Here is a 57671-nt window from a genome sequence, read left to right as displayed (position 1 = left end):
ATATTTCGTAAAATCAGATAAATAACCATAACTAATCGGTTAAATAAACGAATGAAACTTAATAAACAACTTGCACAAGCTATTGTTAAACGCACAATGCAAATTATTCCAAATTCTGTCAATGTAATGGATGAAAACGGTGTAATTATTGCCTCTGGCGATCCTAGTCGTTTAGGGCAACATCATTCAGGTGCGGTATTAGCATTACGGAAAAATCAATTAATTGAGATAGATGAAAAACTATTACGTCAATGGAATTTAAAAGAAGCACATCAGGAAATAAAACAAGGGATAAATATTCCTATTACCTATCTTGGTGAAAATATTGGTGTAATTGGTGTTTCAGGTTTTCCAAGTCAAGTTAGGCATTATGCCGAGTTAGTGAAAATGGCAGCGGAGTTAATGGTAGAGCAATCTGCTCAATTAGAAAAGGAGCGTTGGCAAAGCCGATATAAAGAGGAGTTTATTTTAAGCTTAGCGAAAGGAGAGCTATCCATTGAGCAAATTAAGCATAAAGCCTCGTTTTTTCAGTTACCAATAAATCAATCGTATGTAGCCTGCTTAATAAAATTAAATGATACGACTGCGGAAGAATTAGAGGCATTACTTTCTCATTTTGCACATTATTATCCACATATCTTAACAGCGGTGGTAAATTTGCAAAATATCTTGTTTTTACAACCGCTTGATAGTCAATTTGCAACTTCAAAAAAGCAGTTATGGCAACACTACATTCCATCAAAATTACAACAACATAACTATAAAATTTCGGTTGGTATTTGTGTTTCTACCTTAATTGAGATTCCTTTTTCATACCATACCGCACAGCAAACATTAAAGTATGCTGAACAGCATCATTTAAAAAAGCAGGTGTTGCTATTTGAAGATTATAAATTTCCAACATTATTAGCCGATTTTGCTCAAACGTGGCAAGCTAAAGAGCTATTAGCCCCTGTATCTCAACTTATAAAAAAAGATGAGAAGCACTTCTTATTCAAAACAATGCAACAATATTTTTTCTCAAATTGTGATCTAGCTCACGCTTCTAAAAAGCTATTTATTCATCCTAATACATTACGCTATCGATTAGATAAAATCGAACAGATAACTTCCTTATCTTTCAATAAGATAGATGAACGAGTTATTCTTTATCTTGGAGCATTGTTACTTAAATAAATTGTATTAAATTACAAAAATATTTCTTTAATATGCAGTTTTTTTGTTTATTTATCTAACGAAAATATTTGGTTATATCCTCATAATGCTAATCGTGTTTAACATTTAGAGGAAATAAAAATGGTTACAGTATCTGCTCTTGGTGCAATCATAGCACTTTCAGTTGCGATTATTTTGATTCTAAAAAAGGTGCCACCGGCATATGGAATGCTTGTTGGGGCATTAGTTGGTGGTTTAATTGGTGGAGCAAATCTAACAGAAACTGTTGGGTTAATGATTGGTGGTGCACAAGGCATTACTACCGCAGTAATGCGTATTTTAGCAGCCGGTGTGCTAGCTGGTGTACTTATTGAATCAGGAGCTGCTAGTACGATTGCTGAAACAATAGTAAAGAAATTAGGTGAGACTAGAGCATTATTAGCTTTGGTATTATCAACAATGATCTTAACCTCTGTTGGAGTATTTGTTGATGTAGCCGTTATTACTGTTTCACCTATCGCTCTTGCATTAGCGAAAAGAGGTGGCTTATCAAAACCTGCCATTTTATTGGCGATGGTTGGTGGAGGAAAAGCAGGTAACATTATGTCCCCAAACCCAAATGCGATTGCTGCATCAGATTCTTTCCAAGTGCCATTAACATCTGTAATGGCTGCTGGCATTATTCCTGCAATTTTTGGTATCACTTTAACCTATTTTTTAGCAAAACGTTTAATCAATAAAGGTTCAAAAGTAGTCGATAGTGAGGTGGCAATCCAAAGTAGCCAACATCTTCCAACCTTCCTACCTGCAATTATCGCTCCCCTCGTTGCAATTATTTTATTAGCCTTACGTCCACTTGCAAATATCAGTATTGACCCGTTAATTGCATTACCGCTTGGTGGTCTAGCGGGGGCAGTTGCAATGGGAAGAGCTAAACAAATCAATCAATTTGCAACCTCTGGCTTATTAAAAATGGCACCTGTAGCCATAATGTTACTTGGTACCGGTGCATTAGCTGGAATTATTGCTAATTCAGGTTTAAAAGATCTATTAATTGATGGCTTAAAAGCTTCGGGATTACCCTCTTATTTATTAGCTCCTATTTCTGGTGCGTTAATGTCCCTAGCGACAGCTTCTACTACTGCAGGTACTGCAGTTGCAGCAAATATTTTTAGTTCGACATTATTAGAACTTGGTGTTTCAGGCTTAGCAGGTGCGGCAATGATCCACGCTGGGGCAACGGTATTAGACCATATGCCACACGGTTCATTCTTCCACGCAACAGGTGGCAGTGTGAATATGGATATTAAAGAACGCCTGCGTCTTATTCCATATGAGAGTGCCGTTGGTTTATTAATGGCTGTTATTTCAACCCTTATTTTTGGTGTATTCAAATTATTCTAGGAGTGTGTGATGAAAATTGTAATTGCCCCAGATTCATTTAAAGAAAGTTTAACTGCATTGGAAGTTGCAGATTCAATAGAAGCTGGCTTTAAACAGATTTATCCAGATGCAGAATATGTAAAAGTACCAATGGCAGATGGTGGCGAAGGTTCTGTACAATCGTTAATTGATGCAACACAAGGCTCACTTATTGAGGTTGAAGTAACTGCTCCTCTTGGGAACAAAACAACTGCATTTTTAGGTATTTCTGGCGATAAACAAACTGCATTTATCGAAATGGCAGCAGCTTCAGGTTTACATTTAGTGCCTTTTACACAACGAAACCCTCTTAAAACCACTAGTTACGGAACCGGAGAGCTTATCAAAAAAGCATTAGATTTAGGTGTGCAAAAAATTCTACTCGGCATTGGTGGTAGTGCAACAAATGACGGTGGCGTGGGAATGCTGCAAGCATTAGGAATCGTCTTTAAAAATTCGCAAGGTAATGAAATTGGATTTGGTGGAGAACAACTTCAACAAATAGCTTCAATTTCAACAGAACATATTGATCCTCGTTTAACAAATGTTACCTTTGAAGTTGCTTGTGATGTAAACAATCCATTATGCGGAGAATTAGGAGCCTCAGCAGTATTCGGTCCTCAAAAAGGTGCAACTCCTGCAATGGTAGAAACGCTAGATCAGGCACTAGCTCACTTTGCTGATATTGTGGAACAACAACTAGGCATAAATATTGCAGACAAAGCAGGGGCTGGAGCTGCTGGCGGAATGGGTGGTGGCTTATTGTTATTACCTAAAACCGAATTAAAAGCGGGTGTACAAATCATTATTGATGCAACAAACTTGGCAGAAAAAGTCAAAAATGCAGATTTAGTCATCACCGGTGAAGGGCGAATGGATGCTCAAAGTATTGCAGGAAAAACACCGGTTGGGGTTGCGAAAACAGCAAAACAGTTTGGAAAACCCGTCATTGCGATCGTTGGTTGCTTACGAGAAGATTACAATGTTGTTTACCAGCACGGAATTGATGCCGTCTTTCCTATTATCCGCAATCTAGGGACACTTGAAGAAACCTTAGCTAAAGGGCGAGAGAATCTGACATCTAGTGCAGAAAATGTTGCTCGATTAATTCAAATACATATGGTAATAAATTAATAATCTATCTAATAGAGGTATAAAATTATATGCCTTTTCTTTTTATATATTTTCTCTAGTATTAGCTTAACTATGCAGAAATTGTTAAAATTACCGCGATGTGTAAAATTCACGCAAAAATAACCGCTTGCAATAGCGGTTATAATGAGTATAGAGAAAATAAAATGAACTACTTAGAAAGTGCAAAAGAGACTTTATCTCTTTATACCTATGAAATAGAGCGATTAAACCAACGATTATCTGAAGAATTTAATCAAGCGGTTGAGTTAATCCTAGAATGTACTGGGCGAGTTGTTGTTGCAGGTATTGGAAAATCGGGGTTAATCGGCAAGAAAATGGTTGCAACCTTTGCTTCAACAGGAACACCGAGTTTTTTCTTACATCCGACAGAAGCTTTTCACGGTGATTTGGGAATGCTTAAGCCGATTGATGTGGTTATTTTAATTTCCAATAGTGGCGAAACGGACGATGTAAATAAACTGATCCCTAGCCTCAAAAGTTTTGGTAATAAAATTATTGCGATGACCGGCAACCCTTATTCGACATTAGGCAAAAATGCCGATCTTATCTTAAACATTAACGTTGAAAGAGAAGCCTGCCCAAATAATTTAGCCCCAACAACCTCTGCATTGGTAACGATGGCATTGGCGGATACATTAGCGATAGCCTTAATTAAAGCTCGTGATTTCAAAGCAGAAGATTTTGCCCGTTTCCACCCTGGTGGTAGTCTTGGTCGCCGTTTATTGAACCGTGTACGTGATGTAATGAGCCGTAAGTTACCGATTATTTCGCCCGAAAGTTCGTTTACCGAATGTTTAAATGTGATGAATGAAGGCAGAATGGGGGTCGCAATCATTATGCATGACGATAAATTAGAGGGGATTATTACCGATGGCGATATTCGCCGTACTCTTGCAAAATTTGGAGCTGAAAGCTTAAATAAATCCGCTTCAGAAATTATGACCCGCAATCCAAAAACGATTGATGAATCTGAATTCCTTGCCAAAGCGGAAGATTTAATGAAGGAATTGCATATCCATTCGTTAATTGCTATTGATGAAAAAGGGAAAGTTTCCGGACTTATTGAATTTTCTAGTTAATTTATGCCCAAAAAACACCCGCTTGTTATCTTGCAAGCGGGTGTTTTTTCCACATTTTTTACTACTATTTTTAATAGAGATCTCTATAAGAAGAATACACCTATTTGGAATAATTTTTCAATTTCATCAATTTGCTTTTTATCATTTACAAAAATGATGACTCGGTCATTTTCTTCTATAACTGTTGATTTATGAGCAATTATTACCTCTTCGCCTCGTACTATTGCTCCAACAATAGCTCCTTGTGGTAATTTTAAATCTTTAATTTGTCTTCCAACCACTTTCGATGAGGTTTCGTCTCCGTGGGCAATAATTTCTATTCCTCCAGCAACACCAAGTTTTAATGATGAAACTTGAAGAATATCACCTTTGCGAACATAGCTTGCTAAGGCAGAGATTGTCGCTTGTTGTGGGGAGATAGCAATATCAATAGTCCCCCCTTGAATAAGATGCAAATAAGCTAAACGTTGCACAAGAATAATCACTTTTTTTGCCCCTAAGCGTTTTGCTAGTAGGGCGGACATTATATTTGCTTCATCATCACTGGTTACGGCAAGAAATAAGTCGATATTTTCGATATGCTCTTCAAATAACAATTCTTCATCTGAGGCATCGCCAGCTAAAACTAAGGTATGGGATAGTTTTTCTGCCAGTTTTTCCGCTAGTTTAGGATTGCGTTCAATAATTTTAACTTGGTATTGCTCTTCTAAATCTCGTGCTAAAGATGAGCCAATACTACCGCCACCGACAATCATAATACGTTTATGGGGTCTATCTAAGCGTTGTAGCTCACTCATTACCGCTCGAATATGTTGTGTCGCACAGATGAAGAACACCTCATCGCCCGCCTCAATAATAGTAGAGCCTTGTGGCACAATAGGCTTGTCTTGGCGAAAAATAGAGACAACACGGGCCTCAATATGAGGTAGATGATCTCGTAATGCCGAAATAGGGTAACCAACCAAAGGCCCACCATAATAAGCTTTTACATTAACAAGGCTTACCAACTCATTCGCAAAGTGTGCTATTTGTAAGGCTCCAGGGTAATGAATTAAGCGTAGAATATCTTTTTTAACCAAGATTTCCGGTGCAATAATATGATCGATTGGCAACACATCGTCGTTAAATAGCTGTTCTTTTTCACGCACATAATCAGCACTGCGAATACGTGCAATTTTAGTTGGCACATTAAAAAGCGTATAAGCGACTTGGCAGGCAATCATATTGACTTCATCACTATCTGTTACCGCAACCAATAAATCAGCATCGCTAGCTCCTGCTTCCCGCAAAACTTGAGGAGAGGCATATTCGCCACGAACAACTTGTAAATCGTGCTTATCTTTTAGCTTATCTAAGCGTGCAGGATCATTATCAATCAAGACAATATCGTTATCTTCACTTACCAAGTTTTCAGCTAAGGTTGAGCCAACTTGCCCAGCACCAACAATTATAATTTTCATCTAATTTGCCACTTTTTGTAATTTTGCATAGAAGAAACCATCTCCGCCATTTGCTTGTGGGAAGAACTGTTTTTCCAATACTTTTTCGCTATTAAAGTCCATTTCTAGCTGTTTTGCATCTGGGTGAGTTTGAATAAACTGCAGAATTTGCTTACTATTTTCTTGCGGTAAAACCGAGCACGTTGCATAGAGCAAAATGCCGTTTGGTTTTAACCTTTGCCATAAAGCTTCAAGAATTTGGCGTTGCAATGCAGCTAATTCCGCAATATCACTCTCTTTACGCAACCATTTAATATCTGGGTGGCGGCGAATTACCCCTGTTGCAGAACAAGGTGCATCTAATAAAATGCGATCGAACATAATATTATCATCTAGCCATTGCTCTGGTTTTGAGGCATCACCACAAACAACTTCTGCTGTTTGCCCTAATCGTTCTAGGTTTTCACGCACTCGTTTTAAACGGCTTTCTTCAATATCTAAAGCAATAACATTCGCTTTTGGGGCTCTCTCTAAAATATGGGTGGTTTTCCCACCAGGGGCGGCACAAGCATCTAAAATCATTTCGCCATTTTCGGCACCTAATAATTCTGCCGACCATTGTGCGTGGGCATCTTGCACCGTTGCCCAACCTTTTTCAAAGTTCATTAGTTGCGTAACGGCGACAGGTTTGTCTAGCAATAATGCACAAAGGGGGATACAAGCGGTCGGATTTGGCTCGGAATTTACCAAATCGCCTAATAAGGTTGCATAATCATTTGGTTTTATACATTGAGTGTTTACCCTAATCCACATTGGTGGACGTTGATTATTTGCTTCAATAATTTCTCGCCAATGAGGGTAAGCTTTTTTAAGCTGATTCACAAACCATTCTGGGTGATACGTTTGCCAATGTTTATCTACTTTTGCCAGAATTTCATCTTGTTCACGCAAAAAACGGCGTAGCACGCCATTGGTTAAAGCCCGAAAACTATCAAGTTTTAAGGCTTTGGTTGCATTAACCACTTCATCTACCGCTGCGTGAGCCGGCACTCGCATATAAAGCAGTTGATATAACCCAACTAAAAGCAAGCAGTGAACTAAACGTGTTTTACCCTTTAGCGGTTTTTCCACTAACAATTTAATAATAGATTCTAAACGAGGCAATACTCGGCAAATGCCAAAAGTAATTTCTTGTACCAGTGGTAAATCTTTTGGGTCTAGTTGTTTTTGAGCGTCAGGAATAAGGGTGGAAAGCGACTTTCCTTGATCTAATACCTGCAAAATAATATGTGCACTTAACGCACGAGAAGAAAGTTTTTTCATAAAATAAAAATGCCATTCTGACAGAATGGCACTATTGTAACTGAATGCGAGATTATCTTAAAACTAAAATTGGTTTAGTTGTATTGCGAGCCACTTTTACGGTATTGGAGCTTAACCCTTTCGATTTAGGGTTACTGCTTGCAAGCATTAAGATTAAATCTACCGATTTTTCCTCCGCAATACGGCAAATTTCTTCATAAATGGTGCCATAGGCAACAATATGTTGCACTTTAGACCCTTCAGGAAAGTTAGCTTTAGTAAACTCGTGCAGTTTTTGGTTAGCTTCTGCCACTACCGATTTATCAAAGTTTTTTGGTAAAAACGCTGCAATTAGGCTGTTATCCACCGGCTCAATAATAGAAACAACACGGTAAACCGCATTAGGATTACTAGCTGTTATTTGAAGTGCTGTTTCTACAACATATTTCGCACTTTTCAGGTCCGCTAAATCAATGGCGATAAGTAATTTATTGTACATAGAAAATCCTTAATAAATGCCCTTAAAGGGCATTTATGAGTTAGAAATTATTGTTTTTTTGCTCTGCGACGTTGATTTGCAATAACACCAACAAGAACTAACAAGGCAGGGATAAATATCCATTCTTTTGCTGGAGCAGGTTGTGGAACCGCAACATAAAGTAATGTTTGATCCCAGTTTAAACCTGCCTTAGCAGCTTCTGAATCCATTTCTACCATATCAATGATAATTTTCGGTGTTTCAATATCATCAACCTCAATGGTTTCTTCCGTTTGAATTAAGGTTAAACCTAAGTTTTTCAAACGTTCTTCTCCATTTTCTCCTTCTGGCACAGGAAGCTGAGCATAAAACTCTATTTCTTTACCATAAGGATTCATTCCAGCGACTTTTAGCGTAATATTTTGCCCTACTTTTGCATCTTGTAGCTGTTCTGTTAAGTGAATCGGCTCAATATGACGCTCTGATGGATAAATTCTTTCCATAAAGAAGCCTGGGCGGAATAAAGCAAATGCCGCAACAAGTAATAATACGGTTTCCCACCATTTATTTTTAGCAACAACAAAATTCATTGTCGCAGAGGTAAATGCTAATACCCCGATGGTAGCGGTAAAGAATACTAACCAACCGTGTCCTGGATAACGAAGATCGATTAATAATAAATCCGTATTAAAGATAAATAGGAATGGTAGGATAATTGTTCTTAAACTATATAAGAATGCCACCATACCTGTTTTAATCGGGCTACCGCCAGAAATTGCCGCTGCCGCAAAAGATGCTAAACCAACAGGAGGTGTAACATCCGCCATAATACCAAAGTAGAACACGAATAAATGCACTGCAATTAACGGTACAATCAATCCGTTTTGGCGACCAACCTCAACAATAACGCCCGCCATTAAAGACGAAACGACGATATAGTTTGCGGTTGTTGGCAAGCCCATACCTAAAATTAAGCTAAACACTGCCACAAGAATTAACATTAATAAAATGTTACCCATCGACAGAATTTCAATTACGTTTGAAAGCTGAACACCAAAACCGGTTAATGCGACAACCCCTACGATAATACCCGCAGTTGCTGTTGCTAAGCCGATCCCCGTCATATTGCGACCACCCGCCTCAAGACTATCGATCACATCTTTTACACCTTGTTTAATAATTTCGGTAGTAATCGATTCTTTACGGAAGAAATTTAATAACGGGCGTTGTGTTAATTGAATGAAAATCAATGTAACCGTTCCCCAAAATGCTGAAAGCCCTGGTGATAACATTTCAATCATCAAACACCAAAGTAAGATAACAACAGGGATTAAGTAATGTAAGCCTGCATTCACTGTCGGTTTTCTTGCTGGTAATGCCACAATATCAGAGTTAGGATCATCAACTTCCAAATCAGGGAAGCTTGCTACACGGCGAATGGCTAAAATATACCAAGTGGCAAGCAATACACATACAATGGAGAAAGCATAATCAGGTGCAACTACACGAATCCAACCTAAACCGTAATAAACCCCGATAACTAATCCAATTACAACAAGAATTGAAGTAACCATTCTTAATAAAAAGACTAAGAATGGACTTGGTGGATCAGTTCTTGGTAAACCTTGTAAATTCATTTTGCACGCTTCTAAATGCACGATATAAACCAATGCAATATAAGAAATTAATGCCGGCAAGAATGCGTGAGTAATTAACTGGCTATATGGCATATTCACATATTCAATCATAAGGAATGCTGCCGCCCCCATAACAGGTGGCATAATTTGCCCATTTACCGATGAAGCGACTTCAACCGCACCTGATTTTTCTTTGGTGAAACCAACACGTTTCATCATAGGAATGGTGAATGTACCTGTTGTGACCACATTGGCAATCGAAGAGCCTGAAATTAAACCAGTTAAACCTGAAGAAACAACCGCAGCTTTCGCAGGCCCGCCTCTTAAATGCCCTAAATAAGCAAAGGCTGTTTTAATGAAATAGTTACCCGCACCGGCTTTATCTAGTAATGCACCAAATAATACGAATAGGAATACATATTTGGTTGAAACACCTAGGGCGACACCAAATACACCTTCAGTGGTAATCCATTGCTGGTTTACAATTTGAGAAAGTGAGCCAGAACGATGGCTAATTATCCACTCTGCAGGTAAATATTGCCCAAAGAAGTTATAAAGTAGGAATACTATCGCAATTAAGACCAATGGTAACCCAAGGCTACGACGAGTGGCTTCCAGTACTAAGAGAACCCCTGCACAACCTGCGATAATATCTTGCAAATTAGGGGCACCAAACCGTTTTACCAACCCTTCGTAAAAGAACAAATAGTATAATCCTAAAAATGCTCCTAAAAATGCAAATGCCCAATCAATATAAGGAATTCGATGTTTAGGGGAGGTTGCAAAAGCAGGGTAAGATAAAAAGGCAAGGAACATTGCAAACGCTAAATGGATAGAACGAGCTTTCGTATCATCGACTACCACATTCAAATTAAAGCCTGCAGAAGTTATCCATTCCTGTAAAACAAATGGGACAGGGGATGCATAATAAATCTGAAAAAGAGACCACAAAATAGCACCATAAACAATGGCTTTCTTCGCAATGCCAGACGGTGTTCGCCCCCCGGTATCATTTGAAGCCACCATATCTTGCAGGTCATCGTAATCTACTTTAGATTCAACTGACATAAAAGACTCCTCAAAATAAATATCAAGCGGCGTTATTTTCCTAAAAGTTTGCATATTTTTGCAAAATTTTCTAAAAAACAGACCGCTTATGAGCCAAAACACTGTTGATAACTTATTAATTCATATCAAAAAACTAATAAGTTATCAACAGCCAAATAAAGACAAAAAACCAGCACGCTAAAAAACGTGCTGATTAAATTAAGTGAAGAAAGCGAAATATTATTTAATCCAGCCTTTCTCTTTATAGTAACGCACCGCACCTTCGTGTAATGGTGCAGAAAGAGCGTTTTTAATCATTTCTTCTTCTTTTAAGTGAGCAAATGCAGGGTGTAAACGTTTGAAGCGATCGAAGTTATCAAATACCGCTTTTGTTACCGTATAAACTTTGTCTGCATCTACATCAGCAGATGTCACTAACGTTGCATATACACCGAAAGTTTCTGTCGGCTCATCTGAACCTTTATATAAACCGCCCGGAATAGTTGCTTTAGCGTAATATGGGTGATCTGCCACTAATTTATCAATTTCAGGGCCTGTTACTGGTACTAATTTTGCATCACAAGAGGCCGCAGCTTCTTTTAATGCACCATTAGGATGACCAACGTTATAAGTAATTGCATCTAAGTTGTTATCACACATTACAGAAGCCATTTCTGCTGGTTTTAACTCTGAAGCAACTTTAAAGTCTCTGTTTGTCCAACCTTTAGCATCTAAAATAACATTCATTGTTGCACGAGTACCAGAGCCCGGGTCACCCACATTAACACGTTTTGCTTTTAAATCATCAAATGAGTTAATGTTTGCATCGGTACGAGCCATTACGGTAAACGGTTCTGGGTGAAGTGAGAAAATCGCACGGATTTTATCGTTTTTCTTACCTTCAAATGAGCTAGAACCATTGTAAGCGTGGAATTGCCAGTCTGATTGTGCAATCCCCATATCCATTTCTTTTGCAGCAATAGAATTTAAGTTAGCAACAGAAGCACCTGTTGATGGAGCATTACATTTCACACCTGTTTTTGCAGTATCACGGTTTACTAATTGGCAAATTGATTGACCAACTACATAATAAACCCCAGTTTGACCACCAGTACCGATAGTCACAAAAGTTTCAGCAGCTTGCACTGAAGCTGTACCCATCACAAGGCTTGCAAGGAAAGAAAGTTTTACTAATTTTTTCATTATTAACTCCTATTATAGAGGGATGAGAAAAGGTAAATTTTATTGTTTTATAAGCTTTAGCCTAAAAACATCACAAGAGATACAAAACTTCTTTGAGTTGCATTTGCCTCTTAACTATGATTATTAGCATAGATTTTTGAATTAGTAAAATTATTTTTAATAATCAAAAAAATCTATCGCTAAAAAGTATCGCTGTCTCGCAGCAAGTGAATATCGCCTTTACGTCTTAAAAAACCAGAGCGATCGAAATACTCAATGAGTTGAACAGTCAGCTTTCGTCCGTAATTTAATTCATCTCGTAATTGATTAACCGAAATACTGCCGTGTTCTGCCACAAAGGCTTTAATCAGAGTGGCGAATTGCTCGATTTGTTCGCTTAATAGAAAACGGTCTTTTACAATCGGAATTAAATAGCCCAATTTCCCTGCTTTGTAGAGTAAGTTACGCATTTGAGTTTCGTCAATAGAGAGCTGGCTGGCAATATCTCGCACCCAAAGAGCTTGATTTGTTGCTTCAAAAAGCGGTCGGATTTGTTGCCAAATTTGCAATTCAGCTGAATCAAATTCAATACGATGCTCTGGCAAATGCAACCAACCTCGGCTATTGGTAAGCTGTTTAGTTTCCACTAATTCATCAATAAATTGATATGCCAGTGTTTCAGGTAAATCCAATAACGCTATACGATACAAACGGGCTTTGGTTACGCCTAATTGATCTTGATGTTGTTGATGATATTCCGCAATTTTAGCTAACACATTTTGCTGGGCGGTATTTTTAAATTCGGTGGTAAACACCCATTTTGAGGAAATATCAAAACCAAGCTCGGCAATATCTTGTGCAAAGCATTGTTCCGCCCATTGTAAAGCGTTTAATTCTCTCGCTTTCTGCTGTAAGCATAAACTCACACGGTTGGCGAAATCATTACAAGCGGTTGTTTTTGCTAAATTTTTTACAAATGCCAAACGTTCATCGGTTCGCTTATGACGTTTCGGCGAATGAATTTCTAACACTTCCGCCCCAGCTAAAGTTTGGCTATCATCGCCACTACGCAAAATCAGTTTATCGCCCACCGCAATATGTAGTGGTTCGTCTAAAATCACTTCTGCAAAATAGTGCTGATTTTTAACCGCTTGCGTTGCCTCAAGTAAATTCAGTTTACCCGTAATATGCGAGGCAAAGTGGTAAAGATGCACCACGCTGTTTTCTTTAAAAACTTGGTTGGCACAAAGTTGAACGGTAATACGATCAGTGGCAAACTTAGGTTCAAGCTCGGTAATCCAATCACCTCGTTGAATATCTTCTTTTTTTACATTAGCGATATTCAACGCTAAACGTTGCCCCGCCAAGCCTGTTTCAGCCGGTGTGTTTTGGGCGTGAATTGCCTTAATTCGCACTGTTTTACCATTGGATAAAAACAGCTCGCTCCCGATATTCACACTGCCCGAAACCGCCGTTCCTGTTACCACCAAGCCCGCTCCTTTTACGTTAAAGACACGGTCAATCGCATAGCGGAATGGTTTTTGTGTTTGGATATTTTGTTGATTTAATTGAATTAAATGGGCTTTCAGCTCCTCAATGCCAGCTAAGGTTTTGGCGGAGGTAACAAAGGTTTTAGCATCGGCTAAAAACGGGTGAGCAGTTTTAACATTCTCAATCAGTTGTGAAATCTGTTCAGGCTCGGCACGATCAGCCTTGGTAATCACAATCATAATATGTTGGAAATTTAATAAACGAAGAATTTCCAAATGTTCTTCGGTTTGAGGCTTAATCCCTTCTTCGGCAGAAATTACTAATAGAGCGTGGTTAATTCCCCCAAGCCCTGCCAACATATTGGATAAAAAGCGTTGATGCCCCGGCACATCAATAAAACCTAAAACATCATTTTCAATCGGTAAATAAGCGTAACCTAAATCAATGGTTAGCCCCCGTTTTTTCTCTTCGGGTAAGTGGGCAGTATTGGTGCCGGTTAAGGCTTGTAAAAGAGCCGTTTTGCCGTGATCGACGTGGCCTGCGGTGCAGATAATCATAAGAATCCTTATTGAGAAATCAGTAGCTATTTTGACGGGCGGATTTAAAATCTACGATATAGACATTTTCCTGACCAATCAGGAATTTTACTTGATGCTTGCCATTTAAAATGGGAATTTCTTTTTTCTTACGAAGTCGATAAACATCAGCGGTATAGGAAAGTTTATCGACTTCGCTTTTTATCGCATCATAAAATTGCTCTGCGATAATAGGGTTTCTTGATTGTTGTAAAATATAATCCGCCTGATGAAATAATTTGGTTTCAGCCTGTTTAAGCCAAATAATGCCATAATCAAACTTCATCATTTTTCAGATAGTCCTAATTTTTTACGCAAATCTTCCATTACTTGATCGTGCGATTTGGTTTCTATCAATCCTTTTTCCAATTTATACAATAAAGCAAGTTCATCTTCTGTATAGAAATTTTTTTGCTTTTCGCTTTCGGATAAATTATGCAATAGTGCGAGATCCATATTATCCCCCTTTCGTTATATAAGCTATTCTAGCCCGATTTAGGTAAAGTTCAAGATTTCACTTTAAGGTAAGTTACCCATTGTTCCAACATTTTTATTTTAACATCTCAACCAATCCCTCAAACTCCGCAACAGATCGTAAATCCAACCAGAATTTTTTATCGGAAAAACGTCCGATAATTGGGTTTTCAAAGGCTTTAAACTGTTTTTCTAATGCGAGTAAATCGCTTTGTTTTTCAGCAGAAATCGTGATTGCAAGCGAAGGTAAACGTTCGGTCGGTAAAGCTCCACTGCCAATTTGTGCAAGGCTTGGTTCAATTTGCAAAATATAGTTGGAATTTAACCGCTTGCCTAATACCTCTTTTAATTTTTCCGCTTTGGTTTGTAAGGTTTCAAGAGATTGTGTGAGCAAATTCAAGGTTGGTAAATCTGCTGTCAGCTTTTCTGGGAATAAATAGTGGCGTAAGGTTGCTTCAAGAGCAGATAAAATCACTTTATCGCAACGCAGAACCCGTTTTAATGGGTGTTGTTGCAGTTGTGCAATCATCTCTTTACTTCCCACAATAATCCCAGCCTGTGGGCCACCTAATAATTTATCGCCAGAGAATGAAACAAGGCTCACACCCGTAGCCACTTTTTGTTGCACCATTGGTTCTGCCGGTAAATTTAAGGCTTGCATATTGGTAAGCGAACCACTGCCCAAATCACTAATCACGGGCAAATCAAACTCTTTACCAAGAGCCACCAACTCTTCTTCCGAAACGGAGCTTGTGAAACCTTCAATATGATAATTACTGGTGTGTACCTTCATTAAAAAGGCAGTGTTTTCATTAATCGCATTACGATAATCTTTTAAATGAGTGCGGTTGGTTGTGCCAACTTCCACCAATTTACAACCAGCTTGAGCCATAATATCTGGAATACGGAATGCTCCGCCAATTTCCACCAATTCACCACGGGAGACAATCACTTCCTTGCCTTGTGCAAAAGTAGCTAACATCAACAACACCGCAGCTGCATTATTATTCACAACACAAGCTGCCTCAGCCCCCGTAATTTGTTGCACCAGTTCAGAAATATAATTATCTCGGTGTGAGCGTTTGCCCTCTTCAATATCAAACTCTAATGCCACATTATTTTGCATAGCATTGGTTGCTGCTTGAATCGCATTTTCCGACCATAACCCTCGCCCTAAATTGGTATGCAATACCGTACCCGTTAAATTAAAGACAGTTCTAATTTTAACCTTACTTAAATTTTGGAGTTTTTCTTCCAACATCATAAAAAAGGTATTTTCATCTGCAATAAAATGCGGAATAGAATGATGTTGAGAAATAAAACGGCGAGCTTGTTCAATCAGCAAACGAGCTTGTTCTGCAACTGTCGAATATGCAAATTGTTGGCATAATTCGACCGCTTGTGGTTGCTTTAAGAGTGAGTCCAGAGAGGGAATTTGTCGGAATAATTGTTGCATAGTGATTTTCTGTTGAGAATTCTTTTGATAATTCTAATAAATAAAGTACAATATTGCCATCTTTTCGGAAGTGCGTCATCTCCGGTGAGGTGGCAGGACTTCAAATCCTGTTGAGGACGCCAGCGTTCTCGGGTGGGTTCGACTCCCATGCACTTCCGCCAAATTTTAGGCAACTAAATGTTAAAATTTAGTTGCTTTTTTATTACCTATATCAAATAACCTTCCAAAATTTTATAAAAAATGCGATCTAGCTCACATTTTTTATTTTTTCTATTTGTAGTGAAAATTTATTAAAGTATAATTATTTGGAGTATTTCTTCACAACAAAATCTAGTCTTTTGACTACCTTTTGCAATATAAAAAAGGAACAGTTATGTCAAAACTATCTCGTGATACTATCTTAAATAAAATTCAACACGGACTCATTGCATCTTGCCAACCGGTAGATGATGGCCCAATGGATAAACCAGAAATTGTTGCCGCAATGGCACAAGCTTCAGTCATAGGTGGAGCCAAAGGGATTCGTATTGAAGGTATTGAAAATTTAAAAAGCACTCGAGCAGCCGTTGAGGTACCTATCATCGGTATTGTAAAACGAGATCTGCCCGATACCCCCATTCGCATTACTCCTTTCTTAGAAGATATTGATGCTTTAGCTGAAGCAGGAGCAGACATTATCGCCGTTGATGGCACATTCCGCACACGTCCTGTAAGTATTGAAGATGCAGTAAAACGCATTCACGATAAGGGATGTTTAGCAATGGCGGATTGCTCTAATCTTGAAGAAGGCTTACATTGCCAACAACTTGGTTTTGATATTGTGGGAAGCACAATGTCTGGCTATACAGGAGGAGATATTCCAGCAGAACCAGATTATCAATTAGTTAAAGATTTAAAAGCAGCTGGCTGCAATGTAATGGCAGAAGGCCGTTATAACACACCGGAGCTTGCCAAAGTCGCTATTGAAATCGGAGCAGATTATGTGACAGTTGGTTCAGCTTTAACTCGATTAGAGCACATTGTAAGCTGGTTTGCTGATTCGGTTAATTCAGCGAAAAAATAGAGGTAAGTTATGCGTTGTTTAGCCATAGATATTGGTGGCACAAAAATTGCGACCGCTATTATTCAAAACAATCAAGTTGAGCAACGAAAACAAATTCAAACGCCAACGGATAGACCACAAGAAGATCAAGCTGGGAGTTTGCATCAAGCATTAAAAGAAGTGGTTGAACATTACCAAGGACAATTTGACTTTATTGCCGTTGCTTCAACAGGCATTATCAATCAAGGTATTTTAACCGCCCTTAACCCGAAAAATTTGGGCGGTTTGGCGGAGTTTCCACTAAAAGAGAGTATTGCTCGCCACACAGACAAACCTATTGGTTTGCTCAATGATGTGCAAGCAGCGGTTTGTGCCGAATACTTATTTGAAAACCAACAAGCGGTTAAAAATTTTGTATTTATTACCGTTTCAACTGGTGTTGGCGGTGGCATTATTTTAAATGGCGATTTATTAACAGGTCCGAATGGCATTGCAGGACACATAGGGCATACGCTCGCCGATCCTAACGGCCCGGTTTGTGGTTGTGGTAGAGTTGGTTGTGTCGAAGCGGTAGCGGCAGGACGAGCCATTGAAGCAGTTTCAAGCAAGTGGGATGAGCCTTGTACCCCTAAAGAGGTTTTTGAACGCTTTAGACAGGGCAATCAACAAGCGGTCGAATTAGTTGAAAAATCTGCAAAAGCAATAGCTAATTTAATTGCTGATTTGAAAATTAGTTTAGACATACAAAAAGTGGTATTAGGGGGAAGTGTTGGCTTGGCGGAAGGTTATTTACCGCTTGTTCAACGCTATTTAACTGAAATGCCAACAGTTTACCAATGTGCATTAGAAAATGCACAATCAGGACAAGATGCTGGTTTAATCGGTGCCGCTTGGTGGGCGGAAAATCGGCTTAAACAAGGATTAACGCTTTAACAAACAAATTCTAATTTTGGAGAATCAAATGAAAAACTTAAAAGGTATTTTTAGTGCGTTACTCGTTCCTTACAACGAAGATGGCTCTATCAATGAAAAAGGTTTACGCCAAATTATCCGCCATAACATCGAAAAAATGAAAGTAGATGGCTTATATGTTGGTGGTTCAACTGGTGAAAACTTTATGATTTCAACCGCAGAGAAAAAAGAAATTTTCCGCATCGCAAAAGATGAAGCGAAAGATGAAATTGCCTTAATTGCACAAGTAGGTAGCGTAAACTTACAAGAAGCGGTTGAATTAGGTAAATATGCTACAGAATTAGGCTACGACTGCTTATCTGCAGTAACACCGTTCTACTACAAATTTAGCTTCCCAGAAATCAAACACTACTATGACACAATCATTGCAGAAACAGGTGCAAATATGATTGTTTACTCTATTCCATTCTTAACAGGTGTGAATATTGGGGTAGAACAATTCGGCGAACTTTACAAAAACCCGAAAATCTTAGGTGTTAAATTCACAGCAGGCGACTTCTACTTATTAGAACGCTTGAAAAAAGCTTATCCAAACCACTTAATCTGGGCTGGTTTTGATGAAATGATGTTACCAGCTGCCGTATTAGGTATTGATGGAGCGATTGGCTCAACATTCAACGTAAACGGGGTTCGTGCTCGTCAAATTTTTGAATTAGCTCAACAAGGTAAAATTCAAGAAGCATTAGACATTCAACACGTTACTAACGACTTAATTGAAGGTATTTTAGCCAACGGATTATACTTAACCATTAAAGAGTTATTAAAATTAGAAGGTATAGATGCAGGCTACTGCCGTGAGCCAATGACATCAAAAGCAACAGAAAAACAATTAGCGGTAGCGAAAGCTCTGCACGAAAAATTCTTATAATTGCTATTATTTCATATAAATTTCCTTAACGCTTTTGCACCTTGTATAGCTAAAACTACTCAAGGTGCTTTTTTATTTCTATTTTTTGATATGAAGGGAAAATATTTTTAGACTAAAATAACACTATTGTTGGATAAGATTATTTTAGTAGCATATTTATGATCACATTTATTATTGGCATTTTAGCGGGAGTAGGAATTGCCTTTCAATCTGCTGTTAATGCCCGATTACGTTTGCATCTTGGCTCACCATTTTTAACTTCTTTAGTCTCCTTTTCTGTCGGATTAACTTTTTTATTTACCTTATCCTTATTGCTTAACAAGCCGTTACAATTTCATCAAAACATATTTGAAATAGCACCTTTCTGGGCTTGGACTGGCGGATTTTTGGGAATGATTGCCTTAACCATTAATGTTTTAATCTTCCCTAAATTAGGTGGTGTACAAACTGCCGTAATGCCAATTTTAGGGCAAGTCATAATGGGTATCCTTATTGATAGTTTTGGTTGGCTTAATGCTCCACAAATTGCATTTTCTGGCAATCGTATATTAGGCATAGCATTAGTTTTATTAGGTGTTTTTGTGGCTGTTGTTTTGCCAAATTTAAGAACATTAAAAAACAAAACAGGGGGTAATGAATTATGGCTATGGCGAGCAGTTGGGGTATTAGGTGGTATTTCGATGGCAACCCAAGCTGCGGTAAATGGTGAACTTGGAAATGTACTTGGTTCGCCTTTAAGTTCAGCGATTGTCTCATTTTTAGTTGGCACATTAGGCTTGTTATTCGTTGTTATTTTTTATGAAAAAAGTGTTGTTAATTTAGTAAAATCAACAAAAGAGCAACCTTTTTGGATGTGGCTTGGAGGTGTGTTAGCCGGTTCATTTATTTTCGCTAGTGTTTGGCTTGTACCACAAATAGGTACCGGCTCGGTTGTAATGTTAATGCTATTAGGCTTAATTTCAGGCAGTATTTTGGTTGATAGATTTGGGCTGTTTAGCGTGGTAAAAAAAGCGATTTTACCCTCGCAAATTATCGGCATTGTTCTGCTTTTAGCAGGTGTGGCTTGTATTCGGGTTTTCTAATAAAAAAACAAGCGGTCGGTTTTGCAAAAAAGATTGCAAAATCAACCGCTTGAATATTCTTATTCAGATAAGCTTACCCCATAAAAAGGTGTATATCCAAATGGGTTTTGTACGAAACCTTGCACTCTTTTGCTTAATGGTACATAGTTAATGGCGTGAGCCAGCGGAATAAATGGTGTTTGCTCATTGGCAATTTCCACCGCTTGTTGATAGAGTTTCGCTCGCTCCTCACGGTTTTGTGTTTGTACCGCTTGTGCTAGTAAGTTTTCAAACGTTTCATCCGTCCAGCGTCCATAATTTGTGCCTGGAATATTCGCTTTACTTAACAATGGGAACAGGAAGTTATCAGGGTCGCCATTACGGCTCGTCCAACCATAAGTACCGGCAGAAAATTCACCTTCACGAGTACGTTTATTAAAATCTGCCCATTCGTGAGTAACTAACTTCGCCTTTACACCAATTTTTGCCCAGTCTGTTTGAATAATTTCAGCCGTACGGCGAGGGTTTGGATTAGACGGACGAACCACTGGCTGCACCCAAATTTCCGTTTCAAAACCGTCGGCAAAACCAGCCTCCGCTAATAATGCTTTTGCCTTTTCTAAATTAAATTCATATTGAGGCAAATTCGGGTTATAGCCTAATACCGCATCAGGGAACGGGTTTGTTGCCACAGAACCACCACCTTGATACACCGCCGCCACAATAGATTTTTTATCCGTCGCATAATGTAATGCTTGGCGAACTTTCGGATTGTTTAATGCTGGCTTTGTGCTATTTAAACCAATATAAGCAAGATTTAACCCTTCACGCTCCAGTAAATTTACCGCAGGGTCTTGTTTCATTTGTGCAATATCTGAAATATTCGGGAAATCAATGACATCGCACTCTCCCGCTCTTAACTTAGCATAACGAGTGCCGGCATCTGGGGTAATGCTGAAAATAAGTCTGTCGAATTTCGCCTTTCCTTCAAAATAATCTAGGTTGGCGGTATAGCGTACGGCGTGATCAGTTTGATACGTTTGGAAAACAAAAGGACCTGTACCAATCGGCTGTTGATCAAGTAATTCAGGTTTTCCTTCCGCCAGTAATTTATCGGCATATTCTTTAGAATAAATCGACAAGAAATCCATCGCAACTGTCGTTAAAAAGGGGGTATTTGGCTGTTGCAACGTAATTTTAACCGTATGATCGTCCACTTTTTCTACGGATTTTAAGATTTTCGGCAAATTCATCCAATGGTAGTAAAAATAGGTTCCGCCAGAAACTTTATGATAAGGATGATCGGCATCAAGCTGACGTTGGAATGAGAAAAGCACATCATCCGCATTTAATGGGCGAGTTGGGTTAAAGGTTTTATTTGCGTGGAATTTCACATCTTTTCTTAAATGGAAAGTATAAGTCAGACCATCTTCAGATATTTCCCATTTTTCAGCCAAACTTGGCTCAAGTTCTAATGTACCCGCTTTAAATGATAACAAACGATTATAAATTTGCTGAGAACTTGCATTAAAATCATTGGCATCATTGGTAATAGCAGGGCTTAATTTCATTGGTGGGGTTGCCACGCAGTTAATCAATGTGTTCGCTGGTGCAGCATAAACAACACCTGAACTAAGAAAAGCTAAACTGAATGCTAATTTAGAAAGACGCATAAAAACTCCTTAAATAAGATATTAAGCGTAACTTACTCGGCATTATATCGTTTTAAAAATAACCAAAACTTATAAGTTATAACCAAAGCTAATTCGTAAGAATCATTTGCAAACAATGGTATCTTCGCTAGAATAGCAATAACGATTTTTTAACAAGAGATTTAAGATGAACTCTATTTGTATTATCACTGGCAGCACATTAGGTGGTGCGGAATATGTTGCCGATCACATTAATGATGTATTAACCGAACAAGGCTTTGAAGTAGAGCTATTTAACCAAGCAACACTTGCAGATATTGAAGGTAAATCACATTTAATTGTCGTTACTTCTACCCACGGTGCTGGCGAATTACCTGATAATATTCAACCTCTATTTGCTGATTTAAAGTCAAGCTCTGCTGACTTCAGTACAATGAAATTTGGTGTCATTGGGTTAGGTAGCAGCGATTATGATACTTTTTGCAATGCCGTTGATATTGTAGAAGATTCTCTTAACGCTAAGGGAGCAAACCAAGTATGTGAATCACTACGTATTGATGTGGTTAATAATTTCGACCACGACGCTAGTGCTGAAGAATGGCTACCTTCTTTTCTACAAAATCTATAAGGATTTATGATGAATAAAATGAGATTCAGTATAGGTTTATTCTCTATTTTAGCTTTTTATTTACCTACTCATGCTAAATCAGAGCCTCTTAACCAAATTTATCACGTTTTAAATTACAGTTGCTATCAAACAAAAGATGAATCAGGCAGTATTGTCGAATATTGCTCACCGATATATACCGATAGCATAGAGAATTTTCAGATTCCAATGCAGGGCTACCACACAGAAGACAGTAAGTTAGATTTAGCTCGCCACTATGCTCAAAATAAAAATAAGGCATTAAAAAAAGCAAAGCAGCCATTAACACACGCAAAAGATAAAGAAAACCCAGAATATGGAACTATTGAATACGCTGAAAAATATCGAGCTGGAACCGTACCTGTTTCTGTTGGTGTAAGTGGTAATCTAGGTGGTTCAACAGCAACAACCTCTGCCGGAGGTTTAGGAAATAGAAACCCTCAACATATTGTAGAGCGTGAGAACATTCTGGCTAAAAAGGCTGAAGAACATCATAAAAAAGAAGTACAACGCTTAGAAAAAGCTAAGCGTGATTTAATTATATTAAAGAAAAGAGTTGAAGAAACGAGAGCTGAAGCCGAAAAAGCAGCTCAAATAGCCAAAAATAGTCCAAGTGATGCTAACTTAAAAAAAGCAAAAGATGCGGAATCTGCAGCGAATTACCATTTATCTCGCTTGAAATTAAGCAAGGTAGAGTATTATGAAGAAAAAGTGAAAATAAGTGCGAAAAAAGCAGAAGAGGCTAGAGCGAGAGCAAACAAAGCTCAAATGCTTTTTGAAGCAGGCGAAACAAATATTAGACAACAGTTAGATAAAAAATAATGAACATATATTGTTGAGTTGCATAATATAGTATTTGAGGAAAATATAAATAATGCGATATCTTATTGTCTTTGGTACTCGCCCTGAAGCTATAAAAATGGCTCCTCTCATTAATGGCTTTAAAAAAAGTGGTTTAAATTTTCGTGTTTGTGTCACCGCACAACACCGTCAAATACTAGATCAAATTTTGGAGCTTTTTGACATTAAACCAGATTATGATTTAGATATTATGAGTAGTAAGCAAACGCTTTCTTCCGTAACATCGTCTATTTTAGAAAAAATCCAGCCAGTTATTGATGAATATAAGCCAACTACTATTTTTGTTCACGGTGATACGGCAACAACATTGGCTACATCTTTAGCAGCTTACTATAACCAAATTGATATTGCACATATTGAAGCAGGATTACGAACCCATAATATTTATTCGCCTTGGCCGGAAGAAGGCAATCGCAAACTTACCGGTGCATTAGCAAAATATCACTTTGCCCCCACACAAAGCACTCAAGCTAACCTGCTTGCTGAAGGTATAAAAACGGAAGATATTTACATTACAGGAAATACCGTTGTTGATGCTCTTTTTCTTGCCTGCCAAAAAATTGATAAAAATGCCGAACTTTTAGACCGCTTACAAAAACAATTTAACTATATTGAGGGTAAAAAAGTGGTATTAATCACCGGCCACCGTCGAGAAAACTTTGGTTTAGGTTTTGAAAATATCTGCGGTGCTATTTCTTATCTAGCAGAACAATTCCCAAATGTAGAATTTGTTTATCCAGTCCATTTAAACCCAAATGTAAGAGAGCCGGTAAACCGTTGGTTACAAGGAAAAACGAATATCCATCTTATAGAGCCACTGGATTACTTAAGCTTTGTTTACTTAATGCGTCAATCTTATTTAATTTTAACGGATTCAGGCGGAATTCAAGAAGAAGCCCCATCATTAGGAAAACCGGTATTAGTAATGAGGGATACCACAGAACGGCCAGAGGCAGTTGAGGCAGGTACGGTAAAACTGGTGGGAACATTCAAACAAACTATTATTGATAGTGTAACCGAATTACTAACAAATAATGAGTCTTACCAACAGATGGCAGAAGCCCATAATCCTTATGGAGATGGTACTGCTGTAGAAAAAATATTAATGATTCTTGGAATTCAAAAACAATAAAGAACAAGCGGTCATATTTCACAAGTTTTTCGCAAAAAACTCCGAAAATATAACCGCTTGTATCTAATTCTTATTTAAATTAGAAGCCAGCGTCTTTTTCTAATTGTTCAACTAAAGCATCAGGTAAACCTAAAGCTTCAGCTAAATTAGCTAAAAAGATAATCTCTTTACGTTCCAAATCTTTACATACTGCTCGAGCAGCTAAATAAACTTGTGTTGCTAATGCCTGATTATTACCTACTTGGCGGGCAATTTCGCTAATAGAAGTAGGATTATTTAATTCTTGCTCAATCCAAGCTAATACTTCAACATCATCTCCTACCTGAGCAATAATTGTTGATTTTTCTTCTGCGGTTATCTCACCATCAGCCGCAGCGGCTGCTATCATTGCTTGTAAAATTATTTTACTTGCCATATTTTCATCAACATCATTAAAACTGCTCTGTGTTAATTCAGATGCTACCGTATTTTGCGTTTGGTACTTCTGATAAGCTTGATAAGCAAGGCTACCTAAAGCAGCAAGAGAACCTAATTTAGCTAAGCCAGCACCACCTTTACGCCCAAAAATCATTGAAATAAGGCCTACTGCAGCAGCACCTCCGCCAATTTTAGCAATTTGGTCGTTTTTAGAATTACCTTTGATTAACCCATCTGTTGTCGCATCTTTTGCAGATGTTAAAACTTGATTTAAAATTTTGCTAAAGTCCATCAGATTCCCCTTTATTAGGTAAGTAGATAAAATTTAGTTATTTAGTCAAATTGGATAAATAATAGTTCAATACTAAACCATTTTTTATAAATAAAAACCGCAACAATGTTTAAACTTTTTACCAGATCCACAGACACAATTTTGTTTTTGATTTGGTAATGGAACAGTTGGATCAATAAAAAACCAGCGTTGATTAATCTTCACAAAAAGTGAAATTTCATTATGTGCTTGGATACCTTCTTCTGTTTTAAAAAATGCATTAAATTCTACTTTGCTATGATTTTTTGAAATATTTGGCAAATGCTTCACTATCTCTAATCCAGCCCAGTGGGTTGTTTCTCCCCACTCTTTCATTGCTATTTGATCAAGATATTTTTGCTGGTTTGGAACTGTTGTTTCAACTATATAAGGAATATTAACCAGAGTATAAGCACAATAACGAGAACGCATTAATTGTTCTGCAGTTTCAGGAAAACTCTTATATAAATGAAAAGGTTGGCAACATTCAGTGTAATCCTGACCAGACTGACAAGGACAAGCGGTTATTTTTTCTGACATTTTTACCTGCATTTAATCAAACAATAAATATATCGAATTTTACTGTAGAAGCAGAAAAATACAAATTTCTTAAAAAGCGTGACACACCCCTTGTGGATAACTTCTTAAAAAATACTGAATTAGTTGATAGTTATTTTTATAAAGAAGGGGATAATTTAAGTGTTGTGGATAACTTAATCTTTTATCCACAAGTTAGATCTTTAAATAAATTAATTTATCCCCTTCCATTTTTTAAAATAACCTCTTGTTTTTTAAAAGAAAGATCACTTACACACATAAAATGGAAGATCTAATATAAATAGTAATAAAGATCTATATAAAGATCTATTTTATATTTAGCTTTCACCTAATGGATCCTTTTTTAAGATCTTAAAATCTATTTCCCAGTAGATCCTTTTTTAAGGTAAAATACTCGTTTATTTTAGAATAGATTTTTGTAAAACAAGGCGATATATGATTTATAACGATATTTACGACGTAATTGTTGTAGGTGGCGGACACGCAGGAACTGAAGCCGCTCTAGCTCCTGCTCGTATGGGACTAAAAACCTTATTACTCACACATAATGTAGATACTTTAGGGCAAATGTCTTGTAACCCTGCGATTGGGGGAATTGGTAAAGGGCATTTGGTAAAAGAAATTGATGCGATGGGCGGTTTAATGGCTATCGCAACCGACCAAGCAGGGATCCAATTTCGGACTTTAAACAGTTCAAAAGGCCCAGCTGTGCGAGCAACCCGTGCTCAGGCAGACCGTGTGCTTTACCGTAATGCGGTACGAACGGCTCTTGAAAATCAGCCGAATTTAGATATTTTCCAACAAGAAGTAGTAGATATTTTAATTGAAAATAATCGTGCGGTAGGTGCAGTAACTAAAATGGGGCTTGTGTTTAAATCTCGCTCTGTAATTTTAACGGCCGGTACTTTCTTAGCAGGTAAGATCCATATTGGTTTAGATAATTACGAAGGTGGACGAGCAGGAGATCCGGCAGCAACCAGTCTCGCCCAACGTTTAAGAGATCTTAATTTACGTGTTGATAGACTAAAAACAGGCACACCACCTCGTATTGATGCACGTACTATTGATTTCTCAGTATTAGCAGAACAGCACGGTGATAAAGTATTGCCGGTAATGTCTTTTATGGGATCCGTTGATTTACACCCTCGCCAGATTCCTTGTTACATTACACACACTAATGAACAAACGCACGATGTAATCCGTGCTAATTTAGATCGTAGCCCGATGTACACAGGGGTTATTGAAGGTATTGGCCCTCGTTACTGCCCTTCTATTGAAGATAAGGTAATGCGTTTTAGTGAGCGTAACAGTCACCAAATCTACTTAGAACCGGAAGGTTTAAATACAATAGAGGTTTATCCTAACGGCATTTCAACCAGCTTACCGTTTGATGTGCAAATGGGGATTGTTCGTTCAATGAAAGGGTTAGAAAATGCACGTATTATTAAACCGGGCTATGCGATTGAATACGATTACTTCGACCCTCGTGATTTAAAACCAACCCTTGAAACCAAAGCTATTGATGGTTTGTTCTTTGCCGGACAAATTAACGGAACGACTGGCTACGAAGAAGCTGCTGCTCAAGGTTTGTTAGCAGGGATTAACGCCGCATTACAAGTGCAAGAAAAAGAAGCTTGGTTCCCAACCCGAGATTTAGCTTACACAGGTGTATTGGTTGATGATTTATGTACGCTTGGCACTAAGGAACCGTACCGTGTCTTTACCTCCCGTGCAGAATACCGCTTATTACTGCGTGAAGACAACGCAGACAGCCGTTTAACACCGATTGCTCATCAACTAGGGCTTATTGACGAAGCTCGCTGGGTGCGTTTTAACGAGAAAATGGAAAACATCGCAAAAGAGCGTGAGCGTTTAAAGCAGATTTGGATCCACCCTCAATCGGAACATTTAGCTGCAATGAATGAACTTGTAAGCTCGCCATTAACGCGTGAAGCAAGTGGGGAAGATTTATTACGTCGCCCTGAAATGAGTTATGAAAAACTAACTCAAGTACCACTTTTCGCCCCTGCACTAGAAGATAAACAGGCTGCAGAACAGGTCGAAATTGCGATTAAATACCAAGGCTATATTGAACATCAATATAATGAAATTGAACGTCACCGCCGCCACGAAAACACGCAAATTCCAGCAGAGTTTGATTATGACAAGGTGGAAAGCTTATCCAACGAAGTTCGAGCTAAACTAATGCAACACCGCCCGGTTTCTATCGGGCAAGCAAGCCGTATTTCAGGCGTGACCCCTGCGGCAATTTCAATTCTATTAGTGAATTTGAAAAAACAAGGAATGTTAAAACGCGGAGAACTGTAGTTCTACAAGCGGTTGATTTTGCAAATTAAATTGCAAAAACGACCGCTTATTTTTTTACTTATCTTTCATAAAAGATAGTTTTTTATCTTTTATTCAATTAGTTACTCAAAAATAAACTTTTTGTTTTCTTATTCTTCTTTTTATGATATTTTTTATTTAAATTTTTTATTTAAATATCAAATATGAAAAATACTATTCAATATCTTGAAGAACAAATCAGCATTCTAAAAAATTTGCAACAGCAACTGATTCAAGCGGAAAATGAACAAAAACAGCAGAAAATTGCTGGTAATATTGACGATCTGCCTGCATTAGGGCAGTTGTTAAACGATAAACGTAAAAGTTTAGGAATTGACCTGCAAACATTAGAACTGCAAACAGAAGTCTCGCTTTCCACGCTAAACCGCCTGTTTCAAGACCCAAGCCAAGTAAGGTTTGCAACGGTGCTGACGGTGGCTAATGCCTTAGGGGTAAAACTATGCACGTTATAAGAAAAGCAGATGTGTTGTTATATGGCGAGAAAATCGGCGAATTAAGCCAAGATGGTGAGATTTTTCGTTTTGCATATTTGCCGGATTATCAAGGTGTCCCTCTTTCATTAAGTTTACCAGTCAAGCAAAGAGAGTTTGTCACACAACAGTTTTTCCCTTATTTTGCTTCCCTTGTGCCAGAAGGGTGGTTAAAAGCGAAGTATGCAGATTTGCAAAAAATAGATAATCGGGATTTGTTTAGTTTACTGCTTAATAATGGTGATAATTTAATAGGAGCGGTGCAAATTGTTGGGAGAAAAACGTGATGTTCTGTCGGATCTTATTAAAACCTTTGCTTAAAAATGAGCAGAAATACAGTAAAGCCGGATTATTGGCATTGACCGATGAGCCGTATTTTAATCCGCAACTGCCTTTTGATCGGCAGGCATTTAGTTTGGAATTGCCGATTAAACAGCAAGGAATGAGCATTTCCGGCTATCAACCTAAATTACAGCTAGTGATTAAAGATAATCAGTTTAATAGCGTTAATCAGCAAGGAAACTATATCTTAAAACCTTCACCTACTGATTACCCATTTTTAGCCGAAAACGAACACGCCACAATGCAGGTAATGAAAGAATTGGGGTTTGATGTGCCACCTAATGGCTTAGTTGCTTTTCAAGTCGATAAACAAGCGGTTAAAAATAGTGAAGAATTTGCATTTATAATTAAACGCTTTGACCGTATTGACGGTGTTCCTATTCATCAAGAACAGCTTGATGGTGCAATGAATATCCAAGAAAAATACGGTAAAATCGGTTCAGATAATGAGCAGTATGTGAGCTACGAACAGTTAGTAAAATTTATTCTGTTTTACCTTGAAGACAATCTGGCATTAAGACAAGAGTTATTCCGCCGTGTTGTTTATGCCTATTTACTCGGTAATAACGATCTGCATTTGCGAAATTTTTCTCTTATTTACCATAAAGATGGCTCTCGAGCATTAGCCCCTGTTTATGATTTTGTTTCGGTTGCTCCTTATCCCGCAATATTTAATAGTAGCCTACTAGCATTACCATTATTGCAAAAAGAAGAGGGCGGAAAGGCGTTAGCACACGGTTTTCATACGAAATACGGTGAATATATCGGGCAGGATTTTATTGAATTTGGCGAAAATATAGGGCTAAATCGCAATGTGATTATCAATAAACTACTACCACAGTTGGAAAAAGAGCGTGAAATAGTCGGGCAGATCTACCAACGTTCCTTTATGCCACAAGCAGATAAAGAAACGGTGCTTCACTGCTATCATCGTCGATTAAAATTGATACAAGTGCTTGATGAGCCGATTATCTAATCTGCTAGATAAAATCTTACTGTAAGTGAGTTATAACTGTTACAATCTCCCTAATTTCTTACTTTTAAACCGAGCAATGCGTTTAACTTGCTCTGATAAGGACAAATAATGTTATCAAAACTTAATAGTTTACTCGCCCAAACCGATATTTCACTAACCGATCAGCAAAAACAGCAACTTGTGGATTTTGTTCGGTTATTGGATAAATGGAACAAAGCCTATAACCTTACCTCCGTGCGTAACCCTGATGAAATGTTGGTAAAGCATATTATGGACAGCCTTGTGGTTAGCCCGTATTTAGAAGGCGAGCGTTTTATCGATGTTGGCACGGGGCCTGGATTGCCAGGGATTCCGCTTGCTATTACAAACCCTGATAAGCAATTTGTTCTGCTTGATAGTCTTGGCAAGCGAATAACCTTTATCAAAAACGCCTTGCGTGAGCTGGGTATTCAAAATGTGACACCGGTATTAAGCCGAGTGGAAGAATACACCGAACAGCAATTCGACGGCATATTAAGCCGAGCATTTGCCTCACTAGATGATATGGTAAATTGGTGCTACCACCTTCCAAATGAGCAAGGGAAATTTTATGCCTTAAAAGGTGTTTATGATGAATCTGAAGTTCAAGCTATTAAAAAGCCTATTGAACTAACAAAGGTTGTAAAACTTGAAGTACCGGAATTAGTTGGCGAACGGCATTTAGTTATATTGAAGAAAGCTTAGCTTTTTCTAAACTAAAATAAGGCAAGCGGTAATATTTTGTAAAAAATTTGCAAAATATTACCGCTTTTGTTTTATAAGGATTTAATTGTCGAATATATGGATTTTTTAGCTATAAATTCATAATGTGAAACAGATCACACATATCTTTTTTGTATATTGTTACTATTAATCTGCTTATTAAAGGTAAGTCTATTTATTAAACATTAATGTTAATTTAGAGTTAAATGTAACTTTAAGGAGTTTCATATGAAAACTGGTAAAAGAACGTTCTTAAAATCACTTTTAGCTGTTTCTGTGCTTGCAGTAACAGGATTACATTCAGGTATTACTTATGCTAAAGGCTCAGATACTATTAAATTAGGTTTCTTAGTAAAACAGCCTGAAGAGCCTTGGTTCCAAACAGAATGGCGTTTTGCCGATAAAGCAGCTCAAGATTTAGGTGGTGTAGAAATTATTAAAATTGCTGTACCAGATGGAGAGAAAACGTTAAATGCTATAGATAATTTAGCTGCTAATGGTGCTAAAGGTTTTGTTATTTGTACTCCAGATCCAAAATTAGGCCCTGCTATTATGGCTAAGGCAAGATCATACAACCTTAAAGTTATTACTGTAGATGATCAATTCTTAAATGCAGCAGGTGAACCTATGACGAATGTGCCATTAATTATGATGGCAGCGACTGAAATTGGTGAGCGTCAAGGGCAAGAGCTTTATAAAGAGATGCAAAAACGTAATTGGGATGTAAAAGACACCGCCGTTTTAGCTATTACAGCAGATGAATTAGATACTGCACGCCGCCGTACAGAAGGCTCTATTGATGCATTAATTAAAGCTGGCTTCCCTGCAGAGAAAATTTATAAATCACCGACAAAAAGTAATGATATTCCAGGTGCTTTAGATGCGGCAAACTCTATGCTTGTGCAACATCCGGAAGTTAAAAATTGGTTAATTGTTGGTATGAATGATAACACTGTTTTAGGTGGTGTTCGTGCTACAGAAGGTCAGGGCTTTAAACCTGAAAATGTAGTGGGTATTGGTATTAATGGTACAGATGCGGTTAATGAACTTTCTAAACCAAATCCAACGGGATTTGTAGGTTCTTTATTACCTAGTCCAGATGTGCACGGTTATCGTAGTACAGAAATGTTATATAAATGGGTTAAAGAGGGGGTAGAGCCACCTAAATACACACCGATTGGTGATCCTGTATTACTAACCCGTGAGAATTTTAAAGTCGAACTTGAGAAAAAAGGACTTTAAGTTTTCAAATCGTTTCAGTAAGGAGGATATATGGTCGCATATTTAGAATTTGATAATATTCATAAAGAATTTCCGGGTGTTAAGGCTTTACAAGGTGTTTCATTTAAGTGCTATGAAGGTAAAGTTCACGCATTAATGGGAGAAAATGGGGCAGGTAAATCCACCTTACTGAAAATATTAAGTGGCAATTACCTTGCAACAGAGGGAAAACTTCATATTGGTGGCAGAACAGTTAATTTTCGTAATACCAAAGATGCTTTGTTAGCAGGGGTTGCCATTATTTATCAGGAATTAAATATCGTTCCTGAAATGACAGTTGCAGAAAACTTATGTTTAGGGCAGTTCCCTCACTCTTTTGGGGTTGTTAATCAGAAAAAATTAGAAGAAACCGCTCAGTTTTATTTAGATAAGTTAGAGTTAAATATTTCGCTAAGTACTCAACTTAAAGATTTATCTATTGGGCAGTGGCAAATGATTGAAATTGCTAAAGCATTAAGTCGAGGGGCTAAAATTATTGCTTTTGATGAGCCAACCAGTAGTTTATCTGCTCCTGAAATTGAAAAATTATTTTCAGTTATCAATGAGTTAAAACAGGAAGGAAAAGTTATTCTTTATATTTCTCATCGTATGGAAGAAATTTTTAGAATTAGTGATGAAATCACCGTTTTAAAAGATGGGCAATATGTTCAAACTTTCTCAGATTTATCAAAAATTACCAATGACGATCTTGTACGCAGTATGGTTGGTCGTAATTTAGGGGATATTTATAATTATCGTCCAAGAGAACTAGGAGAAGAACGTTTTAAAGTTTCTCATTTATCGGGTACAGTTCTTCAAGGTGATTTTAATTTAAGCGTAAAAGCAGGTGAAGTTTTAGGGTTATTCGGGCTAGTTGGAGCAGGTCGTTCTGAATTATTAAAAGTTATTTTTGGTGCAGATAAAATGACGCAAGGGACGATAGAGCTAGATGGTAAAACATTAAAAATAGATTCTCCAAAAGATGCGATTAGCAATGGGATTGTGCTTTGTCCTGAAGATCGGAAAAAAGAAGGTATTATTCCAACAGCGACTGTTGGGGAAAATATCAATATTAGTGCGAGACGCTTGCATAATTTTATGAAATTTATCATTAATGATAAATGGGAAAAACAAAATGCAGAATTTCAGCGTGAGCAAATGAATGTTAAAACACCATCGGTTGAACAGTTAATCGTTAATTTATCTGGCGGTAATCAACAAAAAGCTATTCTTGGTAGATGGTTATCTGAAAACGTAAAAGTGTTACTTTTAGATGAACCAACTCGAGGAATTGATGTTGGGGCTAAATCTGAAATTTACGATTTAATTTTTAAACTTGCAGATGAAAAATTAGCCATTATAGTGGTATCGAGTGATTTACCAGAAGTGATTGGTTTATCAGACAGAATAATGGTGATGAAAGGGCAAAAAATCACAGGTGAGGTTAGCCGAGCTGAAGCCACAGAATCTGGTATTTTAAAATTAGCGATGGTTAATAGTGATAATTAGAATTTTATTAATGAGGAATATGTTATGTCAGCAACACTTACAACAAATGGAAAATCTGCTAGCACAATAAATAAAATCTGGACTGCCTATGGTATGTTATTGATTTTCTTTACAATTTTTATCTTAGCTTGTATTTTTGTACCAAATTTCGCAACAGTTATTAATATGAAAGGGCTTGGTTTAGCTATTTCAATGAGTGGTATGGTTGCTTGCGGAATGTTATTTTGTTTAGCAGCCGGTGAAATTGATTTATCTGTTGCTTCTGTGATTGCCTGTGCAGGGGTTGTAACTGCAGTTGTTATCAACCAAACACAAAGTGTATGGATTGGTGTATTAGCAGGGATGGGGCTTGGTATAGCAGTAGGGCTATTAAATGGTTTTATTATTGCAAAACTTAAAATCAACTCATTAATTACCACTCTTGCAAGTATGCAGATTGCCCGTGGTTTAGGTTATATCATCTCAGATGGTAAAGCGGTTGGTATTACGAAAGAAGAATTTTTTGAAATTGGTTACCAAGATTTTTTAGGTGTTCCTCTTCCAATTTGGTTTACCGTTATCTGCTTTGTGGTATTTGGTTTCTTATTAAGTAAAACAACTTATGGACGCAATACATTAGCGATTGGTGGTAACCAAGAAGCCGCTCGCTTGGCAGGGATTAATGTTGATAGAACAAAATTAATGATTTTCGTGGTATCAGGATTTATTTCAGCCGTTGCCGGTATTATTCTTGCAGCCCGTATGACAAGTGGACAACCGATGACATCAGTTGGTTTTGAATTAACTGCTATTTCAGCTTGTGTACTTGGTGGTGTCTCTTTAACAGGTGGTGTAGGTCGTATTTCATTTGTGATTGCAGGGGTACTTATTTTAGGTACGATTGAAAATGTGATGAACTTGCTTAATATTTCCCCATTCTCTCAATATGTTGTACGTGGTTTAATCTTGATGGCAGCCGTAATTTTTGATAAATATAAACAAAAAATATTTAGATAAAATCGGAATACTAATGCGACAAAACAAAGAGGACTTACAAGATAATCCTTTACTTCCCGGGTACGACTTCAATGCTTATTTAGTTGCAGGTTGTACCCAAATTGAAAAATCAAACGAACTGGACTTTCCAATCTACAGACCTAATGGAATGAATGGTTATATTCTTAATTTAACTATTAAAGGAACGGGTTCAGTTTTTCATAATGATCACCAATTTGATTGCAAGGTTGGTGATCTTCTTTTATTTCCACCTAATGCTATTCACGATTATCAACGTTCTCCTCATTCTGACTCTTGGCATCATCAATGGATTTATTTTAGGGCTAGAACCCTATGGAAAGATTGGCTAAATTGGAGTGATACTATTCAAAATGTAGGAAGATTAACCATTCCTGACCAGCAAACATATCAAAATATTTTAGAACTCTTTCAAAAGATTGAGCGAGAATATAATTCAAACAGACCTTTTTCTGAAGCAATGTCGATGAGTTTGCTTGAACAGTTAATTATAACCTGCATTGAATTAGAACCGGCTAACCAAAAAAGAAAGATAGAGCCAAGAATTTTAGATGTTTGTAACTTAATCTCGCAAGATATTCATCTTAATCATAAAATTGAAGAACTGGCTGAATATATTCATATTTCGCCTTCTCGTTTAACGCATTTATTTGTTGAGCAAGTTGGCACGAGTATCGTTAAATGGCGTGAAGAACAACGAATGATAAGAGCAAGGCATTTATTACATACCTCTAATGCACCTATTTATCATATTGCCCGCCAATTAGGCTATGATGACCAACTTTACTTTACCCGTTTATTTAAGCGTTATACGGGGTTAAGCCCTTCTGCTTTTAGAGATTCAAGATAAATTGTGATCTAAATCTCATTTAAAATAATGTAGCTGTTTTATCCATATAAATAGCTATTTACCCCCTAACCGAGTTTAAATTGAGAGTGTTAGTCTAGCACTCATATAAAAGAGGTTAATGGGGTAATGGTTATGTCAGACACTCAAAAAGCAATTATTGAAGGTAATACTTCGCTAGGAATTGAATTTGGTTCAACACGTATTAAAGCAGTCTTAATTGATAGCAAAGGAAATATTCTGGCGGTTGGCGGTTTTAACTGGGAAAATCATTTCTCAGAGGGCGTATGGACTTATCCACTAACAGAAGTTTGGCAAGGTGTTCAAGCTGCTTTTAAAGATCTAACAGAGAATGTACAGCAACAATATGGGCAATCGTTACAAAAAATAGCCCATATTGGTGTAAGTGCAATGATGCACGGCTATTTAGCCTTTAATAAACAAAATGAACTTCTCGTGCCTTTTCGCACGTGGCGGAATAACTTTACCGCTCAAGCCTCTCACGAATTAACTCAACTTTTTAACTACAATATTCCGCAGCGTTGGAGTATTGCCCATCTTTACCAAGCTATTCTTAATCAAGAAGAACATTTACCAGAGGTAGATTTTATTACTACCTTAGCAGGTTATGTGCATTGGCAATTAACTGGCGAAAAAGTATTAGGTGTGGGCGATGCCTCAGGAATGTTCCCGATTGATTTAGCTAGCCAAACTTATAATGCCTCAATGCTTTCTCAATTTGATGAATTCATTGAAAACAAAGGTTTTGAATGGTCTATTGAGCAAATTTTACCGAAAGTATTAGTTGCAGGAGAAAATGCAGGTACTTTAACCGAACAAGGAGCATTATTGCTTGACCCTACGGGTAATTTACAAGCAGGTGCTTTACTTTGCCCTCCAGAGGGGGATGCTGGCACAGGTATGGTTGCAACCAATAGTATTTCTGAAAAAACAGGTAATATTTCAGCCGGTACATCTGCATTTGCGATGATCGTATTACAAAAAGAGCTTTCCAAAGTATATGAAGAGCTTGATATGGTAACAACACCAACAGGCAAGCTAGTTGCTATGGCTCACTCAAATAACTGCTCTTCTGATATTAATGCTTGGGTTGGCTTATTTAAAGAAATGCTTTCAACGCTAAATTTACCTTGCGATACCGATACCCTATATCAAACCTTATTTTTAAAAGCATTAGAGGGCGATGCTGATTGCGGTAATTTACTCTCTTATGGTTTTTATTCAGGCGAACATATTGTTGGTTTATCTGAAGGTTGTCCTACCTTTATGCACCCTGCAAATGCGAATTTCAACCTCGCTAATTTTATGCGTGTTCATCTTTATACTGCTTTTGCTGCAATGAAAATCGGTATGGATATTTTAATGCAGCAAGAAAAGGTGGAAATAACCCAAATTCTCGGACACGGTGGAATTTTTAAAACCGAAAATGTCGCACAAAAATTCTTAGCTTCCGCATTAAATGTGCCTATTGCCACAATGCAGACAGCTAGCGAAGGTGGTGCTTGGGGAATAGCACTTTTAGCGAATTATCTCAATGAATACAAAAAAGGTATTTCATTAGATGACTATCTTAATCATCAAATTTTTAACTCAACTTCGGTTTCAGTTTCTGAGCCTGATGCAGAAATTTCAGCAGGGTATGAAGCATTTATGCAGCGTTATAAAAAAGGAATCAAAGTTGTACAAGAAGCCGTTTTAGCATTTAAAGAATAAGGAGTTTTTATGGAATTTATTAAATCATTAGAAGCTTGGTTTATTGTTGGTAGCCAACATTTATATGGACCGGAAGCATTAAAACAAGTGGAATTAGACGCAGCAGAAATTGTGGATTACTTAAATAAACAAAATCCATTTGTAAAAATTAAATTAAAACCGGTTGCTACTACCCCCGAAGAAGTTTTTGCTGTTTGCAAAGAAGCAAATAATCAAGAAAACTGTGTTGGTGTAATTGCGTGGATGCACACGTTTTCACCAGCAAAAATGTGGATTGCAGGACTACAAGCATTTTCTAAACCATTAGTACAATTCCATACACAATTTAACCGCCATATTCCGTGGGATAAAATTGATATGGACTATATGAATTTACACCAAACAGCCCACGGCGATCGTGAATTTGGTTTCTTAGTTTCCCGCTTACGCTTACCAAGAACTATTGTTGTTGGGCACTGGCAAGATGAAAGCGTGAGAGAACAATTTGATCGCTGGATGCGTGTAGCCGTTGCTATTTACGATCACAAACAACTTAAAGTTGCTCGTTTTGGCGATAATATGCGTGAAGTGGCGGTAACAGAAGGCGACAAAGTAGAAGCTCAAAAAGTATTTGGTTACAGTGTTAATGGTTATGGTGTTTACGAATTGGCAGAAGCTATCAATGCAGTTTCAGATGAAGATGTTTGCAAATTATTAGCAGAATATGACCGCTTGTATAATGTGGAAGATAGCTTAAAAGAGAATGGTTCAGCCAGAGAATCGCTAGCCTATTCAGCTCGTATTGAACTCGGCTTAAAAACCTTCTTAGATAATGGCGGATTTAAAGCCTTTACCGATAACTTCCAAAACTTAAACGGCATTAAGCAATTACCAGGTTTAGCAGTACAACGTTTGATGGAACAAGGTTATGGATTTGGTGGTGAAGGCGACTGGAAAACGGCCGCTCTGGTTCGTGCTGTGAAAGTAATGGGCTATGGTTTGCCAAATGGTTCTTCATTTATGGAAGATTACACCTACGATTTAGATGAGCAAAACCAAGTCGTTTTAGGGGCTCATATGCTCGAAGTTTGCCCGTCTATTGCGAAAGAAAAATCTAAATTAGCTATCAGACCATTAGGAATTGGCGGTAAAGCAGACCCTGTTCGCTTAATTTTCAGTGGTAAAGCAGGAAAAGCAGTAAATGCAACCGTTGTGGATATGGGCGAACGTTTTAGAATGGTTGTTGCAGATCTAGATGCTATTGACCCACCGAACCAAATGCCTAATTTACCAGTTGGTCACGCATTCTGGAAACTACAACCTAACTTTGATGTAGGCACACAAGCTTGGATTCTTGCTGGTGGTGCTCACCACAGTGCTTTCAGTTTAGACATTGATGCAGAAATGTTACGCACCTTTGCAGAATATTTCGGTATTGAGTTTATCCATATCAATGAAAAAACAGAATTACCACTGCTTAAAAATGAATTACGTTGGAATGATTTAGCGTATAAATTTGCCAAGTAATAGTATTAATTAACAAGCGGTCATTTTCTTAAAAATATTTGCAAAATATAAAAGGAAAATGACCGCTTGTTGTTATTTTCTTACATCTCTAGGACTAAATCTAAATTCATTTTTAAAACAAGTAGAAAAATAACAACTATCGTTAAAACCACTTTCGTAAGCAATATCAATAATATTTTTGTCGGTATAACGTAATTGATAATATGCATAAGCTAAGCGTAATTTAGTTAGATATATTTGCGGAGAACTACCAGTTTGGCATTTAAAGTAACGATGTAAAGTTCTTAGTGATAGATTAAATTGAGTAGCAAGTTGCTCCCAATTTATTTCTTCAGCAAAATGGTGTTTTAACCAAATAAGTAGTTGATTTATTTTATCTTCAGTATTACCACATCCAGTGCAATTAAACGCATTTAGTTTCAATAATTTTAATAATTGGAAAAAATCAGCTTCTAATGGAATTCCATCAGAGCATAAAGAGCAATTTTCAATAAGCTTTATTGATTCGTTAAGAACCTTGTTATTTATTAGAGCACAATTACCTTGAACAGGTTTAAATTCTTGTAACATTGACTCAATGTTATGTATAAATTTAAAGTTATTGTATGACTGTACTAAAATATTTGTTAAATGAAGCCCTTCTACATTTTCATATAAATGTCTGTCTTTAGATTCAATATATAACACCATTCCTTGATGTAGTTCAAAAGGATAGTCGTTTAGAATATGTCTTCCGTGTCCCTTATTTATAATGATTAATTCATTAAAATTATGGGTATGCTCAGGAAAACAATCTTGTGGAGAGCGTGGTTCAATCGCAAGAGGTTGCTGACTAGAATTGAAAAACTCATTTGCCGATAGTTTTAAAATCATATCTAACATCCTCATTAAATTGATAACGTGAATGAAATATAACGATTGAAATACAGTAAAACAAGATGATAAAACAGTTTAAAAGACTAAAAAATAAACTTTTTTCTATATTTGTGAGACAGATCACTTCGACCTTTAAAATTTTGCCATTTCTTTTTTGATACTGTCATTTATTTAAAAGATTAGTACTCCTCTCTTTTCTACACTGTTCCTAATTAAAAAAAAGAGGGACTTTGTATGACTATTCTTAATATAGCAGCTGTAGATTTAGGCGCTTCAAGTGGTCGTGTAATGATGGCATCTTTTGATACAGAATCTCATCATATTTCATTAACGGAAGTACATCGTTTTAAAAATCAGTTTATTGAACGTAAAGGGCATTTTTGTTGGGATTTATTGTATTTAGAAAAAGAGATTGTTACCGGATTAAGAAAAATTATTTCAGATGGAAATCCTTTACATAGTATTGGTATTGATACTTGGGGGGTTGATTATGTATTACTTAATGATAAAGGTGAGATTGTTGGGCAGACATATTCTTATCGAGATCATAGAACAAATGGTGTAATGGCAGCTGTTCAAGATGAATTAAGTAAAGAAACAATTTATCAAAAAACAGGTATTCAATTTCTTCCTTTTAATACACTTTACCAATTAAAAGCAATGGTTGATGAAAACCCAGAATGGTTATCACAAGTTTCTGATTTCATTATGATTCCAGATTACTTAAATTTCCGTTTAACAGGGGTTATTAACCGTGAATATACTAATGCAACAACAACACAATTAGTTAATGTAAATATAGATAGCTGGGACACATCTTTACTTGATTATTTAGGTTTACCTGCTCGTTGGTTTGGACGAATTCGCCATCCTGGTCATCAATTAGGAATGTGGGAAAATAATATCCCAGTTATGTCTGTAGCAAGCCACGATACTGCTAGTGCTGTTATAGCTTCTCCTTTAAAAGACGAATATTCAGCCTATTTGTCTTCCGGAACTTGGTCTTTAATGGGGTTAGAGAAAACATTGCCTTGCACAACAGAAGAAGCAATGAATAGCAATATTACTAATGAAGGTGGAATAGATGGTCATTATAGAATTCTAAAAAATATTATGGGACTTTGGTTATTTAATCGCCTTTGTTCAGAACATCACGTTACCAATATTCCTGATTTAGTAAAACAAGCAGAAAAAGAAACCGCTTTTAGAAGTCTTATTAATCCGAATGCTGAATGTTTTTTAAATCCTGATTCAATGGTTGAAGCTATTCAACAATATTGTAGAGATAACAATCAACCTATTCCTGAAACAACATCTCAAGTAGCCCGATGTATTTTTGATAGCTTAGCAATGTTATATCGACAAGTAGCAGAGCAGCTTTCTTCCTTACAAAAAAATCCGATCTCTTCTATCCACATCGTAGGTGGTGGTAGCCAAAATGAATTTTTGAATCAACTTTGTGCAGATATTTGCGGCATAGAAGTCCTTTCTGGACCGATAGAAGCCTCTGTTTTGGGTAATGTTGGTTGTCAATTAATGGCTTTAGATCAAATAAAAAATGCAAAACAATTCCGTGAATTGGTTTGTGAAAACTTCCCTTTAAAACATTTTAAACCGAATCCTAGCTTTACAGCATCTTCATTCTTTAAAGATAAATGGCAGGAATTTAATCAATTAAATTAACAGAAGGAATTTAATTATGAGTACAGTAACACAAGCATATGAATTAGCTAAACAACAATTTGCAGATATTGGTGTTGATACCGAAAAAGCTATGTCTTTATTAGCTACATTACCCATTTCAATGCATTGCTGGCAGGGCGATGATGTGGCAGGTTTTGAACACCAAGAAGGTGGTTTAACAGGTGGTATTCAAGCAACGGGTAATTATCCTGGTAAGGCTCGAACACCTCAAGAATTACGTTCTGATTTAGAACTAGCTTTTTCATTAATTCCTGGTGCTAAAAGATTAAACCTTCACGCATCTTATTTAGAATCTGATACTAAAGTAGATCGTAATGAAGTAAAACCACAACACTTTTCCCATTGGGTAGAATGGGCAAAAACAAATAAATTAGGTTTAGACTTTAACCCAACTTATTTTTCTCATCCGTTAAGTGCGGAGGCTACATTAACTCACCAAAATAAAGAGATTAGAGATTTTTGGATTGAGCATGGTAAAGCTTGTCGAAAAATTTCAGAATATTTTGGTAAAGAATTAGGTACTGCTTCTGTAATGAATATTTGGTTACCTGATGGAAGCAAAGATTTAGTTGTTGATAAATTTGCACCTCGTCAACGTTTAGTTGAATCGCTAGATGAAATTATTAGTGAAAAAATTGATCCTAAATATCATTTAGATGCGGTTGAAAGTAAATTATTTGGTATTGGGGTTGAATCCTATACTGCAGGTTCAAATGAGTTTTATGTAGCCTATGCAGCAACTCGCCAAACAGCTCTTTGTTTTGATGCTGGCCACTTCCACCCAACAGAATCTATTGCCGATAAAATTTCAGCAGCTATGCCATTTATTCAACATTTCCTTTTACACGTTAGTCGCCCTGTTCGCTGGGATAGTGATCACGTGGTATTACTCGATGATGAGACCCAAGCAATAGCTTCCGAGATCGTCCGCCAAAAACTATTTGACAGAGTACACATCGGTCTAGATTTCTTTGATGCTTCTATTAATAGAATTGCGGCTTGGGTAATTGGTACTCGTAATATGCAAAAAGCTTTACTTAAAGCGTTATTAGAACCAACAGAACATCTAAAAACATTGGAATATAACCGTGATTTTACCGTTCGTTTAGCTTTACTTGAAGAACAAAAATCACTTCCTTGGCAAGCAGTTTGGGCTATGTTCTGTGAACGTAATGGTGTACCTGCAGGAAGTCAATGGCTAGATGATGTGAAAGAGTATGAACGTAAAGTTTTAAGTCAGCGTGGATAAAAAAGGATAAACATATGCAACAAATTATTAATTCTTGGTTTGTGCAAGGAATGATCAAAGCTACTTACGATATGTGGCTTAAAGGGTGGGATGAACGCAATGGTGGAAATGTAAGTTTACGCTTATTAGATGATGATGTGGCATCCTATAAAAATGATTTTTATAAGAATCCAACACATAACAAATTAACGCAAGATGTGACAGCTTTAGCAAATCAATATTTTATTGTAACTGGGTCAGGGAAGTTTTTCCGTAATATTATTTTAGATCCTACAGATACTTTAGCCGTTATTCGTATTGATGAAGAAGGAAAAGGCTATTACTTGATGTGGGGACTAGTTAATGGCGGAGTCCCAACTTCTGAGCTTGCCTCACATCTACAATCTCATATTGTCAGAATGAAAGTTACGAATGGACGAGATAGAGTCATAATGCATTGTCATGCGACAAATTTGCTTTCTCTTACTTATGTGATGGATCTTGATTATAAAACGATTACTCGAGAACTTTGGGAAATGAGTACAGAGTGCTTGGTTGTATTTCCTGATGGTGTAGGTGTATTACCTTGGATGGTTCCTGGTAAAGATGAGATTGGTTATGCAACCTCGAAAGAAATGCAAAAACACTCATTAGTTTTATGGGCTTTTCACGGTGTATTTGGTTCAGGACCATCTCTTGATGAGACTTTTGGACTTATTGATGTGGCAGAAAAATCTGCTGAAGTAGCAGTTAAAGTTCGTTCAATGGGTGGTAAAAAACAAACTATCACAACAGACAACTTTAAATTACTCGCAGAGCGTTTTGGGGTAACACCAATCGCAGGCATTTTAGAATAATCAATATTAAGTTTGGTCAGCTTAATATTGATGAGCTGACCAACTTTTAACAGAAGGAAAATTCTTATGGGTAGCTCAATTTTATTAGGTATTTTTTGGCATTTTATTGGTGCCACCTCTGCCGCTTGCTTCTATGCACCAATGAAGAAAGTAACAAATTGGTCTTGGGAAACTATGTGGGCGGTTGCAGGATTATTCTCTTGGATCTTACTTCCGTGGTCTATTAGTTATTGGTTATTACCAGATTTCGGAGCTTATTATTCTTCATTTAGTAGTAATGTATTACTTCCTGTTTTCTTATTTGGAGCAATGTGGGGAATAGGTAATATCGGCTATGGATTAACAATGCGTTATCTTGGTATGTCAATGGGTATTGGTATAGCTATCGGAATTACCCTTATTGTAGGTACATTGATGACACCAATTTTACAAGGCCGTTTTGGAGAATTACTTGCAAGCTCTGGTGGAAAAATGACACTTCTTGGTGTAGCTGTTGCGGTTATTGGTGTTGCAGTTGTTTCTTATGCTGGATTGCTGAAAGAAAGAGCAATAGGTATTACAGCTGAAGAATTTAATCTTAAAAAAGGATTAGCTCTAGCTGTTATGTGCGGTATTTTTTCAGCAGGAATGTCATTTGCGATGAGTGCAGCAACCCCAATGCACGAAGCTGCAACTAGTTTAGGTGTTGATCCTCTTTATGTAGCATTACCAAGTTACGTAGTCATTATGGGCGGCGGTGCAATTATAAATTTAGGTTACTGTATTATTCGACTAATGACTCGTCCAGAACTTTCATTTAAATCTGATATGAGTGTTGTAAAAGGCTTATTATTTAGCAATATCTTCTTTGCGGCACTTGGTGGAATTATGTGGTATCTCCAATTCTTCTTTTATGCTTGGGGACACGCAAATATTCCGACTGAATATGGATTTATGAGCTGGATGTTACATATGAGTTTCTATGTACTATGTGGTGGTATCGTCGGTTTAATTTTAAAAGAATGGAAAGGTACAGGGGTAAAACCAACAAGAGTATTATGTATTGGTTGTTTAATTATCGTTCTTGCAGCCAACATTGTAGGTTTAGGTATGGCTAATTAAGTTATAAAAAATAAAAGGAAATTAATTATGATTAGAAAAGCTTTTGTTATGCAAGTTAATCCAGATGCTCACGCTGAATATAAAAAACGTCACGATGAGATTTTTCCCGAATTAGTTACAGAACTTAAAAATCACGGAAGCCATCATTATTCTATATTTTTAGATAAGGAGCGTAACTTACTTTTTGGTTATGTTGAAATTGAAGATGAAGCTCGTTGGAATGCGATTGCAAATACGGCAGCTTGCCAAAAATGGTGGGCATTTATGAAAGATATAATGCCATCAAATCCAGATAATAGTCCTATCTCTCAAGAGTTAGAACAAGTATTTTATTTAGATTAAGCCTTAATTAACAAGCGGTTATTTTCTTAAAAATATTTGCAAAATATAAAAAGAAAATGGCCGCTTGTTGTATAAGGATTAATTATTTAAGTAATTCAGCTAACGCGTTAGCCCCTTTAAAATCCACTTTTCCTGAGCCAAGTAGAGGAATTTCATCAACAATAAAAATTTCACTTGGTTGCATAATTGGCGGTAAGGCAGAGGATTTCATCCGTTCTTTGATTTCATCTAAAGTTAATAGCGTTTTTATTAATAGAACAATGCTTTCACCTTTTTTGTCGTCGCTGATAGCGGTTGTAACAAAGGTCGTTTCTTCGTTAAAAAGTGGAGTAAGCTTTTCTTCTACAGAGCCTAAACTAATCATTTCGCCGCCAATTTTGGCAAAGCGGGAATATCTATCAACAATGGTGATAAAACCTTGTTCATCAATATGTCCTTTATCGCCGGTTTTGTAGTAGCGTTCGCCATCAATCTCGGCAATGACATCAGAGGTTTTATCTAAATCGTTGAGGTAGCCTTTCATTACTTGTCCGCCTCCGATTAGAATTAAACCATCTTCGCCGGTAGCTAATTCTTCCAAACTATCGGGATCGACTATTTTGATAATAGTACCCGGTAGAGGCATACCGACAGATCCTTCTTTGCTAAAGGTAAACTCTTTTAATGTATCAGGATCGAGCAAGTTCGGCATATTTACTGTGGCAACAGGGGCTGTTTCTGTTGTTCCGTAGCCTTCTAAAATTTCCAGCCCGAATTTCATTCTAAATGCTTCTTTTACATCGGCTTTTAGTTTTTCTGCCCCAGCAATTACCATTCGTACGTTTTGGAACATTAACGGGTGTAGTTTTTTATTCCGTACATACAAACGGAAGAAGGTAGATGTTCCGAATAAAATAGAAACTTTATGTTTAGCCGATAATTTACCAATAGTAGCACCATCAGTCGGGTCGGCAACACTTACCATTTTTATTCCTTCACATAATGGCATTAAAGTTGTTACCGTTAAGCCGAATGAGTGGAAAATAGGTAGCGAATTTAAAATAACATCCTCTTTTTGGAAGTTTAATAATTCACTGACTTGTTTAATATTAGTGAGTAAGTTTTTATGGCTTAACTCAATACCTTTTGGTTCGCCTTCGCTACCGCTACTAAATAGAATGGTTGCGGTATCGGTTAATTCAACAGATTTGAAATAGCGAGCTTTAATCCACCATTTTGGTGCAATACAAGCGGTCAAAAATTTATAAATTTTTGCAAATTTAGTTGGACGTTTTGCTAAATCTTCCGCAAAAAGAGCTTTATCTGCCAATAGTGTTGAAAAATCGAAACCTTTTTCGACAAGTTTTTTCATAAATTTTTCAGAGCTGATAACCGTTTTAATATCTGCTTTGGCTAACGCTTTTTCCATTACTTCTTGGCTTAAGGTGTAATTTAGGTTTACCGGAATTTTTCCCAACACCATTAATGCCATATTCACAATAGCGCCAGCAGCAGAACTCGGCAGTAATACACCAATATGTTTTTCGTCTTTTAGTTGTTTGCGTAGTTCATTTACAAACAGTAAAACGGCAGTAATAAATTGAGCATTATTTAATTTTGTGCCTTGTGCATCGACTAATGCCTCTTTAAATAAATTCGCTTTTGCCGAACTTAACCAATGATGCATTAGTGGTTTTTGGCGATTCATAAAGTTATTCCACGCTGAATAGGAGAGCTCAAGCACTTTTTGTTTCATTTGGGTGGAATTAATAAAACCTTTAATTGGTTTGCCGAATGCGACTAACACATCACGCTTGCCTTTTTTACTTAAGTTTTTGTAATGACTATTAGCACGAGAGAAACTCGAACCCCATAAACCACGTAAGTAGAATGGCACGGTAGTTACATTTTCTAAGCCTTCTAATACTTTTTCAAAACCTTTTTTAAATTCATTAATTTGCCCGTTATAGCTAATATGACCTTCAGGGAATAGGGCAACAACTTCACCACGTGCTAAATATTCACGAATGGTTTGAATACTCTCTTTACTTGAGCCAGCACCGATTGGGATCACTTTAAAAATACGGAATATCCAGTTTAGATACCATTTGTTATAAATTGGGCGGAACATTACAAATTTTATCGCACGAGGGCTAGCCGCTTGTAAAACCAACCAGTCAATCCAACTGATATGGTTACCGAGCATCAAAAGACCACCGCTTTGAGGGAGATTTTTTAATCCTTCAACATTAAAACGATAACCGGTTTTTAAGATCGGTAATAGCATTAAACGGGTAAATAAATGAGGGAGTTGTAGTAGAGCATAAAAGCTTCCTACCAAGCAAACTAATGCTGCAAATAAGAATAAGCCGGTTGTTGAAATGCTTAACTCAACAAATACAATGCTAAGCACTAAAAAGCCAACCATCGCAACATTTTGTATAAAATTATTACCAGCCATTATGCGACCGCTGGTTTTTTCGGGGGCAAAATATTGGATAGTTGCATTTAGCGGGACAATAAATAAACCACCAAAAACACCGAAACTAAATGAGCAAAGAGTAATTATCCAAGCATTAGTGGAAAGGGTAAGATAAAACAGCGATAGGAAAATACCAAAAGCACCCACAGGTACAATACCGTGTTCGATATGCAATTTTGAGGCTTTTCCTGCAATATAAGAACCAATGATTAAACCTAATCCGCTTACCGCTAAAATAGCCTGAATAATTAAGGCATTATCGGCATTGAAGGTTGCTTTATAGTGAGCAGGAAAGGCTGCCACTAAAACTTGAGAAACTCCCCAAAACAGACTTAACCCAATAATACTTAACCAAATATTTTTGTTTGAACGCAATTCTGAAATATTCTCTTTTAAATAGCCAAGAGAAAGATATTTTTTAATTGCAAAATTTTCTTTATTTTTAACCGCTTGCGGATATTCTGGAAGGCGGAATGCACATAGCATTTCAAGCAAACTTAATATAACTAAAGCAATACCGATTGGTGCAACGCTTGCAATAATTTCATCTGGTGAAGATGAGGCAAGATAATTTGATTCAAAGAAAAATGAGAATGCAAAGGAGCTAAATAAGATTGCCACAATAGTAAGAGCCTGAATAATCCCATTTGCCATACCTAAATGTTCTGTTCCAACAATAGATTTTATAATGCTGTACTTAGCTGGTGAGTAAATCGCACTTTGAATAGCAAGTAAAAGAGTTAAACCAAAAGCAAGATAAAATTGCCCTAAAAAATAGCAAGTACAGATAAGCAAACTCAGTACGACCGCTACAATAGTACTGATTCTAATGACTTTGGTTCGAGAGAATTTATCACTTATCCAAGCAGATGGCGAAAACAAAAAGATAAAGGGTAATAAGATCATCGCATTAATAACTGCGGTTAATACGACTAAGGTATTACCATCAAAACTTTTTAATAAAATATTTTGAATGGTTATTTTATGGGCTAAATCAACACTGGCATTTAAAAATGCAATCGCTAGGTAGGGGATAAAACCTGTTATTTTTAATAGCTTTAACATATAAGATTCCTTTAATGCATAACTGTCATACCGCTATATTATCTGTTTTTAAATTTAGTGTAAAGTGTTACTTTTTACTTTTGTTTTTTTTATGTAAGAAAATTATAAAAAATAACCGCTTGCTTTTATATACAAGCAAGCGGTTACCTTATTGGGATGCTTTTTGGTAGGTTTTTAGCGTTTCCATATTAAAAACATAGGGTTTTAATACAAGTAAAATATCAAATAGATGTTTTAGTTTTTCGTCTTTAGGTGTGCTATTAGATAGCCCCTCTAATGTGATATCTACTTCAAACTGTGCTAATTGCCTTGCCACGTCAATATAGGCTTGTAGTAAGTTAAATTCAGTCTCATTACAACGAGTAATAATAGCTAAAATTTCTCGTTCTTTATTTGTAAAAATTCCATCTCTGGGGTGCAATAAACCTTTTTCTACGTATTGACTAAGCGTTTGCTCACTTATTTTAAACTCTTCACATAATTGAGTAGAGCTAAAGATTTCGTTTTCAGCCCCCATTATTAGTGAAAGCGAATGAATCAAGCTTTCATAAGGGTTATTTATATCGAAGTTAGGCTGAGCAAATAAAGCCTTTATTTGTGAAATACTGGCATTAAAATTCGATTGTAAATATTTAATAAATTCGAGTAATTTAATATTACTTTCATCGTAAAGATGGAAATTAGGTTTATCTTTATATGGCTCTGGCAGCAAATTCTCTTTTATATAGTACAGAATTGTTGATTTTGGCGTATTGGTTAATTTGACTAACTCATTCATTTTTATCATAAATTTTTCCTTCTATACAAAATAAAATAAGTGTTAAGTAAAACGTTGTAGTTTTAATGTGAGTATTCACTATTTTTCTTTTTTTTACAATAAAATTAAGTTGTTTAATGGAGCGTTTTATCAGCACTTCTATATAAATGAAGCTTTTTTTTCAAAAATGTGAAGAATGCCTCGTTTTAGCTAGTTTTTATGTTGCAACTATTCATTTGTAAAGTATAATTTATGTTGGATTTTCATTGATTAAACAGTGGCTAATTATTAGCCTTTTTGTGAAAATGTAGTTACTCAATTAAGGATAAAATGTGTCAGCTGTAATCAATAAAGCAAAATTACAATATCGAAGAGCATTGGGTATTGAGGCTGGAATAATTTTAGTTTTGGCTTTTGTACTTTTTTTATGGAAAGGTTATGTGAGCATATCCTTTCTTGCCGGAGGATGTGCAAGTTTTGTACCCCATAGTATATTTGTATATTGGGTTTTCTTTAGAAATTCTACCAAAGATCGGACAAAAATGACCGCTTTCTATTGTGGAGAGGGGATTAAATGGCTTATTACAATTTTATTGATTGTTTTAAGCTTTACTTTGATTCCTAATTTGCAATATTTAGTGTTTTTTGTGGGTTATTTTTTAGCGTTGTTTTTAAACATCGCTTTACCGATGTTGTTAAGTCGGAAATCAACATAGTTTTTTAATTTTACGAAGGATAAATTATGGCAGGGAATACCTCAGAATATATTAGCCATCACTTAACATTTTTAAGTACTGGCGATGGGTTCTGGAATCTTCACCTAGATACTTTGTTTTTTTCAATCGTATCAGGTGTTATTTTCTTGTATTTTTTCCGCAAAGTAGCAAAAAATGCAACCTCAGGGGTACCTGGTAAGTTGCAATGTTTTGTTGAGATCGTTCTTGATTGGATAAATGGTTTAGTGAAAGATAATTTTCACGGGCCAAGTCGAGAGTTAGGTGCTATTGCATTAACGATCTTCTGTTGGGTTTTTGTGATGAACGCAATCGATTTAATTCCGGTTGATTTCCCACCACAACTAGCCAACTTGTTTGGTATTCACTATTTACGTGCAGTACCAACAGCGGATATTAGCGGTACATTAGGTTTATCAATCGGTGTATTTGGCTTAATTATTTATTACACCATTAAGTCGAAAGGCTTCGGTGGTTTTGTGAAGGAATATACTCTTCACCCATTTAATCATTGGGTTTTCATTCCAGTGAACTTCTTGTTAGAAGTGGTAACACTTTTAGCAAAACCTGTATCTTTAGCTTTCCGTTTATTCGGTAATATGTATGCAGGGGAGTTAATCTTTGTCTTAATCGCAGTAATGTATATGGCAAATAACGTTGTTTCTCAAGTGTTAGGCGTTCCATTGCATTTGATTTGGGCTATTTTCCATATTTTAGTTATTACGCTACAAGCATTTATCTTTATGATGCTGACTATCGTATATCTAAGTATGGCATATAATAAAGCTGATCACTAAAATTAGATTTATCTAATTTTGTAACAAGTTCTAACATCTTGTTAGACATTTTTTATTAACTAACTAACAATCCTAGCCTCTGGCTATTCCATTACTTTAGGAGCTTTTTTATGGAAAACGTAATTACCGCAACAATTTTCGGTTCAGTAATTTTATTAGCAGTAGCTGCATTTGCAACAGCGATTGGCTTCGCTTTATTAGGTGGTAAATTCTTAGAGTCTTCTGCTCGCCAACCAGAATTAGCAAACAGCTTACAAACTAAAATGTTTATTGTTGCAGGTCTTTTAGATGCTATCTCAATGATCGCAGTTGGTATCGCATTATTATTCATCTTCGCTAACCCTTTCATTGGTTTATTAGGCTAATCCCTGTAAATAATAGGCGTTACCTTCGGGTAATTTAACTAACTTTATAGGAGGCGTTGTGAATTTAAATGCAACACTAATTGGTCAGCTCATAGCATTCGCACTTTTTGTTGCGTTTTGTATGAAATTTGTATGGCCACCAATAATCAAAGCGATTGAAGATCGCCAAGCGAGCATTGCTAATGCTTTAGCTGGTGCAGAACAAGCGAAACAAGAACAAGCCGATTCTAAAGCATTAGCGGATCAAGAAATTCGTAAAGCAAAAGAAGAAGCTCAAAAAATTATTGATTTAGCAACAAAACGTCGTAATGAAATTTTAGAATCTGTACAAACAGAAGCTGAAGTAGAACGTCAACGTATTATTGAACAAGGCTATGCGGAAGTAGAAAGTGAGCGTAAGCGTGTTCAAGAAGAGCTTCGTCAAAAAGTTGCGGCATTGGCTATTGCTGGTGCTGAGAAAATTGTTGGTCGTTCAGTGGATACTGCAGCGAACAACGATATTATTGATAAGCTAGTTGCAGAACTATAAGAAGGTGGGGCAGATGTCAGAATTAAGCACAGTAGCTCGCCCCTATGCTAAAGCAGCTTTCGATTTTGCTTTAGAACAAGGTCAGTTGGATAAATGGCAGCAAATGTTACAATTTTCTGCTCTTGTCGCTAGTGAAGAACAAGTAATAAATGTTATTAGTTCATCTCTCACTAGTAATCAAATTTCTGAAATGTTTATCAAAATTTGTGACAATCAATTAGATCAATATGGGCAAAATTTCATTCGTGTAATGGCTGATAATAAGCGTTTAGCCGTATTACCTGCGGTATTTAGTGCATTTTTAGAATTAAGAGCAGAACACGAATCAATTAAAGATATTGAGGTTGTGTCTGCAAATACATTAACAGATGCACAAGAAGCAAAAATTGCCAATGCGATGGAAAAGCGACTCGGAACAAAAGTACGTATTACTTCATCAGTTGATAGCTCATTAATTGCGGGTGTTATTATCCGTTATGATGATGTGGTAATTGATGGTAGTAGTCGTGGACAGCTAAACCGCTTGAGTCAAGAGTTGAGCTTGTAAGAGGAATAAAAAATGCAACTAAATTCAACTGAAATTAGTGAATTGATTAAAAAACGAATTGCCCAATTTAATGTAGTGAGTGAAGCTCAAAGCACAGGGACAATCGTTTCAGTAAACGATGGTATCATTCGTATCCATGGTCTTGCTGATGTAATGCAAGGGGAAATGATTGCATTACCAGGTAATCGTTATGCGATTGCTTTAAACTTAGAAAGAGATTCTGTTGGTGCGGTAGTTATGGGTCCTTATGCGGACTTAACTGAAGGTATGGAAGTGCAATGTACAGGCCGTATCTTAGAAGTACCAGTAGGTCCTGGTTTATTAGGACGTGTAGTTAATACGTTAGGTCAGCCAATCGATGGTAAAGGTGAAATCGAAAATGATGGTTTCTCTCCTGTTGAAGTGATTGCACCGGGTGTAATTGATCGTCAATCTGTTGATCAACCAATGCAAACAGGTTACAAAGCGGTCGATTCAATGGTTCCAATCGGTCGTGGTCAGCGTGAGTTAATTATCGGTGACCGTCAAACAGGTAAAACAGCTTTAGCTATTGATGCCATTATCAACCAACGTGATTCAGGTATTAAATGTATTTATGTTGCGATTGGTCAAAAAGCATCAACGATTGCAAACGTAGTGCGTAAATTAGAAGAACATGGTGCATTACAAAATACAGTTGTTGTTGTGGCATCTGCATCAGAATCAGCAGCATTACAATATCTTGCACCTTATTCTGGTTGTGCAATGGGAGAATACTTCCGTGATCGTGGCGAAGATGCATTAATTGTTTATGATGATTTATCTAAACAAGCTGTTGCTTATCGTCAAGTGTCATTATTATTACGTCGTCCGCCAGGCCGTGAAGCATTCCCAGGGGATGTTTTCTACTTACACTCTCGTTTATTAGAGCGTGCGGCTCGTGTAAATGCAGATTATGTAGAACGTTTCACTAATGGTGCTGTAAAAGGTAAAACAGGTTCATTAACTGCATTACCAATTATTGAAACTCAAGCAGGTGACGTATCCGCATTCGTACCAACAAACGTAATTTCTATTACCGATGGTCAGATTTTCTTAGAGTCTAATTTATTTAACTCAGGTATTCGTCCTGCGGTAAACCCAGGTATTTCTGTATCTCGTGTTGGTAGCTCAGCACAAACTAAAGTTATTAAGAAAATGTCTGGTGGTATCCGTACTGCATTAGCTCAATACCGTGAATTAGCAGCATTTGCACAGTTTGCTTCAGATCTTGATGATGCAACACGCAAACAGCTTTCTCGTGGTCAAAAAGTAACTGAATTACTAAAACAGAAACAATTCTCGCCAATGCCAATTAGTGAGCAAGGATTAGTATTATTTGCAGCAGAATTTGGTTATTTAGATGATGTAGAACTCGAACGTATCGGTTCATTTGAGACTGCTTTACTTGCTTTCGCTAACAGTAACTATGCAGATTTTATGAAAGATTTAACAAAATCAGGTGACTTTAATGACACAATTAAAGATACCTTAAAAGATATTGTTGAAAGTTTCAAAAAGAATGGTGCGTGGTAATTCACAACTAGCGGAGAAATATTATGGCAGGTGCTAAAGAGATAAGAACTAAAATTTCCAGTGTTCGTAATACGCAAAAAATTACGAAAGCAATGGAAATGGTTGCTACCTCTAAAATGCGTAAAACGCAAGAGCGTATGGCTGCAGGTCGTCCTTATTCGGAGACTATCCGTAAGGTTATTAGCCATATTGCGAAAGGAAGCATTGATTATACGCACCCGTTTTTAGCTGACCGTGATATTAAAAAAGTTGGTTACTTAGTAATTTCTTCTGACCGTGGCTTATGTGGCGGTCTTAATATCAATTTATTCAAAGCACTATTGCACGAATTTAAAAATTGGAAAGATAAAGACGTAAGTGTTGAACTAGGTTTAGTCGGCTCAAAAGGGTTAAGTTTTTTCCAAAATTTCGGTTTAACTATTCGTTCTGAAATTGTGGGATTAGGCGACACTCCAGAAATGGAATCTATTGTTGGGGCAGTTGATGATATTATCGATGCTTATCGCAATGGAGAGTTAGATGCTGTGTATGTGGCTTATAACCGTTTTGAAAATACAATGTCGCAAAAACCTGTTATTGCACAACTCCTTCCTTTACCGAAATTAGAAAATGATGAATTAGATAATCAAGGTGCTTGGGATTATATTTATGAACCAAATCCACAAGCTTTACTTGATAGTTTACTTGTTCGTTATATTGAAACTCAGGTATTCCAAGCAGTTGTCGATAACCTTGCTTCTGAACAAGCCGCTCGAATGGTAGCAATGAAAGCCGCAACAGACAATGCGGGTACATTAATTGATGAATTACAATTAGTGTACAACAAAGCTCGCCAAGCAAGCATTACAAATGAATTAAATGAAATTGTTGCAGGCGCTGCAGCAATTTAACAGATAGAGGAACGGTAATGGCAACAGGAAAAATTGTACAAATCATCGGTGCGGTGATTGACGTTGAATTCCCGCAAGATGCAGTACCAGCAATTTATGAAGCCTTAAAAGTTGAATCAGGTTTAACCCTTGAAGTTCAACAACAATTAGGTGGTGGCTTAGTGCGTTGTATCGCATTAGGTTCATCAGATGGTTTAAAACGTGGTTTAAAAGTTGAAAATACAAATAACCCAATCCAAGTACCAGTTGGTACACAAACATTGGGTCGTATTATGAACGTATTAGGTGAGCCAATCGATGAGAAAGGCCCTATTGGTGAAGAAGAGCGTTGGGGAATCCACCGTGCTGCACCAAGCTACGAAGAGCAATCAAACAGTACTGAATTACTTGAAACAGGTATCAAAGTAATTGACTTAATTTGCCCATTCGCAAAAGGGGGTAAAGTAGGTTTATTCGGTGGTGCTGGTGTAGGTAAAACAGTAAATATGATGGAATTAATCCGTAACATCGCAACCGAGCATAACGGTTATTCGGTGTTTGCGGGGGTGGGTGAGCGTACTCGTGAGGGTAATGACTTCTACCACGAGATGACAGATTCTAACGTTATTGATAAAGTATCATTAGTTTATGGTCAGATGAATGAACCACCAGGTAACCGTTTACGTGTTGCTTTAACAGGTTTAACAATGGCTGAAAAATTCCGTGATGAAGGTCGTGATGTATTATTCTTCGTAGATAATATCTACCGTTATACACTTGCAGGTACAGAAGTATCAGCATTGTTAGGTCGTATGCCATCTGCGGTAGGTTATCAGCCAACACTTGCAGAAGAAATGGGTGTATTACAAGAACGTATTACTTCAACAAAAACAGGCTCTATTACGTCTGTGCAAGCGGTTTACGTTCCTGCGGATGACTTAACTGACCCATCGCCTGCTACAACCTTTGCTCACTTAGACTCAACTGTTGTATTAAGCCGTAATATCGCATCTCTTGGTATTTACCCTGCGGTAGATCCATTAGACTCAACATCACGTCAGCTAGACCCATTAGTTGTGGGACAAGAACACTATGATGTTGCTCGTGGTGTACAAACGGTATTACAACGCTATAAAGAATTGAAAGATATTATTGCAATTCTTGGTATGGATGAATTATCAGAAGACGATAAATTAGTGGTAGCACGTGCACGTAAAATCGAACGTTACTTATCACAACCATTCTTCGTTGCTGAAGTATTCAACAGTACACCAGGTAAATATGTACCATTAAAAGAAACTATTCGTGGCTTTAAAGGTATTTTAGAAGGTGATTACGACCATATTCCAGAACAAGCGTTCTATATGGCAGGTTCTATTGACGAAGTTGTTGAAAGAGCAGCAAAAATGTAATTGTTCCCTAAACCAAAAGGGATAAGGAGAACAAATGACTACGCAATTTGAACTTAATATTGTCAGTGCTGAAAAGAAAATTTTTACAGGACAAGTCGTTAGCGTACGTGTCAGTGGTATTGAAGGTGAATTAGGTGTGTATGCAGGGCATACTCCACTTTTAACTTCTATTAGACCAGGTATGGTTAAATATACTCTTGATGATGGTAAAGAAGAATTTATCTATGTATCAGGTGGTTTTTTAGAGGTTCAGCCAACCGTTGTTACGGTGCTTGCTGATATTGCGATTCGTGGTGAAGAGTTAGATCAACAACGTATCTTAAATGCAAAACGCAAAGCAGAAGAAACGTTAAATAAAACTAACAATGCTGATTTATCAGCGAAATTATCACGTGAGATTGCAAAATTACGTGTTTACGAAATTGTCAATTCAAAATTAGCAAATAGACGATAATAAAACAAAGTAAAAAAGCTGAATAGAATAAAATCTATTCAGCTTTTATTTTATGTAAGCGGTTGTTTTTGTAAACTTTTTTGCAAAAACAACCGCTTGTATGATTTAATTAAAGAATATTCTCAAACTCTTCTAATACAGCTTTTGGCCATACGCTAGATTGCACTTCGCCGATATGTTTTTTGCGTAATAAGAACATCACTAAGCGAGATTGCCCGATACCGCCACCGATAGAAAGTGGAAGTTTACCTGCTAATAAATCTTGATGCCAATCCATTGCTAAGCGATCTTCATCGCCTGTCAATGAAACTTGCAAACGTAAGGCTTTTTCATCAACACGAATACCCATTGAAGAAAGCTCGAACGCTGTGCCTAATTCTTCGTTCCACACTAAAATATCGCCGTTTAAGCCTTTGTAGCCTTGCTCTGATTCTGTTGTCCAATCATCATAGTCTGGTGCACGCCCATCGTGTGGTTTACCGTCTGATAATTTACCACCGATACCAATTAAGAACACTGCACCACACTCTTTACAGATTGCATTTTCACGTTCTTTGCCGGTCATATTCGGATAGCGTTGTACTAAATCTTCGCTGTGAACAAAGGTGATTTGTTTTGGCAGTACAGACGGAATATCAAAACGAGCTTCCACCGCTAATTCTGTTAAACGAATCGCTTTATAGATTTCGTTTACCGTTTCTTTTAAATAATCGAAGTTACGACGACCTTCAGGGATTACTTTTTCCCAGTCCCATTGATCAACATAAACAGAGTGGGTGCGGTCTAAAGAATCTTCATCTGGGCGTAATGCCTGCATATGTACAAATAAGCCTTCGCCCTCTTTAAAACCAAAGCGTGCTAAAGTATGGCGTTTCCATTTTGCTAATGAATGTACCACTTCAAAAGTAGCATCAGGAATACATTTCACATTTACTTTTACCGCTTTTTCGATACCGGAAAGATTATCCTGCATACCGTTGCCCACTTCACTTAAAATTGGGCCTTGTACTTCAATAATGCCTAATTTATCAATTAAATATTGCGTAAAGGTGTTTTTAACAAAACTGATTTCTTGTTGTTGTAAGATAAAGGATTTTTTCATTTTACTGCCTTGTTTGATTATGTGTGTAATGTGGTTAATTTAAAGAATTTTGCAAAAAATGCAATGTTTATCAAATAAAAAATTAATATGAGTGGATAATATTTTATTTTTATAGTTAAATATTAAATTATTTTTAATAAAGTTTGATTGTGGAATGAAAAATGCACAGTAAAAATCATACAAAATATGAAATAGATAAGTTAGATCAGCAAATTTTACGCTGGTTAATTAAAGATGCCCGCACACCTTATGCAGAAATGGCGAAAAATTTTGGTGTAAGTGCCGCTACTATTCACGTTCGGGTTGAGAAAATGCGTCAAGCGGGTATGATTAAAGCCACTAAAATCGTCGTAGATGAACGCAAGTTGGGCTATGATGTCTGCTGTTTTATTGGTGTTATTTTAAAATCGGCCAAAGATTACGATAAAGTAATTGAAAAACTAAGTGCTTTTGATGAAGTAGTTGAAGCTTATTACACCACTGGTAACTATTCTATTTTTATTAAAGTGATGACAAGAACTATTGAAGAGCTTCACTCAGTGTTAGCTGGAAAAATTCAGTCGATTGACGAAATTCAATCAACAGAAACTTTAATTTCACTCCAAAACCCAATTTCTCGTGAAATTCTGCCATAAATTTAACTTCTGAATACAGATAAAAATTTTTAGAAATTTGATATAAAATAGTTTGGTCTTATAAAAAAAGGGAAATACAATGCTTACCAGCCAGCCAGCCAGCCA

53 protein-coding genes and 1 tRNA gene are annotated in these 57671 nt (G+C 36.9%); 38 read left to right on the top strand and 16 right to left on the bottom strand.

Annotated features, from left to right (window positions below):
- Positions 1-51: 51 nt before the first annotated feature.
- The 4 genes from PTQ27_RS07170 to PTQ27_RS07155 all read left to right on the top strand — a co-directional run bounded on the left by PTQ27_RS07170 (position 52) and on the right by PTQ27_RS07155 (position 4811).
- Positions 52-1176 (top strand): sugar diacid recognition domain-containing protein, encoded by a 1125-nt coding sequence (locus PTQ27_RS07170; RefSeq protein ID WP_273749188.1) that lies wholly within the window; start codon positions 52-54, stop codon positions 1174-1176.
- A gap of 120 nt (positions 1177-1296) precedes the next feature.
- Positions 1297-2559, top strand: a complete 1263-nt coding sequence (locus PTQ27_RS07165) for a GntP family permease (RefSeq protein ID WP_273749189.1) — start codon at positions 1297-1299, stop codon at positions 2557-2559.
- 9 nt (positions 2560-2568) lie between these two features.
- A complete protein-coding gene (locus PTQ27_RS07160) occupies positions 2569-3711 on the top strand; it encodes a glycerate kinase (RefSeq protein WP_273749190.1) in 1143 nt (380 codons plus the stop codon).
- Between the two features lie 164 nt (positions 3712-3875).
- Positions 3876-4811 carry a KpsF/GutQ family sugar-phosphate isomerase gene (locus tag PTQ27_RS07155; protein ID WP_273749191.1) on the top strand — a complete coding sequence of 312 codons (936 nt, stop codon included), beginning with the start codon at positions 3876-3878 and terminating at the stop codon, positions 4809-4811.
- An 83-nt stretch (positions 4812-4894) separates the two neighbouring features.
- Here PTQ27_RS07155 and trkA read toward each other — a convergent pair whose 3' ends face one another.
- The 9 genes from trkA to selA form a co-directional block, all read right to left on the bottom strand.
- Complete coding sequence (gene trkA, locus PTQ27_RS07150) at positions 4895-6271, bottom strand: Trk system potassium transporter TrkA (RefSeq protein WP_273749192.1); 1377 nt, start codon at positions 6269-6271, stop codon at positions 4895-4897.
- Complete coding sequence (gene rsmB, locus PTQ27_RS07145; RefSeq protein WP_273749193.1) at positions 6272-7573, bottom strand: 16S rRNA (cytosine(967)-C(5))-methyltransferase RsmB; 1302 nt, start codon at positions 7571-7573, stop codon at positions 6272-6274.
- A gap of 52 nt (positions 7574-7625) precedes the next feature.
- The gene (locus PTQ27_RS07140; RefSeq protein WP_273749194.1) at positions 7626-8051 is read right to left on the bottom strand and encodes a universal stress protein; all 426 of its coding nucleotides are present in this window, start codon (positions 8049-8051) and stop codon (positions 7626-7628) included.
- Between the two features lie 47 nt (positions 8052-8098).
- A complete protein-coding gene (locus PTQ27_RS07135; RefSeq protein ID WP_273749195.1) occupies positions 8099-10735 on the bottom strand; it encodes a TRAP transporter permease in 2637 nt (878 codons plus the stop codon).
- 219 nt (positions 10736-10954) lie between these two features.
- Positions 10955-11917: a TAXI family TRAP transporter solute-binding subunit gene (locus PTQ27_RS07130; protein WP_273749196.1), complete on the bottom strand. Its 963-nt coding sequence runs from the start codon at positions 11915-11917 to the stop codon at positions 10955-10957.
- 179 nt (positions 11918-12096) lie between these two features.
- Complete coding sequence (selB, locus tag PTQ27_RS07125) at positions 12097-13944, bottom strand: selenocysteine-specific translation elongation factor (protein WP_273749197.1); 1848 nt, start codon at positions 13942-13944, stop codon at positions 12097-12099.
- 19 nt (positions 13945-13963) lie between these two features.
- The gene (locus PTQ27_RS07120; RefSeq protein WP_273749198.1) at positions 13964-14251 is read right to left on the bottom strand and encodes a type II toxin-antitoxin system RelE/ParE family toxin; all 288 of its coding nucleotides are present in this window, start codon (positions 14249-14251) and stop codon (positions 13964-13966) included.
- Positions 14248-14418: a hypothetical protein gene (locus PTQ27_RS07115; RefSeq protein ID WP_273749199.1), complete on the bottom strand. Its 171-nt coding sequence runs from the start codon at positions 14416-14418 to the stop codon at positions 14248-14250. The genes PTQ27_RS07120 and PTQ27_RS07115 overlap by 4 nt, the downstream gene beginning before the upstream one ends.
- A 94-nt stretch (positions 14419-14512) precedes the next feature.
- On the bottom strand, positions 14513-15892 hold the full coding sequence (gene selA, locus PTQ27_RS07110) for an L-seryl-tRNA(Sec) selenium transferase (protein WP_273749200.1): 1380 nt from the start codon (positions 15890-15892) through the stop codon (positions 14513-14515).
- 66 nt (positions 15893-15958) lie between these two features.
- Here selA and PTQ27_RS07105 point away from each other — a divergent pair.
- The 5 genes from PTQ27_RS07105 (at position 15959) to PTQ27_RS07085 (ending at position 19856) form a co-directional block, all read left to right on the top strand.
- Positions 15959-16053, top strand: a tRNA-Sec gene (locus tag PTQ27_RS07105).
- A gap of 212 nt (positions 16054-16265) precedes the next feature.
- The gene (locus tag PTQ27_RS07100; RefSeq protein ID WP_273749201.1) at positions 16266-16955 is read left to right on the top strand and encodes an N-acetylmannosamine-6-phosphate 2-epimerase; all 690 of its coding nucleotides are present in this window, start codon (positions 16266-16268) and stop codon (positions 16953-16955) included.
- 9 nt (positions 16956-16964) lie between these two features.
- A complete protein-coding gene (locus PTQ27_RS07095) occupies positions 16965-17867 on the top strand; it encodes an N-acetylmannosamine kinase (RefSeq protein WP_273749202.1) in 903 nt (300 codons plus the stop codon).
- A 28-nt stretch (positions 17868-17895) separates the two neighbouring features.
- Complete coding sequence (nanA, locus tag PTQ27_RS07090; protein ID WP_273749203.1) at positions 17896-18774, top strand: N-acetylneuraminate lyase; 879 nt, start codon at positions 17896-17898, stop codon at positions 18772-18774.
- 158 nt (positions 18775-18932) lie between these two features.
- Positions 18933-19856, top strand: coding sequence for a DMT family transporter (locus PTQ27_RS07085; protein WP_273749204.1), 924 nt, complete (start codon positions 18933-18935; stop codon positions 19854-19856).
- A 59-nt stretch (positions 19857-19915) separates the two neighbouring features.
- Here the strand turns inward: PTQ27_RS07085 and PTQ27_RS07080 are convergent, their stop codons facing one another.
- Complete coding sequence (locus PTQ27_RS07080) at positions 19916-21508, bottom strand: ABC transporter substrate-binding protein (RefSeq protein WP_273749205.1); 1593 nt, start codon at positions 21506-21508, stop codon at positions 19916-19918.
- 166 nt (positions 21509-21674) lie between these two features.
- Between PTQ27_RS07080 and mioC the strand changes: the two genes are divergently transcribed.
- The 3 genes from mioC to wecB are packed head-to-tail and all read left to right on the top strand — an operon-like array spanning position 21675 to position 24126.
- On the top strand, positions 21675-22115 hold the full coding sequence (gene mioC / locus PTQ27_RS07075) for an FMN-binding protein MioC (RefSeq protein WP_273749206.1): 441 nt from the start codon (positions 21675-21677) through the stop codon (positions 22113-22115).
- Positions 22116-22133: 18 nt separating this feature from the next.
- A complete protein-coding gene (locus tag PTQ27_RS07070) occupies positions 22134-22955 on the top strand; it encodes a hypothetical protein (RefSeq protein WP_273749207.1) in 822 nt (273 codons plus the stop codon).
- Between the two features lie 52 nt (positions 22956-23007).
- Positions 23008-24126: a non-hydrolyzing UDP-N-acetylglucosamine 2-epimerase gene (gene wecB, locus PTQ27_RS07065; RefSeq protein WP_273749208.1), complete on the top strand. Its 1119-nt coding sequence runs from the start codon at positions 23008-23010 to the stop codon at positions 24124-24126.
- 79 nt (positions 24127-24205) lie between these two features.
- On the opposite strand, the gene PTQ27_RS07060 is transcribed toward wecB, so the two are convergent.
- Positions 24206-24835, bottom strand: coding sequence for a tellurite resistance TerB family protein (locus PTQ27_RS07060; RefSeq protein WP_273749209.1), 630 nt, complete (start codon positions 24833-24835; stop codon positions 24206-24208).
- An 84-nt stretch (positions 24836-24919) separates the two neighbouring features.
- A complete protein-coding gene (locus tag PTQ27_RS07055; RefSeq protein WP_273749210.1) occupies positions 24920-25393 on the bottom strand; it encodes a YchJ family protein in 474 nt (157 codons plus the stop codon).
- A gap of 453 nt (positions 25394-25846) precedes the next feature.
- On the opposite strand from PTQ27_RS07055, the gene mnmG reads away from it, so the two are divergent.
- From mnmG to araA, 11 genes are all read left to right on the top strand, one after another.
- A complete protein-coding gene (gene mnmG, locus PTQ27_RS07050; protein WP_273749211.1) occupies positions 25847-27739 on the top strand; it encodes a tRNA uridine-5-carboxymethylaminomethyl(34) synthesis enzyme MnmG in 1893 nt (630 codons plus the stop codon).
- Positions 27740-27921: 182 nt separating this feature from the next.
- Complete coding sequence (locus PTQ27_RS07045) at positions 27922-28230, top strand: helix-turn-helix domain-containing protein (protein WP_273749212.1); 309 nt, start codon at positions 27922-27924, stop codon at positions 28228-28230.
- Positions 28218-28535, top strand: coding sequence for a HipA N-terminal domain-containing protein (locus PTQ27_RS07040; RefSeq protein WP_273749213.1), 318 nt, complete (start codon positions 28218-28220; stop codon positions 28533-28535). The genes PTQ27_RS07045 and PTQ27_RS07040 overlap by 13 nt, the downstream gene beginning before the upstream one ends.
- Positions 28532-29566, top strand: a complete 1035-nt coding sequence (locus PTQ27_RS07035) for a type II toxin-antitoxin system HipA family toxin (protein ID WP_353617053.1) — start codon at positions 28532-28534, stop codon at positions 29564-29566. The genes PTQ27_RS07040 and PTQ27_RS07035 overlap by 4 nt, the downstream gene beginning before the upstream one ends.
- A 108-nt stretch (positions 29567-29674) precedes the next feature.
- A complete protein-coding gene (rsmG, locus tag PTQ27_RS07030; protein ID WP_273749215.1) occupies positions 29675-30289 on the top strand; it encodes a 16S rRNA (guanine(527)-N(7))-methyltransferase RsmG in 615 nt (204 codons plus the stop codon).
- Between the two features lie 246 nt (positions 30290-30535).
- Positions 30536-31549 (top strand): arabinose ABC transporter substrate-binding protein, encoded by a 1014-nt coding sequence (locus tag PTQ27_RS07025; RefSeq protein ID WP_273749216.1) that lies wholly within the window; start codon positions 30536-30538, stop codon positions 31547-31549.
- 30 nt (positions 31550-31579) lie between these two features.
- Positions 31580-33076 carry an L-arabinose ABC transporter ATP-binding protein AraG gene (araG, locus tag PTQ27_RS07020; protein ID WP_273749217.1) on the top strand — a complete coding sequence of 499 codons (1497 nt, stop codon included), beginning with the start codon at positions 31580-31582 and terminating at the stop codon, positions 33074-33076.
- Between the two features lie 24 nt (positions 33077-33100).
- Entirely contained in the window at positions 33101-34072 is a 972-nt protein-coding gene (gene araH, locus PTQ27_RS07015) for an L-arabinose ABC transporter permease AraH (RefSeq protein ID WP_273749218.1), read from the top strand.
- Between the two features lie 13 nt (positions 34073-34085).
- Positions 34086-34940: an arabinose operon transcriptional regulator AraC gene (gene araC / locus PTQ27_RS07010; RefSeq protein ID WP_273749219.1), complete on the top strand. Its 855-nt coding sequence runs from the start codon at positions 34086-34088 to the stop codon at positions 34938-34940.
- A 132-nt stretch (positions 34941-35072) separates the two neighbouring features.
- On the top strand, positions 35073-36671 hold the full coding sequence (locus PTQ27_RS07005; RefSeq protein WP_273749220.1) for a xylulokinase: 1599 nt from the start codon (positions 35073-35075) through the stop codon (positions 36669-36671).
- A 9-nt stretch (positions 36672-36680) separates the two neighbouring features.
- Positions 36681-38177 carry an L-arabinose isomerase gene (gene araA / locus PTQ27_RS07000; RefSeq protein ID WP_273749221.1) on the top strand — a complete coding sequence of 499 codons (1497 nt, stop codon included), beginning with the start codon at positions 36681-36683 and terminating at the stop codon, positions 38175-38177.
- Between the two features lie 72 nt (positions 38178-38249).
- Here the strand turns inward: araA and rhaS are convergent, their stop codons facing one another.
- Positions 38250-39050, bottom strand: coding sequence for an HTH-type transcriptional activator RhaS (gene rhaS / locus PTQ27_RS06995; RefSeq protein ID WP_273749222.1), 801 nt, complete (start codon positions 39048-39050; stop codon positions 38250-38252).
- A gap of 237 nt (positions 39051-39287) precedes the next feature.
- On the opposite strand from rhaS, the gene rhaB reads away from it, so the two are divergent.
- The 5 genes from rhaB (at position 39288) to rhaM (ending at position 44285) form a co-directional block, all read left to right on the top strand.
- Positions 39288-40736 (top strand): rhamnulokinase, encoded by a 1449-nt coding sequence (rhaB, locus tag PTQ27_RS06990; protein ID WP_273749224.1) that lies wholly within the window; start codon positions 39288-39290, stop codon positions 40734-40736.
- Positions 40737-40752: 16 nt separating this feature from the next.
- Positions 40753-42006 carry an L-rhamnose isomerase gene (locus tag PTQ27_RS06985; RefSeq protein WP_289622722.1) on the top strand — a complete coding sequence of 418 codons (1254 nt, stop codon included), beginning with the start codon at positions 40753-40755 and terminating at the stop codon, positions 42004-42006.
- Positions 42007-42020: 14 nt separating this feature from the next.
- Positions 42021-42842 (top strand): rhamnulose-1-phosphate aldolase, encoded by an 822-nt coding sequence (gene rhaD / locus PTQ27_RS06980; RefSeq protein WP_273749226.1) that lies wholly within the window; start codon positions 42021-42023, stop codon positions 42840-42842.
- Positions 42843-42908: 66 nt separating this feature from the next.
- The gene (gene rhaT / locus PTQ27_RS06975) at positions 42909-43943 is read left to right on the top strand and encodes an L-rhamnose/proton symporter RhaT (protein ID WP_273749227.1); all 1035 of its coding nucleotides are present in this window, start codon (positions 42909-42911) and stop codon (positions 43941-43943) included.
- Between the two features lie 27 nt (positions 43944-43970).
- The gene (rhaM, locus tag PTQ27_RS06970; RefSeq protein WP_273749228.1) at positions 43971-44285 is read left to right on the top strand and encodes an L-rhamnose mutarotase; all 315 of its coding nucleotides are present in this window, start codon (positions 43971-43973) and stop codon (positions 44283-44285) included.
- An 82-nt stretch (positions 44286-44367) separates the two neighbouring features.
- Here the strand turns inward: rhaM and PTQ27_RS06965 are convergent, their stop codons facing one another.
- Positions 44368-47811 carry an acyl-[ACP]--phospholipid O-acyltransferase gene (locus PTQ27_RS06965; protein WP_273749229.1) on the bottom strand — a complete coding sequence of 1148 codons (3444 nt, stop codon included), beginning with the start codon at positions 47809-47811 and terminating at the stop codon, positions 44368-44370.
- A 148-nt stretch (positions 47812-47959) separates the two neighbouring features.
- Complete coding sequence (locus PTQ27_RS06960) at positions 47960-48598, bottom strand: MerR family transcriptional regulator (RefSeq protein ID WP_273749230.1); 639 nt, start codon at positions 48596-48598, stop codon at positions 47960-47962.
- 302 nt (positions 48599-48900) lie between these two features.
- Between PTQ27_RS06960 and PTQ27_RS06955 the strand changes: the two genes are divergently transcribed.
- The 9 genes from PTQ27_RS06955 to PTQ27_RS06915 all read left to right on the top strand — a co-directional run bounded on the left by PTQ27_RS06955 (position 48901) and on the right by PTQ27_RS06915 (position 55829).
- The gene (locus PTQ27_RS06955) at positions 48901-49284 is read left to right on the top strand and encodes an ATP synthase subunit I (RefSeq protein ID WP_273749231.1); all 384 of its coding nucleotides are present in this window, start codon (positions 48901-48903) and stop codon (positions 49282-49284) included.
- A 26-nt stretch (positions 49285-49310) separates the two neighbouring features.
- The gene (atpB, locus tag PTQ27_RS06950) at positions 49311-50099 is read left to right on the top strand and encodes a F0F1 ATP synthase subunit A (protein ID WP_273749232.1); all 789 of its coding nucleotides are present in this window, start codon (positions 49311-49313) and stop codon (positions 50097-50099) included.
- A 110-nt stretch (positions 50100-50209) separates the two neighbouring features.
- Complete coding sequence (gene atpE / locus PTQ27_RS06945; protein ID WP_273749233.1) at positions 50210-50464, top strand: F0F1 ATP synthase subunit C; 255 nt, start codon at positions 50210-50212, stop codon at positions 50462-50464.
- A gap of 58 nt (positions 50465-50522) precedes the next feature.
- Positions 50523-50993, top strand: coding sequence for a F0F1 ATP synthase subunit B (atpF, locus tag PTQ27_RS06940; RefSeq protein ID WP_273749234.1), 471 nt, complete (start codon positions 50523-50525; stop codon positions 50991-50993).
- A 13-nt stretch (positions 50994-51006) separates the two neighbouring features.
- Positions 51007-51540, top strand: coding sequence for a F0F1 ATP synthase subunit delta (gene atpH / locus PTQ27_RS06935; RefSeq protein ID WP_273749235.1), 534 nt, complete (start codon positions 51007-51009; stop codon positions 51538-51540).
- 12 nt (positions 51541-51552) lie between these two features.
- Positions 51553-53094 carry a F0F1 ATP synthase subunit alpha gene (gene atpA, locus PTQ27_RS06930; protein WP_273749236.1) on the top strand — a complete coding sequence of 514 codons (1542 nt, stop codon included), beginning with the start codon at positions 51553-51555 and terminating at the stop codon, positions 53092-53094.
- Between the two features lie 23 nt (positions 53095-53117).
- Positions 53118-53984 carry a F0F1 ATP synthase subunit gamma gene (gene atpG / locus PTQ27_RS06925; protein ID WP_273749237.1) on the top strand — a complete coding sequence of 289 codons (867 nt, stop codon included), beginning with the start codon at positions 53118-53120 and terminating at the stop codon, positions 53982-53984.
- Between the two features lie 17 nt (positions 53985-54001).
- Positions 54002-55375 carry a F0F1 ATP synthase subunit beta gene (gene atpD / locus PTQ27_RS06920; RefSeq protein ID WP_273749238.1) on the top strand — a complete coding sequence of 458 codons (1374 nt, stop codon included), beginning with the start codon at positions 54002-54004 and terminating at the stop codon, positions 55373-55375.
- Positions 55376-55409: 34 nt separating this feature from the next.
- Positions 55410-55829: a F0F1 ATP synthase subunit epsilon gene (locus PTQ27_RS06915; protein ID WP_273749239.1), complete on the top strand. Its 420-nt coding sequence runs from the start codon at positions 55410-55412 to the stop codon at positions 55827-55829.
- A 109-nt stretch (positions 55830-55938) separates the two neighbouring features.
- Here the strand turns inward: PTQ27_RS06915 and asnA are convergent, their stop codons facing one another.
- Entirely contained in the window at positions 55939-56931 is a 993-nt protein-coding gene (gene asnA / locus PTQ27_RS06910; protein ID WP_273749240.1) for an aspartate--ammonia ligase, read from the bottom strand.
- 161 nt (positions 56932-57092) lie between these two features.
- Here asnA and asnC point away from each other — a divergent pair, with 161 nt between their 5' ends.
- Positions 57093-57566 carry a transcriptional regulator AsnC gene (gene asnC / locus PTQ27_RS06905; RefSeq protein ID WP_273749241.1) on the top strand — a complete coding sequence of 158 codons (474 nt, stop codon included), beginning with the start codon at positions 57093-57095 and terminating at the stop codon, positions 57564-57566.
- Positions 57567-57671: the final 105 nt, after the last annotated feature.

The organism is Mannheimia cairinae, from assembly GCF_028649535.1.
Classification (GTDB): Bacteria; Pseudomonadota; Gammaproteobacteria; order Enterobacterales; family Pasteurellaceae; genus Mannheimia; species Mannheimia cairinae.
Note: the sequence above shows the minus strand (reverse complement) of the source record. Positions and strands in the feature narration are given on the sequence as shown.

What these genes read in the sequence shown, in the direction of transcription:
- PTQ27_RS07170 (WP_273749188.1), top strand. Translation starts at nt 52, where the DNA reads ATGAAACTTAATAAACAACTTGCACAAGCTATTGTTAAACGCACAATG.
- PTQ27_RS07165 (WP_273749189.1), top strand. Translation starts at nt 1,297, where the DNA reads ATGGTTACAGTATCTGCTCTTGGTGCAATCATAGCACTTTCAGTTGCG.
- PTQ27_RS07160 (WP_273749190.1), top strand. Translation starts at nt 2,569, where the DNA reads ATGAAAATTGTAATTGCCCCAGATTCATTTAAAGAAAGTTTAACTGCA.
- PTQ27_RS07155 (WP_273749191.1), top strand. Translation starts at nt 3,876, where the DNA reads ATGAACTACTTAGAAAGTGCAAAAGAGACTTTATCTCTTTATACCTAT.
- trkA (WP_273749192.1), bottom strand. Translation starts at nt 6,271, where the DNA reads ATGAAAATTATAATTGTTGGTGCTGGGCAAGTTGGCTCAACCTTAGCT.
- rsmB (WP_273749193.1), bottom strand. Translation starts at nt 7,573, where the DNA reads ATGAAAAAACTTTCTTCTCGTGCGTTAAGTGCACATATTATTTTGCAG.
- PTQ27_RS07140 (WP_273749194.1), bottom strand. Translation starts at nt 8,051, where the DNA reads ATGTACAATAAATTACTTATCGCCATTGATTTAGCGGACCTGAAAAGT.
- PTQ27_RS07135 (WP_273749195.1), bottom strand. Translation starts at nt 10,735, where the DNA reads ATGTCAGTTGAATCTAAAGTAGATTACGATGACCTGCAAGATATGGTG.
- PTQ27_RS07130 (WP_273749196.1), bottom strand. Translation starts at nt 11,917, where the DNA reads ATGAAAAAATTAGTAAAACTTTCTTTCCTTGCAAGCCTTGTGATGGGT.
- selB (WP_273749197.1), bottom strand. Translation starts at nt 13,944, where the DNA reads ATGATTATCTGCACCGCAGGCCACGTCGATCACGGCAAAACGGCTCTT.
- PTQ27_RS07120 (WP_273749198.1), bottom strand. Translation starts at nt 14,251, where the DNA reads ATGATGAAGTTTGATTATGGCATTATTTGGCTTAAACAGGCTGAAACC.
- PTQ27_RS07115 (WP_273749199.1), bottom strand. Translation starts at nt 14,418, where the DNA reads ATGGATCTCGCACTATTGCATAATTTATCCGAAAGCGAAAAGCAAAAA.
- selA (WP_273749200.1), bottom strand. Translation starts at nt 15,892, where the DNA reads ATGCAACAATTATTCCGACAAATTCCCTCTCTGGACTCACTCTTAAAG.
- PTQ27_RS07100 (WP_273749201.1), top strand. Translation starts at nt 16,266, where the DNA reads ATGTCAAAACTATCTCGTGATACTATCTTAAATAAAATTCAACACGGA.
- PTQ27_RS07095 (WP_273749202.1), top strand. Translation starts at nt 16,965, where the DNA reads ATGCGTTGTTTAGCCATAGATATTGGTGGCACAAAAATTGCGACCGCT.
- nanA (WP_273749203.1), top strand. Translation starts at nt 17,896, where the DNA reads ATGAAAAACTTAAAAGGTATTTTTAGTGCGTTACTCGTTCCTTACAAC.
- PTQ27_RS07085 (WP_273749204.1), top strand. Translation starts at nt 18,933, where the DNA reads ATGATCACATTTATTATTGGCATTTTAGCGGGAGTAGGAATTGCCTTT.
- PTQ27_RS07080 (WP_273749205.1), bottom strand. Translation starts at nt 21,508, where the DNA reads ATGCGTCTTTCTAAATTAGCATTCAGTTTAGCTTTTCTTAGTTCAGGT.
- mioC (WP_273749206.1), top strand. Translation starts at nt 21,675, where the DNA reads ATGAACTCTATTTGTATTATCACTGGCAGCACATTAGGTGGTGCGGAA.
- PTQ27_RS07070 (WP_273749207.1), top strand. Translation starts at nt 22,134, where the DNA reads ATGAGATTCAGTATAGGTTTATTCTCTATTTTAGCTTTTTATTTACCT.
- wecB (WP_273749208.1), top strand. Translation starts at nt 23,008, where the DNA reads ATGCGATATCTTATTGTCTTTGGTACTCGCCCTGAAGCTATAAAAATG.
- PTQ27_RS07060 (WP_273749209.1), bottom strand. Translation starts at nt 24,835, where the DNA reads ATGGACTTTAGCAAAATTTTAAATCAAGTTTTAACATCTGCAAAAGAT.
- PTQ27_RS07055 (WP_273749210.1), bottom strand. Translation starts at nt 25,393, where the DNA reads ATGTCAGAAAAAATAACCGCTTGTCCTTGTCAGTCTGGTCAGGATTAC.
- mnmG (WP_273749211.1), top strand. Translation starts at nt 25,847, where the DNA reads ATGATTTATAACGATATTTACGACGTAATTGTTGTAGGTGGCGGACAC.
- PTQ27_RS07045 (WP_273749212.1), top strand. Translation starts at nt 27,922, where the DNA reads ATGAAAAATACTATTCAATATCTTGAAGAACAAATCAGCATTCTAAAA.
- PTQ27_RS07040 (WP_273749213.1), top strand. Translation starts at nt 28,218, where the DNA reads ATGCACGTTATAAGAAAAGCAGATGTGTTGTTATATGGCGAGAAAATC.
- rsmG (WP_273749215.1), top strand. Translation starts at nt 29,675, where the DNA reads ATGTTATCAAAACTTAATAGTTTACTCGCCCAAACCGATATTTCACTA.
- PTQ27_RS07025 (WP_273749216.1), top strand. Translation starts at nt 30,536, where the DNA reads ATGAAAACTGGTAAAAGAACGTTCTTAAAATCACTTTTAGCTGTTTCT.
- araG (WP_273749217.1), top strand. Translation starts at nt 31,580, where the DNA reads ATGGTCGCATATTTAGAATTTGATAATATTCATAAAGAATTTCCGGGT.
- araH (WP_273749218.1), top strand. Translation starts at nt 33,101, where the DNA reads ATGTCAGCAACACTTACAACAAATGGAAAATCTGCTAGCACAATAAAT.
- araC (WP_273749219.1), top strand. Translation starts at nt 34,086, where the DNA reads ATGCGACAAAACAAAGAGGACTTACAAGATAATCCTTTACTTCCCGGG.
- PTQ27_RS07005 (WP_273749220.1), top strand. Translation starts at nt 35,073, where the DNA reads ATGTCAGACACTCAAAAAGCAATTATTGAAGGTAATACTTCGCTAGGA.
- araA (WP_273749221.1), top strand. Translation starts at nt 36,681, where the DNA reads ATGGAATTTATTAAATCATTAGAAGCTTGGTTTATTGTTGGTAGCCAA.
- rhaS (WP_273749222.1), bottom strand. Translation starts at nt 39,050, where the DNA reads ATGATTTTAAAACTATCGGCAAATGAGTTTTTCAATTCTAGTCAGCAA.
- rhaB (WP_273749224.1), top strand. Translation starts at nt 39,288, where the DNA reads ATGACTATTCTTAATATAGCAGCTGTAGATTTAGGCGCTTCAAGTGGT.
- PTQ27_RS06985 (WP_289622722.1), top strand. Translation starts at nt 40,753, where the DNA reads ATGAGTACAGTAACACAAGCATATGAATTAGCTAAACAACAATTTGCA.
- rhaD (WP_273749226.1), top strand. Translation starts at nt 42,021, where the DNA reads ATGCAACAAATTATTAATTCTTGGTTTGTGCAAGGAATGATCAAAGCT.
- rhaT (WP_273749227.1), top strand. Translation starts at nt 42,909, where the DNA reads ATGGGTAGCTCAATTTTATTAGGTATTTTTTGGCATTTTATTGGTGCC.
- rhaM (WP_273749228.1), top strand. Translation starts at nt 43,971, where the DNA reads ATGATTAGAAAAGCTTTTGTTATGCAAGTTAATCCAGATGCTCACGCT.
- PTQ27_RS06965 (WP_273749229.1), bottom strand. Translation starts at nt 47,811, where the DNA reads ATGTTAAAGCTATTAAAAATAACAGGTTTTATCCCCTACCTAGCGATT.
- PTQ27_RS06960 (WP_273749230.1), bottom strand. Translation starts at nt 48,598, where the DNA reads ATGATAAAAATGAATGAGTTAGTCAAATTAACCAATACGCCAAAATCA.
- atpB (WP_273749232.1), top strand. Translation starts at nt 49,311, where the DNA reads ATGGCAGGGAATACCTCAGAATATATTAGCCATCACTTAACATTTTTA.
- atpE (WP_273749233.1), top strand. Translation starts at nt 50,210, where the DNA reads ATGGAAAACGTAATTACCGCAACAATTTTCGGTTCAGTAATTTTATTA.
- atpH (WP_273749235.1), top strand. Translation starts at nt 51,007, where the DNA reads ATGTCAGAATTAAGCACAGTAGCTCGCCCCTATGCTAAAGCAGCTTTC.
- atpA (WP_273749236.1), top strand. Translation starts at nt 51,553, where the DNA reads ATGCAACTAAATTCAACTGAAATTAGTGAATTGATTAAAAAACGAATT.
- atpG (WP_273749237.1), top strand. Translation starts at nt 53,118, where the DNA reads ATGGCAGGTGCTAAAGAGATAAGAACTAAAATTTCCAGTGTTCGTAAT.
- atpD (WP_273749238.1), top strand. Translation starts at nt 54,002, where the DNA reads ATGGCAACAGGAAAAATTGTACAAATCATCGGTGCGGTGATTGACGTT.
- PTQ27_RS06915 (WP_273749239.1), top strand. Translation starts at nt 55,410, where the DNA reads ATGACTACGCAATTTGAACTTAATATTGTCAGTGCTGAAAAGAAAATT.
- asnA (WP_273749240.1), bottom strand. Translation starts at nt 56,931, where the DNA reads ATGAAAAAATCCTTTATCTTACAACAACAAGAAATCAGTTTTGTTAAA.
- asnC (WP_273749241.1), top strand. Translation starts at nt 57,093, where the DNA reads ATGCACAGTAAAAATCATACAAAATATGAAATAGATAAGTTAGATCAG.